The organism is Lacihabitans sp. CCS-44 (assembly GCF_024343735.1).
GTDB lineage: Bacteria > Bacteroidota > Bacteroidia > Cytophagales > Spirosomataceae > Leadbetterella.
The window spans coordinates 1-56,394 of sequence record NZ_RJUE01000057.1 but is presented as its reverse complement, the minus strand read 5'-3'; the positions used below and the strand labels follow the sequence as shown (position 1 = coordinate 56,394).

65 protein-coding genes and 1 pseudogene (1 of these 66 only partly in view) are annotated in these 56,394 nt (G+C 35.4%); 48 read left to right on the top strand and 18 right to left on the bottom strand.

The window, feature by feature from the left end:
- The 4 genes from EGI26_RS11965 to EGI26_RS11950 form a co-directional block, all read left to right on the top strand.
- Nucleotides 1–574 carry the 3' portion of a DUF2490 domain-containing protein gene (locus EGI26_RS11965; RefSeq protein ID WP_255078592.1) on the top strand. It extends 182 nt beyond the left edge of the window, so only the last 574 of its 756 coding nucleotides appear in the window; its start codon lies beyond the left edge, outside the window; its stop codon occupies nucleotides 572–574.
- A gap of 83 nt (nucleotides 575–657) precedes the next feature.
- Nucleotides 658–1,116, top strand: a complete 459-nt coding sequence (locus EGI26_RS11960) for a DUF1456 family protein (protein ID WP_255078591.1) — start codon at nucleotides 658–660, stop codon at nucleotides 1,114–1,116.
- A gap of 134 nt (nucleotides 1,117–1,250) precedes the next feature.
- Nucleotides 1,251–1,481: a hypothetical protein gene (locus EGI26_RS11955; protein WP_255078588.1), complete on the top strand. Its 231-nt coding sequence runs from the start codon at nucleotides 1,251–1,253 to the stop codon at nucleotides 1,479–1,481.
- A 20-nt stretch (nucleotides 1,482–1,501) separates the two neighbouring features.
- A complete protein-coding gene (locus EGI26_RS11950; RefSeq protein WP_255078587.1) occupies nucleotides 1,502–1,816 on the top strand; it encodes a Crp/Fnr family transcriptional regulator in 315 nt (104 codons plus the stop codon).
- Nucleotides 1,817–1,871: 55 nt separating this feature from the next.
- Here EGI26_RS11950 and EGI26_RS11945 read toward each other — a convergent pair whose 3' ends face one another.
- From EGI26_RS11945 to EGI26_RS11930, 4 genes are all read right to left on the bottom strand, one after another.
- Nucleotides 1,872–2,135 (bottom strand): hypothetical protein, encoded by a 264-nt coding sequence (locus EGI26_RS11945; protein WP_255078586.1) that lies wholly within the window; start codon nucleotides 2,133–2,135, stop codon nucleotides 1,872–1,874.
- A gap of 194 nt (nucleotides 2,136–2,329) precedes the next feature.
- On the bottom strand, nucleotides 2,330–3,088 hold the full coding sequence (locus EGI26_RS11940) for a hypothetical protein (RefSeq protein WP_255078584.1): 759 nt from the start codon (nucleotides 3,086–3,088) through the stop codon (nucleotides 2,330–2,332).
- Nucleotides 3,089–3,092: 4 nt separating this feature from the next.
- Nucleotides 3,093–4,076, bottom strand: coding sequence for a glycosyltransferase family 2 protein (locus EGI26_RS11935; RefSeq protein WP_409035367.1), 984 nt, complete (start codon nucleotides 4,074–4,076; stop codon nucleotides 3,093–3,095).
- 45 nt (nucleotides 4,077–4,121) lie between these two features.
- On the bottom strand, nucleotides 4,122–4,388 hold the full coding sequence (locus EGI26_RS11930; RefSeq protein WP_255078582.1) for a helix-turn-helix transcriptional regulator: 267 nt from the start codon (nucleotides 4,386–4,388) through the stop codon (nucleotides 4,122–4,124).
- Between the two features lie 264 nt (nucleotides 4,389–4,652).
- Here EGI26_RS11930 and EGI26_RS11925 point away from each other — a divergent pair, with 264 nt between their 5' ends.
- From EGI26_RS11925 to EGI26_RS11895, 7 genes are all read left to right on the top strand, one after another.
- Complete coding sequence (locus tag EGI26_RS11925; RefSeq protein WP_255078579.1) at nucleotides 4,653–4,982, top strand: hypothetical protein; 330 nt, start codon at nucleotides 4,653–4,655, stop codon at nucleotides 4,980–4,982.
- Between the two features lie 143 nt (nucleotides 4,983–5,125).
- Nucleotides 5,126–5,392, top strand: coding sequence for a hypothetical protein (locus EGI26_RS11920; RefSeq protein ID WP_255078578.1), 267 nt, complete (start codon nucleotides 5,126–5,128; stop codon nucleotides 5,390–5,392).
- Nucleotides 5,393–5,532: 140 nt separating this feature from the next.
- Nucleotides 5,533–7,722 carry a peptidase domain-containing ABC transporter gene (locus EGI26_RS11915; RefSeq protein WP_255078577.1) on the top strand — a complete coding sequence of 730 codons (2,190 nt, stop codon included), beginning with the start codon at nucleotides 5,533–5,535 and terminating at the stop codon, nucleotides 7,720–7,722.
- 4 nt (nucleotides 7,723–7,726) lie between these two features.
- On the top strand, nucleotides 7,727–9,199 hold the full coding sequence (locus tag EGI26_RS11910) for an HlyD family secretion protein (protein ID WP_255078576.1): 1,473 nt from the start codon (nucleotides 7,727–7,729) through the stop codon (nucleotides 9,197–9,199).
- Complete coding sequence (locus tag EGI26_RS11905) at nucleotides 9,186–10,601, top strand: TolC family protein (RefSeq protein WP_255078575.1); 1,416 nt, start codon at nucleotides 9,186–9,188, stop codon at nucleotides 10,599–10,601. The genes EGI26_RS11910 and EGI26_RS11905 overlap by 14 nt, the downstream gene beginning before the upstream one ends.
- 116 nt (nucleotides 10,602–10,717) lie before the next feature.
- Nucleotides 10,718–11,038 (top strand): AraC family transcriptional regulator, encoded by a 321-nt coding sequence (locus EGI26_RS11900; protein ID WP_255078768.1) that lies wholly within the window; start codon nucleotides 10,718–10,720, stop codon nucleotides 11,036–11,038.
- Between the two features lie 70 nt (nucleotides 11,039–11,108).
- Complete coding sequence (locus tag EGI26_RS11895; protein WP_255078574.1) at nucleotides 11,109–12,227, top strand: P1 family peptidase; 1,119 nt, start codon at nucleotides 11,109–11,111, stop codon at nucleotides 12,225–12,227.
- A 55-nt stretch (nucleotides 12,228–12,282) separates the two neighbouring features.
- Here the strand turns inward: EGI26_RS11895 and EGI26_RS11890 are convergent, their stop codons facing one another.
- The 7 genes from EGI26_RS11890 to EGI26_RS11860 form a co-directional block, all read right to left on the bottom strand.
- Nucleotides 12,283–13,482 (bottom strand): WG repeat-containing protein, encoded by a 1,200-nt coding sequence (locus EGI26_RS11890; RefSeq protein WP_255078573.1) that lies wholly within the window; start codon nucleotides 13,480–13,482, stop codon nucleotides 12,283–12,285.
- 118 nt (nucleotides 13,483–13,600) lie between these two features.
- Nucleotides 13,601–15,358, bottom strand: a complete 1,758-nt coding sequence (locus tag EGI26_RS11885; RefSeq protein ID WP_255078569.1) for an ABC transporter ATP-binding protein — start codon at nucleotides 15,356–15,358, stop codon at nucleotides 13,601–13,603.
- A gap of 320 nt (nucleotides 15,359–15,678) precedes the next feature.
- Nucleotides 15,679–16,644 carry a glycosyltransferase family 2 protein gene (locus EGI26_RS11880; RefSeq protein WP_255078568.1) on the bottom strand — a complete coding sequence of 322 codons (966 nt, stop codon included), beginning with the start codon at nucleotides 16,642–16,644 and terminating at the stop codon, nucleotides 15,679–15,681.
- Nucleotides 16,641–17,939, bottom strand: a complete 1,299-nt coding sequence (gene hemL / locus EGI26_RS11875; protein WP_255078567.1) for a glutamate-1-semialdehyde 2,1-aminomutase — start codon at nucleotides 17,937–17,939, stop codon at nucleotides 16,641–16,643. Before hemL ends, EGI26_RS11880 begins: the two co-directional genes overlap by 4 nt.
- 3 nt (nucleotides 17,940–17,942) lie before the next feature.
- Nucleotides 17,943–19,607: an ABC transporter substrate-binding protein gene (locus EGI26_RS11870; protein ID WP_255078565.1), complete on the bottom strand. Its 1,665-nt coding sequence runs from the start codon at nucleotides 19,605–19,607 to the stop codon at nucleotides 17,943–17,945.
- 71 nt (nucleotides 19,608–19,678) lie between these two features.
- Complete coding sequence (gene yidC / locus EGI26_RS11865; RefSeq protein ID WP_255078563.1) at nucleotides 19,679–21,520, bottom strand: membrane protein insertase YidC; 1,842 nt, start codon at nucleotides 21,518–21,520, stop codon at nucleotides 19,679–19,681.
- Between the two features lie 160 nt (nucleotides 21,521–21,680).
- Complete coding sequence (locus EGI26_RS11860) at nucleotides 21,681–22,421, bottom strand: RNA methyltransferase (RefSeq protein WP_255078561.1); 741 nt, start codon at nucleotides 22,419–22,421, stop codon at nucleotides 21,681–21,683.
- Between the two features lie 48 nt (nucleotides 22,422–22,469).
- On the opposite strand from EGI26_RS11860, the gene EGI26_RS11855 reads away from it, so the two are divergent.
- From EGI26_RS11855 to secG, 6 genes are all read left to right on the top strand, one after another.
- Nucleotides 22,470–24,962: a BamA/TamA family outer membrane protein gene (locus EGI26_RS11855; RefSeq protein ID WP_255078559.1), complete on the top strand. Its 2,493-nt coding sequence runs from the start codon at nucleotides 22,470–22,472 to the stop codon at nucleotides 24,960–24,962.
- A gap of 129 nt (nucleotides 24,963–25,091) precedes the next feature.
- Nucleotides 25,092–26,498, top strand: a complete 1,407-nt coding sequence (gene miaB / locus EGI26_RS11850; protein ID WP_255078558.1) for a tRNA (N6-isopentenyl adenosine(37)-C2)-methylthiotransferase MiaB — start codon at nucleotides 25,092–25,094, stop codon at nucleotides 26,496–26,498.
- A gap of 2 nt (nucleotides 26,499–26,500) precedes the next feature.
- Nucleotides 26,501–27,814, top strand: a complete 1,314-nt coding sequence (locus EGI26_RS11845) for a sigma 54-interacting transcriptional regulator (protein ID WP_255078557.1) — start codon at nucleotides 26,501–26,503, stop codon at nucleotides 27,812–27,814.
- A complete protein-coding gene (locus EGI26_RS11840; RefSeq protein WP_255078556.1) occupies nucleotides 27,804–28,316 on the top strand; it encodes an LptE family protein in 513 nt (170 codons plus the stop codon). Before EGI26_RS11845 ends, EGI26_RS11840 begins: the two co-directional genes overlap by 11 nt.
- 23 nt (nucleotides 28,317–28,339) lie before the next feature.
- Nucleotides 28,340–28,657: a hypothetical protein gene (locus EGI26_RS11835; RefSeq protein WP_255078555.1), complete on the top strand. Its 318-nt coding sequence runs from the start codon at nucleotides 28,340–28,342 to the stop codon at nucleotides 28,655–28,657.
- Between the two features lie 96 nt (nucleotides 28,658–28,753).
- Nucleotides 28,754–29,119 (top strand): preprotein translocase subunit SecG, encoded by a 366-nt coding sequence (secG, locus tag EGI26_RS11830; RefSeq protein ID WP_255078553.1) that lies wholly within the window; start codon nucleotides 28,754–28,756, stop codon nucleotides 29,117–29,119.
- A 219-nt stretch (nucleotides 29,120–29,338) separates the two neighbouring features.
- Here the strand turns inward: secG and EGI26_RS11825 are convergent, their stop codons facing one another.
- From EGI26_RS11825 to EGI26_RS21235, 3 genes are all read right to left on the bottom strand, one after another.
- A complete protein-coding gene (locus EGI26_RS11825) occupies nucleotides 29,339–30,367 on the bottom strand; it encodes a virulence RhuM family protein (protein ID WP_255078551.1) in 1,029 nt (342 codons plus the stop codon).
- 92 nt (nucleotides 30,368–30,459) lie between these two features.
- Nucleotides 30,460–30,681 carry a helix-turn-helix domain-containing protein gene (locus EGI26_RS11820; protein WP_255078549.1) on the bottom strand — a complete coding sequence of 74 codons (222 nt, stop codon included), beginning with the start codon at nucleotides 30,679–30,681 and terminating at the stop codon, nucleotides 30,460–30,462.
- 366 nt (nucleotides 30,682–31,047) lie between these two features.
- Nucleotides 31,048–31,848 (bottom strand): abortive infection family protein, encoded by an 801-nt coding sequence (locus tag EGI26_RS21235; protein ID WP_255078548.1) that lies wholly within the window; start codon nucleotides 31,846–31,848, stop codon nucleotides 31,048–31,050.
- Nucleotides 31,849–32,269: 421 nt separating this feature from the next.
- Here EGI26_RS21235 and EGI26_RS11810 point away from each other — a divergent pair, with 421 nt between their 5' ends.
- Entirely contained in the window at nucleotides 32,270–33,943 is a 1,674-nt protein-coding gene (locus tag EGI26_RS11810; protein WP_255078547.1) for a DNA polymerase/3'-5' exonuclease PolX, read from the top strand.
- Nucleotides 33,944–33,968: 25 nt separating this feature from the next.
- On the opposite strand, the gene EGI26_RS11805 is transcribed toward EGI26_RS11810, so the two are convergent.
- From EGI26_RS11805 to EGI26_RS11790, 4 genes are all read right to left on the bottom strand, one after another.
- The gene (locus EGI26_RS11805) at nucleotides 33,969–34,934 is read right to left on the bottom strand and encodes a MoxR family ATPase (RefSeq protein WP_255078546.1); all 966 of its coding nucleotides are present in this window, start codon (nucleotides 34,932–34,934) and stop codon (nucleotides 33,969–33,971) included.
- Nucleotides 34,935–34,955: 21 nt separating this feature from the next.
- Complete coding sequence (locus EGI26_RS11800; RefSeq protein ID WP_255078544.1) at nucleotides 34,956–36,275, bottom strand: peptidylprolyl isomerase; 1,320 nt, start codon at nucleotides 36,273–36,275, stop codon at nucleotides 34,956–34,958.
- Nucleotides 36,272–38,602, bottom strand: a complete 2,331-nt coding sequence (locus EGI26_RS11795; RefSeq protein ID WP_255078543.1) for a peptidylprolyl isomerase — start codon at nucleotides 38,600–38,602, stop codon at nucleotides 36,272–36,274. The genes EGI26_RS11800 and EGI26_RS11795 overlap by 4 nt, the downstream gene beginning before the upstream one ends.
- A gap of 134 nt (nucleotides 38,603–38,736) precedes the next feature.
- Complete coding sequence (locus tag EGI26_RS11790; protein WP_255078542.1) at nucleotides 38,737–39,783, bottom strand: agmatine/peptidylarginine deiminase; 1,047 nt, start codon at nucleotides 39,781–39,783, stop codon at nucleotides 38,737–38,739.
- A 733-nt stretch (nucleotides 39,784–40,516) separates the two neighbouring features.
- Here EGI26_RS11790 and rplC point away from each other — a divergent pair.
- From rplC to EGI26_RS11640, 30 genes and pseudogenes are all read left to right on the top strand, one after another.
- The gene (gene rplC / locus EGI26_RS11785) at nucleotides 40,517–41,134 is read left to right on the top strand and encodes a 50S ribosomal protein L3 (RefSeq protein WP_255078541.1); all 618 of its coding nucleotides are present in this window, start codon (nucleotides 40,517–40,519) and stop codon (nucleotides 41,132–41,134) included.
- A gap of 42 nt (nucleotides 41,135–41,176) precedes the next feature.
- Nucleotides 41,177–41,806, top strand: a complete 630-nt coding sequence (gene rplD / locus EGI26_RS11780; protein WP_255078538.1) for a 50S ribosomal protein L4 — start codon at nucleotides 41,177–41,179, stop codon at nucleotides 41,804–41,806.
- 11 nt (nucleotides 41,807–41,817) lie between these two features.
- Nucleotides 41,818–42,105: a 50S ribosomal protein L23 gene (gene rplW / locus EGI26_RS11775; RefSeq protein WP_255035141.1), complete on the top strand. Its 288-nt coding sequence runs from the start codon at nucleotides 41,818–41,820 to the stop codon at nucleotides 42,103–42,105.
- A 51-nt stretch (nucleotides 42,106–42,156) separates the two neighbouring features.
- Nucleotides 42,157–42,981: a 50S ribosomal protein L2 gene (gene rplB, locus EGI26_RS11770; RefSeq protein ID WP_255047526.1), complete on the top strand. Its 825-nt coding sequence runs from the start codon at nucleotides 42,157–42,159 to the stop codon at nucleotides 42,979–42,981.
- A 10-nt stretch (nucleotides 42,982–42,991) separates the two neighbouring features.
- Entirely contained in the window at nucleotides 42,992–43,270 is a 279-nt protein-coding gene (gene rpsS, locus EGI26_RS11765; RefSeq protein WP_255035143.1) for a 30S ribosomal protein S19, read from the top strand.
- Nucleotides 43,271–43,308: 38 nt separating this feature from the next.
- The gene (gene rplV / locus EGI26_RS11760; protein WP_255047525.1) at nucleotides 43,309–43,665 is read left to right on the top strand and encodes a 50S ribosomal protein L22; all 357 of its coding nucleotides are present in this window, start codon (nucleotides 43,309–43,311) and stop codon (nucleotides 43,663–43,665) included.
- Nucleotides 43,666–43,711: 46 nt separating this feature from the next.
- Nucleotides 43,712–44,527, top strand: a complete 816-nt coding sequence (gene rpsC, locus EGI26_RS11755) for a 30S ribosomal protein S3 (protein WP_255047524.1) — start codon at nucleotides 43,712–43,714, stop codon at nucleotides 44,525–44,527.
- 34 nt (nucleotides 44,528–44,561) lie between these two features.
- A complete protein-coding gene (rplP, locus tag EGI26_RS11750) occupies nucleotides 44,562–44,981 on the top strand; it encodes a 50S ribosomal protein L16 (RefSeq protein ID WP_255078537.1) in 420 nt (139 codons plus the stop codon).
- A gap of 31 nt (nucleotides 44,982–45,012) precedes the next feature.
- Nucleotides 45,013–45,198, top strand: coding sequence for a 50S ribosomal protein L29 (rpmC, locus tag EGI26_RS11745; protein WP_255047522.1), 186 nt, complete (start codon nucleotides 45,013–45,015; stop codon nucleotides 45,196–45,198).
- Between the two features lie 52 nt (nucleotides 45,199–45,250).
- Nucleotides 45,251–45,508 (top strand): 30S ribosomal protein S17, encoded by a 258-nt coding sequence (gene rpsQ / locus EGI26_RS11740; RefSeq protein WP_255047521.1) that lies wholly within the window; start codon nucleotides 45,251–45,253, stop codon nucleotides 45,506–45,508.
- Nucleotides 45,509–45,543: 35 nt separating this feature from the next.
- Nucleotides 45,544–45,912 (top strand): 50S ribosomal protein L14, encoded by a 369-nt coding sequence (rplN, locus tag EGI26_RS11735; protein ID WP_255047520.1) that lies wholly within the window; start codon nucleotides 45,544–45,546, stop codon nucleotides 45,910–45,912.
- 34 nt (nucleotides 45,913–45,946) lie between these two features.
- Nucleotides 45,947–46,285 (top strand): 50S ribosomal protein L24, encoded by a 339-nt coding sequence (gene rplX, locus EGI26_RS11730; RefSeq protein WP_255047519.1) that lies wholly within the window; start codon nucleotides 45,947–45,949, stop codon nucleotides 46,283–46,285.
- Between the two features lie 39 nt (nucleotides 46,286–46,324).
- A complete protein-coding gene (gene rplE / locus EGI26_RS11725; protein ID WP_255078534.1) occupies nucleotides 46,325–46,873 on the top strand; it encodes a 50S ribosomal protein L5 in 549 nt (182 codons plus the stop codon).
- Between the two features lie 19 nt (nucleotides 46,874–46,892).
- Entirely contained in the window at nucleotides 46,893–47,162 is a 270-nt protein-coding gene (gene rpsN / locus EGI26_RS11720; RefSeq protein WP_255035152.1) for a 30S ribosomal protein S14, read from the top strand.
- Between the two features lie 111 nt (nucleotides 47,163–47,273).
- Complete coding sequence (rpsH, locus tag EGI26_RS11715) at nucleotides 47,274–47,675, top strand: 30S ribosomal protein S8 (RefSeq protein WP_255047517.1); 402 nt, start codon at nucleotides 47,274–47,276, stop codon at nucleotides 47,673–47,675.
- A 43-nt stretch (nucleotides 47,676–47,718) separates the two neighbouring features.
- On the top strand, nucleotides 47,719–48,276 hold the full coding sequence (gene rplF / locus EGI26_RS11710; protein ID WP_255078532.1) for a 50S ribosomal protein L6: 558 nt from the start codon (nucleotides 47,719–47,721) through the stop codon (nucleotides 48,274–48,276).
- Between the two features lie 25 nt (nucleotides 48,277–48,301).
- On the top strand, nucleotides 48,302–48,649 hold the full coding sequence (gene rplR, locus EGI26_RS11705; protein ID WP_255047515.1) for a 50S ribosomal protein L18: 348 nt from the start codon (nucleotides 48,302–48,304) through the stop codon (nucleotides 48,647–48,649).
- A gap of 10 nt (nucleotides 48,650–48,659) precedes the next feature.
- The gene (rpsE, locus tag EGI26_RS11700) at nucleotides 48,660–49,163 is read left to right on the top strand and encodes a 30S ribosomal protein S5 (RefSeq protein WP_255078530.1); all 504 of its coding nucleotides are present in this window, start codon (nucleotides 48,660–48,662) and stop codon (nucleotides 49,161–49,163) included.
- A 22-nt stretch (nucleotides 49,164–49,185) separates the two neighbouring features.
- On the top strand, nucleotides 49,186–49,365 hold the full coding sequence (gene rpmD / locus EGI26_RS11695; protein ID WP_255078526.1) for a 50S ribosomal protein L30: 180 nt from the start codon (nucleotides 49,186–49,188) through the stop codon (nucleotides 49,363–49,365).
- Between the two features lie 47 nt (nucleotides 49,366–49,412).
- A complete protein-coding gene (gene rplO / locus EGI26_RS11690; protein WP_255078525.1) occupies nucleotides 49,413–49,904 on the top strand; it encodes a 50S ribosomal protein L15 in 492 nt (163 codons plus the stop codon).
- Nucleotides 49,905–49,918: 14 nt separating this feature from the next.
- A complete protein-coding gene (secY, locus tag EGI26_RS11685; RefSeq protein ID WP_255078521.1) occupies nucleotides 49,919–51,244 on the top strand; it encodes a preprotein translocase subunit SecY in 1,326 nt (441 codons plus the stop codon).
- A 5-nt stretch (nucleotides 51,245–51,249) separates the two neighbouring features.
- Nucleotides 51,250–52,053 (top strand): type I methionyl aminopeptidase, encoded by an 804-nt coding sequence (gene map / locus EGI26_RS11680; protein WP_255078520.1) that lies wholly within the window; start codon nucleotides 51,250–51,252, stop codon nucleotides 52,051–52,053.
- 2 nt (nucleotides 52,054–52,055) lie between these two features.
- The gene (gene infA / locus EGI26_RS11675) at nucleotides 52,056–52,274 is read left to right on the top strand and encodes a translation initiation factor IF-1 (RefSeq protein ID WP_255047508.1); all 219 of its coding nucleotides are present in this window, start codon (nucleotides 52,056–52,058) and stop codon (nucleotides 52,272–52,274) included.
- 27 nt (nucleotides 52,275–52,301) lie between these two features.
- Nucleotides 52,302–52,418: a type B 50S ribosomal protein L36 gene (gene ykgO, locus EGI26_RS11670; protein WP_013408562.1), complete on the top strand. Its 117-nt coding sequence runs from the start codon at nucleotides 52,302–52,304 to the stop codon at nucleotides 52,416–52,418.
- A 5-nt stretch (nucleotides 52,419–52,423) separates the two neighbouring features.
- On the top strand, nucleotides 52,424–52,798 hold the full coding sequence (gene rpsM / locus EGI26_RS11665) for a 30S ribosomal protein S13 (RefSeq protein WP_255035164.1): 375 nt from the start codon (nucleotides 52,424–52,426) through the stop codon (nucleotides 52,796–52,798).
- A 64-nt stretch (nucleotides 52,799–52,862) separates the two neighbouring features.
- Nucleotides 52,863–53,258, top strand: a complete 396-nt coding sequence (gene rpsK, locus EGI26_RS11660; RefSeq protein WP_255047507.1) for a 30S ribosomal protein S11 — start codon at nucleotides 52,863–52,865, stop codon at nucleotides 53,256–53,258.
- Nucleotides 53,259–53,326: 68 nt separating this feature from the next.
- Nucleotides 53,327–53,932 carry a 30S ribosomal protein S4 gene (gene rpsD, locus EGI26_RS11655; protein ID WP_255078519.1) on the top strand — a complete coding sequence of 202 codons (606 nt, stop codon included), beginning with the start codon at nucleotides 53,327–53,329 and terminating at the stop codon, nucleotides 53,930–53,932.
- A 93-nt stretch (nucleotides 53,933–54,025) separates the two neighbouring features.
- On the top strand, nucleotides 54,026–55,015 hold the full coding sequence (locus EGI26_RS11650) for a DNA-directed RNA polymerase subunit alpha (protein WP_255047505.1): 990 nt from the start codon (nucleotides 54,026–54,028) through the stop codon (nucleotides 55,013–55,015).
- Between the two features lie 96 nt (nucleotides 55,016–55,111).
- Entirely contained in the window at nucleotides 55,112–55,684 is a 573-nt protein-coding gene (gene rplQ / locus EGI26_RS11645; RefSeq protein ID WP_255078515.1) for a 50S ribosomal protein L17, read from the top strand.
- Between the two features lie 154 nt (nucleotides 55,685–55,838).
- A pseudogene (locus EGI26_RS11640) lies at nucleotides 55,839–56,394 on the top strand (IS4/IS5 family transposase); the annotation flags it as partial.

Sequence of the window (56,394 nt, the reverse complement as noted above, 5' to 3'; positions counted from 1 at the left end):
ACAACAGTATTTTGTTCGTCCATCAGTTGATTATCAGGTTAATAACTATTTGCTGGCTAGCATTGGCTATACGCATTACAATACTTTTGTTTATGGAAATCCAGCTATAAACAAGCGACCTATTCCTGAAAATCACGTATGGGTTCAAACCAATTTTACCCATCAAGTAGGTGCTTTTAAATTAACAAATAGAATCCGAGATGAAAATCGTTGGGTAGGTTTAGCGACCTTAAAACCTAATAGCAACGCATACATAATTAACAATTATGCTTACAGAAATCGCCTAAGATATATGCCCATGGTGACTTTTCCTGTTTTAAAACACGATAAGCGTACCGTTATAAATGGTTTTGTTGGTGATGAAGCATTCATAAACATCGGGAAAAATGCTGGAGCAACACTGTTTAATCAGAATAGGTTAATACTTGGGCTAGGTTATGTTATTTCCAAGAAAAGTCAAATACAGCTAAGCTATATTAAACAGAGAATCTGGAATTTTACGGATACCATAGAAGAAACTAACCCAACATTAAGAGTTTCATACCTGATTAATCTAGATTTTACCAAGAATTAGCAGTTTCGTTTAAAATTGAAAAGTATATTTAGGCACTTCCGAGCTTATTTTTGTTGTAATTTTGTGTTTTAGAAAGAAAATAAATGAAAAACAACGATATTCTCAGGAGACTTAGATATACTTTCAATTTTGGTGATGACAAAATGATAGATATATTTTCAAAAGGTGGTTTGGTAGCATCAAGAGCGGAAATTAGCGATTGGCTAAAAAAAGAAGAAGACGAAAGTCACAAGCCTTTGAATGATAGGATATTTGCTTCATTTTTAAATGGTTTCATAGTCAATTTTAGAGGGGAAAAAGAAGGCGGAATTCCTGAGCCCGAAAAGCAATTGAATAATAATATCATCTTCAGAAAGTTAAAAATCGCTCTTAATTTTAAAGACGATGACCTTTTGGCTATTTATGAATTGGTAGGTATGAGGGTGAGCAAGCATGAAATAAGTGCCATTTTCCGAAACCCTTCTCAGCCACAATTTCGAGAATGTAAAGATCAGTTTTTACGTAATTTTTTGGATGGTTTGCAAGCAAAGTACAAAATGTAATTTATTGATATTTAATATTATAAGATTTTTTAATATTTAAATCTCCTATTTGTGAATTAATAACTCCTCTTAAATTTAATAAGTAATCTTGGAATAGTATTTGTAATGATTTATTTGAACATTACACTTTTTTCATGATTAACTTAGATTTCGACTTAAACTTAGAATATCAGAACTTTGAATTTGACTTGCAATTAGAAATAGCTTCCTATTTTGTACCATTAAGTTTTCATAAAAATGAATTTATTCTAGAGAAGGGGCAGATTTGTAAAGGAATTTATTATATTGAAACTGGCCTTTGTAGGTCATATTTAGTCAGTAATGGAAAGGAGTACACCACTTCTTTTGGCTTAGATCAAATATAATCTGTTCTCCAATTAGTTATTTGAAGCAACTTCCGTCTGAGGAGTATATTCAGGCTTTAGATAAAACTCAGTGTTTTTTCTTAGCTTATGAGAGTATTCAACTTTTGTTGGCCAAGTATTTTATCTTTAATGACTATGTAAGAAGATTATACGAAAAGTTATTTATTGAGGCCGAAAATCTGCTAAATTCTATCAGAATAGATAGTGCTCTGCAACGATATGAAAAATTTATGAGAGAAACTCCACATCTTTTAAATAGAATTCCTTTAGGGTATTTGGCTTCGTATTTAGGAATGAGCCAAGAAACATTGAGTAGAATGAGAGGTAAAATATAAAAGGAGATTTCAATTGAAATCTCCTTTTGCCTAATCAAACTGCAAGGTGTTTAAATTAACATCCCCAGCCAAAAGAAAAACTAAAACTTACTTTTGGTAAGCAATAGCTTGGTTTTGGAGCACAGTTATTGTTGTTGTTTGAGTAACCTCCAGTATTGCATGTTGGTGCTGGCGGAGTGTAACAAGTTTTAGGTGGAGTGTAGCAAGTTGGTTTAGGAGCACAGCTGCTTCCCAAAAGTGATAGCAAACCGAATGTTCCACCTTTCACTTCTTCTGTGTTCGAAATTTCCATTCCTGCAAATTTGTCTAATGATTTCATTGTTCTGGGTAATTTTAAAGTTTTAATTTATTTTCCTGCTCTCATTGCTTTTACGCTTAGGAGACATTACAAATGTAATTGCTTAATTACCAAGTTCCTTATCAAGAAAATCGCTTTTTGATTTATATCAAATTCTGTGATTCGGGTATTAAACGGTATGATTTTTGCATGGATTTGAATACATTATCTATTTTTTATATAGACTTCTCACCAATATATTTAAGTATTGAGATAATTGTGGATTTTACCTTAGGTGCGAAGCTTTTGATTTCAAGTACTTGGCATATTGATTCTATCACAAAATAAATTTCGGATAAATTTTGTATATTACTATTTAAAACAATCCAGTTTTTTACCCATTCTTCAACAGTTTCATCTTTTTCGATTTCTTGTACTTCATTGAAGAAATCGAGTAATCCTTGATCAATATTGGACGATTGACTATCTTCTTCATTTTCTATTATTGTCGATAGAAGTTTATTTTTATCCACCAGCACCAATGCTAAAAATGAAAGTTGGATGGTTATATTTATTCTGTTCTTTTCTTCAATAAAAAAATCATTGTAGTTAAGTGCTTCAATTAAAATCCTGCTGAGGCGAATCTCAAAAGCATTACCATCAATTATGCTAGTTGGAACCTCAATATTTGAGGTTTGGGTTACTTTGTAAATTCGTTCTACAGAGTTGGTCACAAAGTTTTTGAAAATTAAGTCTTCAGGACTATCGCTAACACCAATGGGTAATTTTTCTAAAAAATGCTCAATATTAAATATGTCATTTTTGCTGATTTTTGAAGTAAAGATTATCAAGCAAGGGCCTCTTTCTGAACAGAAAAAAAAGAAAAAAGAACTTGGGAATATGTCATTTTGAACGAAATTAAGAACTGCTTTCCAATTTTTTTTGTCAGCATTTATCCTTAAGCCCTCAAGATTATTTTGTTCAAATAGACTCATTTCTTTAAAGTATTATGGGATGTTCTTTATCAAACTCTGCGAAAACAACTCCATTCCCAATTTTATTTTTATTAATTCTTTTTTTTGAGGATATACTTTCCTTTGTTTTAGCAAAGCTTTTATTCTTTACTTGTGAGTAAAAGTAAATTAGTTTTGTTTGATCTATTTTTGATTCAATTATCTGATAATCAGATAGTAGTATTGGATCGAGGATTCCATTTTCTACTGAGTTATCTTTTAATATATATCTATTTTTTTCTTCTAGCAGTTTTATATACTCATCACATTTGTTGTATTGGTCATCAATCACAATTCCTGATTCATAGGTATTGTCATTTAATACAAACACAATTTTGCTCTGATAAGGTGTGTTTTTCTCTATCAGGATATGTTTCAGATTTTTAAACAAATATTCATTTTTTATTCTTTCAAACTCTGAGTGTTGAATGGCCCTTTGAAAATCAGGATTATTAAATTCAATATTTTTTAAACCCTTTTCGATTAAACGGGTCTTTAGTTCTAGGTCTTCAAAACCATAGTATTCTATTTTCTCATCATAACCTCCAATTTCAAAAAAAGCATTTTTAGTGAAACATATTTTTCCAAATACATCAGATTTTGAGTTTTCTTCAGGGGAAACGAAGACATTCTGGTTTTCAGAAAATACCTTTGAAATGTAATCAATGAAACCTTCACCAATAAAATTATCAGCATCAAGGTTGCAAATAATATCTCCTGAGGCGAGCCTCATGGCCATATTTCTAGAGTGACTTCTTTTGTAATGATCTGAAGTCGTGGTCTTAAAATATTTTATGCTTTTTGGTAATCTACTGCGGTTGTTTTCTATCCATTTATCTAGTCCGTCCGTCGAGTTATAGTCTAGAATTATTATTTCATGGTTTTGGTCACCACAGATACAATCCAAATTATAAGGAAGTGTTTGTTTCAGATGATGAAGTCTATTCATCACTGTTGTGCAGAAAGATATTTTCAGTTGCTCTTTTATATGATTGCGAGTTTAATGTATTATTTACTAAGAAGACATAGTGCTAGCCTGTTCATCCATTTTTTTTAATAAATAATCGTCAAATATTATATCTTCAAGAGGGACTTTAAAAAACTGACTGGCCTTTATTATATTCCTTATGGTAGGGGTTTTCAAGTCGCTTTCCCACTTAGAGTAAGTCGTTTGCGTAACATCCAGCATATAAGATATTTCTTGTTGAGAATATCCAAAATTTATCCTCAAATTTCTTAAGTTTTTGCCTATAGCAATAGGCATTAAGTAGTCTATATTCATCGTTTTTCACTCATTGGTTATGAGTAAAATTCAAAAACTATACCATTCAATAATTTATTGAATCAGAAAAAATGTAAAAAAAAAGTGAAGGACATAATACTACACAATAAGGTCTAATTTGCTACTTAAATACTTCCAAAGCCATTGTTTAAGTTTTTTTTATTTTCCTAGTTTTTTTTTCTCCGTGCCAATTAGCTCTTTGGTATAGTTTTTGTAATGTTATTCATGTAAAAATTGTAATGTTATTCATGTAAAAATATTGTTTTGAATATTACTAATATACAAATAGAAATTACCTCTGACGCTGACAATGTTCCAGACAGAATACTTTGGGGAAACAACACTGGCATAGAGGTAGAAGAAGCCAAGGCCATATCGATAGGGGTATGGGATGCAAAAGGAAGGGGTTCGATGGTGATGGAGCTTTGGAACAAAGAAATGCAGACCTTGGAATTGAAAGGATTCTATTTGGAGATTATAAAAAAAATAGGAGAGACCATTAGAACCGCCACCGATGATCATGTGGTTTCTAATATAATTGATAATGCGTGTTTTCAGATTTCTTCTTTGTTAGAAGAAGAAGTAAAGAGATAGTTTCTGTGCTTTTTTAAGTTTTTAACTCGGTTTTTTTTGTAAAAAATCGGGTAACTCGTATTTTATATACTTTGGTATATAAGCCTTCTCGTTTATTGTTTTCACTTTTGTGCTGTTGTTAAACATTAAAACACCCCAAAAAGATGAAAAACCTAAATAACTTTGCTCATTTTGTTTTGAATAATTCAGAAACCTTTGAAATCAAAGGAGGAACTTTCTGTTCAGGAAATAAATATTCATCTAGAGATAATTGCAGACCCTCAAGAAGCGAATGCGATTATAGCAAGCCAAAGTATAGCGGCTGCAATATTTCATTTGATTTTTCAATAAATTTTCAGGGTTGTAGCTCAAAACCTAAAACTTGTAATTCTTCACCAGCAGAACCACCAGTTAAAGAGTTTAATGTATAATTGATTTCGAGATTTTTAAGAAATATTAATTGTTTATGTTGGAAAGGAGTCTTCACTTGAAGGCTCCTTTTTTGTATTTGAAAATACCCTCAATGCGGCATGAATTTTGATTTAATAGTTCTAGGATTATTAAAAAAGTATTGAACAAGAAATTTATTCATTATCGTCAGTTTGACCAAATGGACTGTGGGCCAACTTGCCTTCGCATGGTAGCGAAGCACTATGGCAAAAACGTGAATATCCAATTTCTTCGTGATAAATGTCAAATAAACAAAGAAGGAGTCTCGCTTAAAGGAATTGGTAAAGCAGCTGATTCTCTAGGTTTTAGGTCTTTAGGTGTTAAAGTAACATTTGAATTACTTAAGGAAGCTCCTTTGCCATGTATAGTTCATTGGGACCAAAATCACTTTGTGGTGGTTTATGGTATAAAGCAAAAAGGGAAAAAAACCAATATTTATGTAGCTAATCCTGGAACAGAAAATGAAGTTTATACCAAAGAAGAATTTGAAGAACATTGGATAAGTATTGATGAAAAAGAGGGTATTGCTCTTTTGCTTGAAACTACTCCAAAATTTGCAGAATTTGAAAGTCATAGCTCGCTGGAAGCTCTGAGCTTTAGGCGTATAGGTAGTTATTTAGTCAAGTACAAAGCCCTGATTTTTCAACTTTTTATAGGTTTGCTGGCTGGGACATTGATTTCCATGATTCTGCCGTTTCTTACACAATCAGTTGTTGATACGGGTATTCAAACCAAAAATCTCAATTTTATTTATTTGGTTTTTATAGCTCAGTTGATGCTTTTTTTGGGCAGAACCGGCCTTGAGTTTATCAGGAGTTGGCTATTGTTGCACATTAGCATGCGACTAAACCTGACCATAATTTCAGATTTCTTGATTAAGCTTCTGAGCCTTCCACCGTCTTTTTTTGACACAAAAATGACAGGAGATATTTTGCAGCGAATCGATGACCACCACGAGATCGAATCTTTCCTTTCATCTACCACACTGAGTTTTGTTTTTAACTTCTTTACTTTTATAGTTTTTGGGTTTGTATTAGCTTATTACGACCTAAGTATTTTTACTATATATATTGTCAGTGGAGTTCTTTATGTTTTTTGGGTTAGGTTTTTTCTTAAAAGAAGACGAACAATCAATCAAACAAAGTTTACTTATTCTGCTCAAAATCAGTCCAAAATAATTCAGATGATTTCGGGAGTTCAGGACATCAAACTTACCAATTCTGAGCAAGATAAAAGATGGGAATGGGAAAATCTTCAAATAAAAATATTCAGACTAAACCTAAAAAATTTGGCTTTAGAGCAATTCCAAAGCTCTGGGGCTTTGCTTATAAATGAAGGCAAAAATATTATAATATCTTTTATAGCTGCCAGAGAAGTTATAGATGGTAATCTTACACTTGGAGGGATGATGGCTCTCCAGTATATTGTTGGTCAGTTAAATGGCCCTATTGATAGCCTTGTAGGTTTTATTCAGCATTATCAAGACGCCAAAATAAGCCTTGAAAGACTCAACGAGATTCATACACTAAAAGATGAAGAGCCTTATGAAAATTCATTTGTTCAAAATTTTGATACTGAAGGAGATATTTCAATCGATAGTATAGAGTTTTCCTATCCAGGAATTGAGAAGCCAACACTGAAGGACATAAGTTTGAATATTCCCGCTGGCAGAGTGACGGCTATTGTGGGTTCCAGTGGCTCTGGTAAAACCACTCTATTGAAACTCCTCTTGAGGTTTTATGAACCTAGCTCGGGAAGAATATCTGTTGGAGATTCTAATCTTAGCAACATACTCCCAAGTGCATGGCGACAAGAGTGCGGTACAGTGATGCAAGAAGGTTATATATTTTCAGATTCTATTGCCAAGAATATAGCTGTTGGTGTTGAAAAAATAGATCATGATCGACTTTTCCATGCCGTAAAAGTGGCGAATATTGCCCCTTTTATTGAGCAATTGCCAACTGGCTATAATACAAAAATTGGAGATGAGGGTATAGGAGTGAGCCAAGGTCAAAAACAGAGGATTTTGATTGCTCGAGCCGTTTACAAAAATCCAAGTTTTATTTTCTTTGACGAAGCCACAAATGCACTAGATGCTAATAATGAAAGGGTTATAATGCAAAATCTAAATAGTTTTTTCAGAGGGAAAACCGTGATTGTAGTTGCACATAGGCTCAGTACAGTTAAAAATGCCGACCAGATTATAGTTCTGGAAAACGGCCAAGTGGCGGAAGTTGGCAATCACGATACCTTGATTCAAAAGCGTGGATTCTATTTTTCATTGGTTAAAAATCAACTCGAACTTGGCTGAAACTATGGAAAATAGCTACAACAAAAAATATACCCAAGATAATCTCAGCATGCGGATTTTGAACGCTTCGCATGATGAAAAACCGTTAGGTAAAAGTGGGAATTTTGAGAAGGATAACTACGGTGGTTCTGAAGTTTTGGGAATCAATAAAAGCATAAAAGATGTTGGGTTTGAGAGCCAGACTACACATAGTACTGAGAAGAGATTAAAAGGGCTTAAAAAAGCCGAACGAAGCGATTTGGTAAAAGAAGTGTTGGAAGCTCCACCATCGTGGTTGGTTAAATGGGGAAGCACCTGGACATTATTGGTTGTTTTGATGATTTTGGCCATTAGTTGGTTTGTTGAATATCCCGATTTAGTAAAAGGCGTAGTGCAAATAACTAGTGAAGACATAGCCAAAACTGTAACGGCAAAGAAAGAGGGTCTTTTAGCAGAAATCTATGCAAAAGAGGGGCAGATAGTTAAAAAGAATGAACGAATTGGGTTAATAGAATCGATAGCAGATACTAAAGAGATTGAAAAATTAAAAATATATTTAATTGATATTCAAAGTGATATAAGTAAAAATGGATTTAGCACTAGCGGGTTGAAGGAGTTTAATGATTTGGGTGAAATCCAGCAGGATTTTCAAAGTTTTGCTCAAGTATTTATTTCAAAGAGTAATTTTGACCCAGATGGAGTGGAGTCAGAAAAAAAATCGATACTTAATCGCGATTTGCTTGAAATAGAAGAAATTGACAACAATCTTCAGAAACAAATGGCCAATTATAAGAATGATTATAACTTGGCGAAAGATGAATATGCCAATCAGTTAAAGCTAAACAAAAAGGGATTGATTTCGGCCAACGAATTGCGATTAGCCGAAAGCAAAGTGATTGCCAAAAAACAGCAAATAGACCAGGCTATCTCATCTTTTAATACCAATCAACTTCAGAAAAACCAGAAGAAACAAGAAATATTGTCTGTTAGAAAAGGTAAAGTGGAACAAAGCTCCGCTTTCAAGCAGGAGGTTAATAAGCTGCTTCAAGCGATTGAAAATTGGGAAAAAATACATTATTTGATAGCTTCGACTGATGGAAAACTGATTTATCTTAAAAATATTCAAATAAACCAACAGCTCAAGAATGGGGAAAGTCTATTTTATATTTTGCCAAATTCGGCAAATGCATTTGGAGAAATGTACGTGGGTCAATACAATATCGGAAAGATAAAAGTGGGTCAAAGGGTAATTTTAAAATTTGATGGATACCCATACCAAGAGTTTGGAACAATGGATGCCAAAATAGCCACGATTTCTGATATTCCGATAGATTCAGTTTATAAAATAAAGGTTTTGTTGCCCAATAATGAACTTAAGAGTTTTAACAAAAATGTAAAGATAAAAGTCGGTATGACTGCGTCAGGAGAGATAGTTACGGAGGATTTAAGACTTATAGAAAAGTTATTTTACGAAATCAGGAAGTATGTTAAAAGATAAGGCCAGATTACTTCTTTGTTGCATTTTCGTGCAAATTTCGCATTCTTTTGCCCAAAAAGCATTGAGTTTGGAAAATTGTATAGAAATAGCTCTGAACAACAACCAAGATTATAAGAATTTATCGTTACAAACTAAAATAGCCAATATAAAGATCGAACAGTCCCAACTTGAAAAGTATCCTTCTCTGTCAAGTGATTTTTCTCAGGGTTTTAATTTGGGAAGAAATATTGATCCTTTTAGTAACCAATTCGTCACAAAACCTATCAATTCGGCAAATTTGGGGTTTTCTTCTAATGCTACTTTATACAACGGTGGACAAATGAAAAATACAACAAAACTCAAATTGATAGAAAAAAATGTTGTTCAATTGGAAGCTGAGAAGTCCAAAATACAAATAAAAAAATCTGTTGCTTTAGCATATTTGGAAGTTGTGCTGAAAAAAGAAATTCTGAAAATCAAAAAAGAACAAAAGGTAATTGTTGATGAACAAATAAAGAGAAATAATGCATTGTCAGAACTCGGAAATGAAGCTGTAGCTAGTAAAATAGATTTAAACGCCCAGTTGGAGAATGAAATTTACCAGATAGTAGATACGGAGGCCAGTCTTAAATTGGCTAAACTTAATCTCGCACGGCTATTAAACCAAAAAGAATTATTAGATTTTGATGTACAAGAGCCTATTAACACCACAATGGCAAATCTGAATTTCAACAATAATATTGTCGGAGTAGCACATTTAAAGCAAAAACAGCTTGAAATAAATCAGGCAGATATCAATCTTTTCCTAAAAGAAAGTCAGAAGAAACCTTCCATATTTCTGAATGGAGGCCTTTTTTCTAATTTTTCGAGTGAAGCTCCTCCTCGATTTAAAAACATCGGGGGAACACCCAAGCAGGAGATAGTTCAGGTGCCAAGCCAGTTTGTTCAAATTGAAAATCAGAAGTTTCCCATTAGTCAGGTCGTGACACTTCCGAATGTAACAGAGTCTCAATTCGGCTATTTTAATCAACTTGTCTCCAACTTTGGTCTAGGATTTAAAATTAATGTTCAATATCTGATTTATGATAAAGGTTTAAGAAACTCCCAAATTCAATCCCAAAAAATTGAAAAACTAATGGCTCAGAATAATTATTTGAAAGCAGAACAAGAACTTTCTAATGAGCTAAAAGAATACAAAACTTATATTGAGATTTCAAAAAGTAAATTTTTACAAGCCCAAAATCAAGAGAAAGCACAACAAAAGGCCTTTGAATTGGCCAAAATGCGTTTGGAAGAAGGAATTATCAGGTTTGCAGAGTTCAATTTGGCCAAAACAAATTTAGAGTTAGCCAAATCAAATGTGCTACAGAATAAATTTAGTTTTTACTATTACACCTTGGTTTACAAATATTTTTTTGAATAGAGTGGGAAATTTAGCATTCGGCCTAACTTCTTAAAAAATGGTAGTTTCATCTTCTATAAATAGTTTGTAAATAGGAGGGCTAAGGGACGAACCATTGGTACAAAGCTCCATTGTAAATCTGTTCTTATGGTAAGAAATATTTCAGTGAAAACCTTACTGAAGACCTTTCTATTGAGTTTTTGAGCGAAAGAGCCTACATAGGTGAGTCTAATTTTTATCGAACTTTCAAGCATGAGTTGGGTGTATCGCCAAACGATTTTATCATTGAAGAGCGTTTGAAAATTGCCGAGAGTTTGCTGCGTAATCCACGAATGAGTGTTAAAGAAGCTTATTTAGCCTCTAGCTTTAATAGTTTCTTCTATTTCTGCCGAATTTTCAAGAAAAAGAAAAATCTTTCACTAATTGAGTTTAAGGAAAAGTCTAATATTTTTGGTTGATATGGTGACTAAAATGAGTAGAATTTGTTATTCTAAATATTTAGGATTACTTTTTTGAAAAAAAACCAAAATGAAATTTCTCTTTTCCATCTTATTTTTTTTTACAACAATTGTCTACTGTTATTCCCAAAAACCTCGGCCTAGAGAGTGTGGGATTGAATTTGGCATTCTTAAAACAGGTGCACTAAATGCCATCACTGATGTGCCTGGAGTAAAAGTCGGTCAATTTACGCTTCATCAAGGTGCCGATTTTCATACTGGCGTTACGGCTATTTTACCTATAAAAGAAAATATATTTCAAAATAAAGTGCCAGCAGCTATTTTTGTTGGAAACGGTTTCGGCAAATTGGCGGGTTATACACAAGTGGAAGAACTTGGAAATATTGAAACGCCCATTCTTTTAACAAATACGATGGCCGTTTCAACTGCCATTGAAGCTTTGATAGATTACACCATTCAAAATCCTGAAAATAGAAATGTTAAAAGTGTAAATGCAGTTGTTGGAGAAACCAATGACGGAGGATTAAATGATATTCGAGCCAGAATATTGACCAAAGAAAATATGTTGGAAGCCATTAAAAAAGCCAAAATTGGGACAGTAGAAGAAGGAAATGTGGGTGCAGGAGCAGGAACCATGTGTTTGGGATTTAAAGGGGGAATCGGAACTTCTTCAAGAGTTTTGCCAAAATCTAAAGGTGGTTATACACTAGGCGTTTTAGTTCAGTCTAACTTCGGTGGAGTTTTACAAATAGGAGGGAATCCCATTGGTCAGTTATTGGGTAATCATAAATTCAAAAACATCGAAAAAGAATATAAAGAAGATGGATCGTGTATGATGGTCGTTGTTACTGATGCTCCTCTAAGTGCCAAAAATCTAAAAAGATTGGCTGCTAGAGCTATGCTAGGCCTGGCGAGAACTGGTGGAATGGCTGCTAATGGAAGTGGAGATTATGTTATTGCCATTTCTACAGCAAAAGACTTAAGAATTGCACATGAGGCCAAAGATATGTATGAAACCTTTAAGGTGTTAAGAAACAATGATTTGGATTTACTATTCCAAGGTGTTGTGGAAGCCACAGAAGAAGCAATTATCAATTCCTTATTTGCTGCTGAAGATTTAAGCGGTTTTAAAGATTATAAAGCAGAGGCTTTGCCTGTTAAGAAAGTACTCGAGTTGCTCAAAAAATAAAAAATCACCTGAGCTATTGCTTAGGTGATTATATATATTCAGGAAAATATAAATTTTAATCTAAATCAATACTTGTAATAAAGGCATCTTTTTTGGCAGAATCTTCATCCAAAACTTTTACCATGATTTTATCTTGGTTACTCAAACTTCTTGTAATTTCTATTCTTTCTCTGGCATTTTGATCTAGGAATAAATATGTATCTCGGTATTTAACAGCACCCAAACCTTCTGAGTAATCTGTGGCATTGTCAAATATAATAGGTACAACCAACTTGCCTTTGGTATCTATGTAACCAAACTTTTTGTTTACACTTACTACTGCCATCCCGTTAGAAAAAGCTCTTATGTTTTCGAAAATTGGTTCAACAATCGTTTCGCCTTCAATATCCATAAAGCCCCACAAACCGAATTTTTTGAACCCAAATAATCCTTCCGAAGATTCCTCGATGTATTGAAAGTTTTGAGCTGTAATGTTGCCCTTATTGTCAAGTAATCCGAAGTTTCCGTCTTTCTCAAATACGGCTAAACCATTTTTGAATGGAGTAATATTTGAATATTCGAAAGCTACAATTGATTTAACTTTTTTGTTAATGATGCCGAATTTGCCATTTAGTTTTACTGAAGCTAATCCTTCACTGAAGGCGGTAGCCGATTCGTAAATTGGTTCTATAACGGTTGCACCTTTGGTATTGATATAACCAAATTTGTTATTTACTTTAATCAAAGCAAGACCTTCAACAAACGAGCTACCAAACTCATATTTGATATCAATAACTACTTTGCCTTTGTTGTCGATAAAACCTACTTTGCCATTTTTTTCTACTAAAGCAAGTCCCTCAGAAAAACTCGTTGCAAAATCATATTCAGCACTTACTAACTCATTCCCTTTTTGATCTACAAAACCAAACTTTCCGTTTTGTTTGAAAAGTGCTAATCCATTTGAAAAATTCTCAAGGTATTCATATTTGAAATCAACAATTGGTAGTCCGTTCGAACTAATAATTGCGTATTTTTTGCCGTTGCGTACAATCGCATGATTGTTGGAGAAATCATTTGAATAATCGAATACACATGGTATAGCTAAAGATCCCTCTTTGTTTATAAAACCATATTTGCCATTCAACATGATTTTTGAAAATCCATCGGAGTATTTAAAACCCGCCGAGAATTTCTTTGAAACTTGGCCCATTGCCGAAACTGCCACTAATAAAGTGAGGGCGATTGTAAAAAGTGTTTTATTTTTTTCCTGTAACATGGGTAGTATAATTTTGATAATTATACACCAATTCTCGTGCCACTTTTATAGGAGAATATTAAAAAAAAAATTTATAAATTTATTTTTGGTAGCCAAAAAAAACGTAATATATTGATTATTAGATAGTTTCGGAAAATTGAATTTCGTATAATTTTGTATATAATCCATTCATTGAAAGCAGCTCTTGATGCGTGCCAACTTCTTTTATCTCCCCTTTTTCAAGCAAAATGATCTTATTGGCCTTCTGAATTGTACTTAGTCTGTGAGCAATCACAATCGAAGTTCGATTTTTCATGAGCTTTTCTATAGCATTTTGAATAAGTTCTTCCGACTCTGAGTCAATAGAAGAGGTCGCTTCGTCCAGGATTATTATTTTTGGATTTTGCAACAGAACCCTTACAAAAGACAATAGTTGTCTTTGTCCCATGGATAATGTTGCACCACGTTCCATAACTTCGTAGTTATAAGCTCCAGGCAATCGATTAATAAATTCATCAACTCCAACCTCTTTGGCAGCACTGACAATCATTTCATTGGTGATATTTTTGTCACCCATTCTTAAGTTTTCCGCAATACTTCCTTTAAACAGAAAGACATCTTGTAAAACTACGCCAATCTGACTTCTCAAATTTTCGAGATTCCATTTCGAAATGTTGTGTTGGTCTATCAGAATTTCTCCCTGATTGATATTGTAAAAACCATTGAGTAGACTTATTATGGAGGTTTTTCCAGCCCCAGTTGCTCCTACAAAGGCCACAGATTCACCAATTTTTGCCTCAAAATTTAAGTTTTTCAATACCCATTGTTCGTCAATGTAGGCAAACCAAACATTTTTGAAACTTACTTCTCCACGAATTTCTCTTTTTTCTGATTCATTCTGTTCTATATTTTCTTCGTCATCGAGTATTTCTATTATTCTAGAAACACTCACCACGCCCATTTGCAGGGTGTTTATTCTGTCAGCTATCATTCTTATTGGTCTGAAAAACTGATTGATAAACATGATGAATGCAGTAATTGTGCCATAACTTACTTCATGGTTTATAAGGCCTTGAGCTCCATACCACACAATTAATCCAACTCCCAAGGCAGAAATAACATCTGCAACAGGAAAATATACGGAATAATAAAGTATGGATTTTATGTTGGCGTCTCGGTGTTCGATATTCAAGTTCTTAAACTTGGTATGTTCTTGTTGTTGGACATTAAAAATCTGAATGAGACTCATGCCTGAAATTCGCTCTTGAACAAACGAGTTCAGATTGGCCACAGCATTTCTTACTTGATTAAATGATTTTTTTACTTTTTCTTTAAAAACATAAGTGCTTATCAGTAAGAGCGGTATGGTACTTATGCTGATTAAGGTAAGTTTCCAGTCGAGATAGAACATGACAGAAATAATCAGTATCAGCTGTAAAAAATCACCCGCAATAGCTGCAAAACCTGAGCTAAAAACGTCAGACAGAGATTCAACATCAGATATAGTACGTGTCACCAATTTGCCAATGGGCGTTTGGTCGTAGTATCTTAATTTTAAACGAATGATTTTATCGAATACTTGCTGCCTTATATCATGGATGATTTGCTGACTTAGCCAGCCAGCCTCGTAGGTGTTAAAATAAGAAATAATCGAATTAAACACCAAAATGACGACCATGACACCCAAATACAGGGCCAATTTGCTAAAATCACCCTCAGCTATTGGACCGTCAATGGTAGTTTGAATCATCAATGGAAGGGCAGGAGCCAGGACAGCCCCAAGGATAATAAGAAATACTAAAAGAGTGAATTTTGATTTATAAGGTATCAAGAAACCAAACAAACGCTTAAGTATTTGATAATCAACTATTTTTTTTTCTGTTTCCGATGGTTTCAATTTCTTCTGTAATTTCCTAAAATTTTAATTTATTTTATTTACAAAAATCGCCTAAAAAAGCTATTTTTGTACACCTTAACCTATAATAATGTCAGCCATTTGTCCAGATTGTAAAACTCCCCCTGATAACCACCAGGAATGGTTATGTTTTTGTGGAGAGAGTTTTAACCACTTTAATAATATCGGTAAGTGTTTACATTGTGGATATATTCATGAATTTACTGAATGTCAACAACCTGGCTGTAAAAGCATAACCCTGCATTTAAATTGGTACCCTCCTGTCACAGAAAATGTCATGAATTTAAAGTCAGAATTAAATCTTATTTCTTATTTGGAAAAAGCATCTCTTTCAAAAAACCCAATCCGTAGGCTAGATGTTGAATAAATGAAGCTATTATGGAAAGAAAACCAACTTTCAGATTTAGTGTACTTACTGTACTATGAACAAAAATAAATCCAAAATATAAACTCAATAAACCAATCGGGAGAAATTTATAATCAATATTTAATCCTATTAATAAAAATGCAAATATTGTAAATAAAACAAAACCTACTGGAAACAGATGCACGATTTTTATAGGAATCCCAAACATGTTTTTAAGTTGTATTCTCGTTCGCCCAAAGCTAAATATTTGCTTAAAAAAACTTGTAAAATCTCCTCTTCTCTTGTGATATACGTATGCATTGGGAATTAGACATTTTGAGATTTGAAGTCTTTCCAGCCTATTATTTAACTCCATGTCTTCACCCATGTTGGTCTTTTTAAAACCTCCAATTTCACGAAACAATTCAGATTTAATACCACAATTGTAGCTTCTGATTTGGTAGTTTCCTCCAGCATTTTGATTTTTATTTCTAATTCCGCCCGTGGTTAAAAAAGAAGTCATGGAATAACTCAATGCTTTTTGGAAATCGCTAAAATCTTCAGATGCTTTGTCTTCGCCACCAAACGCCTCTATTTTGTGGCCTTCTAAGTAAGCGTCGACAGTTTTGAAATATTCTTTAGGGACAATTACATCCGAATCGAAGAATATTAAAAATTCTCCCGAGGCATAATTTGCACCAAAATTTCTTCCAAAACCTTGACCTTCATTTGGCTTTGAGAAATATTGAAGTTCAAGTGAAGATTGATATTTTTTCGCAATGTTTTCACTTGAAATACTGGAACCATCCTCGATAATGATTACCTCAAAATCTGTAAATTCTTGTAATGTTAGGCTTTCTAATAGCTCCTCAAGTTCTTTTGGTCGATTATAAATCGGAACTACGACAGAGTATTTGATCATTTGTTAGCTTTTAATTCTTTCAAACTATCGTGATTGGCCTTCAATACCTTTTTGATGAGCTTGCTATCTATTTTTGTAGAAACAAACAAGGACTCAAATTGGCTAGGGGCTAAATAGATGCCTCTTTCGAGCATTTTGTTAAAGTATTTGCCAAATGATTTTGTGTCACAAGTTTTGGCGGTATCATAATCTACCACCTTTTCCTTTGCAAAAAACAAGCTGTACATAGATCCCAGTTGATTAACTGAGTAATCAAGCTCTAATTCGGCCAAAGATTTTCTAATCCCTGATGCTAATTCTAAGCCCGCATTATCTAGGTCTTTGTAAATGTCTGTGTGTTTTTTTAGATGTTTTAGCATTTCCAATCCAGCTGACATGGCAATAGGGTTACCCGAAAGCGTCCCTGCCTGATACATTGGACCAGATGGAGATACCATTTCCATAATTTCACGTTTTCCGCCATAGGCTCCAACAGGCATACCGCCCCCAATGATTTTACCCATGGTCGTCAAGTCTGGGGTTATGTTAAATCGTTCTTGAGCACCGCCAAGTGCCAATCTGAAGCCTGTCATTACTTCATCAAATATCAAGATTATACCTTCTTTGGTACAAATTTCACGAATAAATTCAAGGTAACCTGGATTCGGCAAAACGCAACCCATGTTGCCTACCACGGGTTCTATAATCAAACCTGCAATTTTACCTTTATTCTTCTTAATCATTTGACTCAAAGCCTCTGTATTGTTATAAGGCACAGTCAATGTATCATTGGCAGTTGCCTGGGTAACACCTGGGCTATCTGGATGCCCCATACTCATTGCTCCACTACCGGCCGAAATAAGAAAGGCGTCTCCGTGACCATGATAGCAACCCTCAAACTTTATAATTTTGTCTTTTCCGGTATATGCTCTTGCCAATCTAATCGCTGACATGGTCGCTTCAGTTCCTGAATTGACCATTCTGACCATTTCTACTGAAGGCACCAAGTCGCAAATTAACTTGGCCATGCTTACTTCTTTCTTGGTAGGTGCACCAAATGAGAAAGATGATTTTACGGCTTTTCTTACTTCGTTTTCAATCGGCCCAAATGCGTGACCTAGAATCATTGGTCCCCAAGAACCAATCATGTCTATGTACTTATTGTTGTCTTCATCTGTGAGGTAGGCTCCTTTTGCTCTCTTTATGAAACGTGGATTTCCGCCGACAGATTTAAACGCTCTAACAGGTGAATTGACTCCGCCTGGAATATATTGTTTTGCTTCTTCAAAAAGCTTCGAACTATTTTTGTTTTTCATTTTTTATCTATAAATCTCCTCAAATACCTCGTTTTTGTATTTTACAATCGGTACAATTGCATTTTCTTTTATTTTTCCACTAAAATCAAACCCACTTAGAAGGTATTCATCTTTATAAGGCCCAGAGCCTATGTTCAGCTTAAATATGTCTTTCCCATCTTTGAGCATTTTGCCAAAAAAATATACTAAATCATATCCAGCAAAAGCATAGAAAGAAGGATATATGGCCATCTTTTCCAGGAATATTTTTTCAAAGTTTCTAACTTGTTCTTTTTCTTTTGAAACAAATTCAGGATAAATCAAGGAAACATTCTCAGTTAAAACACTTGAGGGTGTTTTTTCCCAAGCAAATGACGAGGCAGTGCATATAATCTCAGATGTAATTTTGCTGTAAGATATACTTTGTAAAAATTTTATTCCTTGATTGTTGTCTGTTGCCAGAAAAACATGACCAGTCTCCGGGACAAGTTTTTGTAGGGTGCCATTGAATTTTTTGAAAGCAGTTATAGTATAGCCCTTCTTTAATGCCTCCGATCTATATATACCCGCAAAAACAGAGTCCTTTTTTGCATTACCAAAGTAAATACTAACTGATTTACTATAGTTTAAGCTATTTACGTACTCCAATACCTTTTTGGATTGTTGCAAATGTGAAGGTTGCATTAAAAAAATGCTGTTACCATCTTTAAGCAAATCCAAGTTGTTTGAAAGTGGATGGACTTGGATGATTTTATTACTTATTGCAAAAGGGACAGCCTCGTAGTTGGGGTCAGGATAAAGTGGACCAACAATTGCATCTAAATTTTTAAACCCTTCTTTTTTTTCTAATAGCTGAAAATCTAACTTGGTCTTTTTTACATCAAATGCATGAAGATTTACAATTATCCCATCATTTTTTAGCTGTTCTGCCGCAATTTTCATTCCCTCATACAGCTCATACGTATATTTGTTTGAGCCCGCACTGTTGGTTATGTCATTTAGATTGAACGGCAATAATATGCCAAAATCAAGTCTAGCGGTTTCTTCATCAGACAAACTTTTCGAGGAATTATTTTTGGCGTCTTTATTCTTAGGGATTTCTTTTAGCTTAAATCTATTGGTAAGCATGTCAGATATCTCCAAATCATCTTTGGAATTGTATCTGTTTGCCTGAATTTTTTCAACCAAATTTCTGGCAAGTACTTCTTGTGTTGGAAATTTGAAGTACAATTCTTTTAGCGTGGAAATGCTTTTTATTTTGGGAATGTATTGGTTAAGAATTCCTTTTTTTATTGCATCAAATTCCTTTTCTTGAATGGCTTCAATGCTTTTAAGTCCTTCCTCAAAATAATTCTCTCCAAAGTTCAATTCAGCATAAATTATTCTTGCTTCACTAACTTTGTCCCAATCAAAATACTTTTCAAATAGTTGTCTGAAAATTACCCTGCTTTGGTATATATTTCCTTTATTCTTGGCCGTCAGTGCATTATAAAAAAAAGCATAAGGCACCATAGGATTGGCATACTCTTTCTCACAAAGCTTGGCAAACTTTGGCCCTGCCAAATCATACTGACTATCAGCGAATAGTTGAACAGCTTTTTTGTATTCTATCAGATAGGCTTGGTCATTCAACTGCTGCCCATATACCGATGAAAACAAACCCAACACTATGACAAATATTTTTTTCATTATAAAGTTGAGATAACCTATTTAGGAGTAAAAAAAAAGCCCTACAAATCTAAAACTTGTAGAGCATTTATTTATTTCTTTTTTCTTGAATTTTTTAATTCACTGCTTTGCTTTTTCATTTCTTCAGAGGCTTGAAGCTGTTTCTGGATGAAATCTCCAAACTTGCTTTTCTTTTGGGGCTTAGTGTGATAGTTTTTACGATTTTTCTCAAGAATAGCAAGAATCTTATCTTCATCGATGAATTTTCTAACTATAAGTTGCTGAGCAATAGTCACTACATTGGATACCAAATAATAGAAACTCAAAGCCGCAGGAAAACTATTCAATACAAAGAAAAACACCAAAGGGAATATGTAAGACAATTTTTTCATATCCACCGGACCTGGTTGGTCTGGCGTAACTTGGTTGTTGTAATAGGTAAAAGCCAAAGATGAGATAGTCATCAATACCACAAAAAGACTGATATGGTGGCCAATAATCGGAAGATTGAAACCCCAGTTGATCAATGAATCATAAGTTGACAGGTCATTTGCCCATAAAAAGTTCTTTTGTCTGAACATCAACATGTTTGGAAACAAGAAGAAAACAGACATCAAAATAGGCATTTGTAACAACAACGGAACGCAACCACTTAATGGACTAACACCCACTTGTTGGTATAATTTCATGGTTTCTTGCTGAACTTTCACTGCATCGTCACCTACTTTTTCTTTTATTGCCGCTATTTCGGGGGCCAAAACTCTCATCTTAGCAGAACTCACATAAGACTTGTAAATAAGTGGTGTCAGAGTGATTTTTATCATCAACACTACAATGATAATCAACAAGCCGTAGTTGGTGATGAACGATTCTACCCAATTGAATAAGGGTACAAAAACATATAAGTTTACGGGTTTCACAATGTCGTAACCCAAGTAAAGATTTTTTTGAAAATCATTTCCGACGCTTTTTAATGCCTCTAGGTCGTTTGGCCCGAAGTAGTATTTCAACGAAACCTTATTTTGACTTAAATCTGTGAAAGGAATCTGTGCGGTTATTTTTCCGATTTTTACGATCGAACTGTCTTCTTGAGGGGTTTTTAGGTCAAACTGCCCTTTTTCGAAGTAACCGTTTTCAGAAACAACACCAGATGTGAAATATTTTTGTTTGAATGAAAACCATTTTACTGGTAAATCTGCCGTCTCATTTTCATCAGATGTACTTCCAAGTCCTAAGTCCTCAAAAGATTCTTCTTTGTCAAAGTAGTTTATTTGGGCAGCTTTGCGGTTTTCTGCTAAATCATTTTCAAGAACCAACATTGGGTTCTCCCAAATTATGGTCGATGGAGCATTTTTTAGAACAGAACCCAGTCCTTCTGTTTTTAAGTCTTGTTTAATTTCAAAGCCTTTTCCAGATATGGTATAGGTTTTTTCTATTTTCCCACCAGAAATCGGAGTTGTAAAAACTACAGTTTCGGCTTTGTCGCCTTTTGCAGAGATACTTGTTTTTGACGCTGAGAAATTCAGATTAGTCAAACTTATATCACCAGCGTTGGTTGGAATTTGAAAGTCAGAAGAAGTGCCACTTCCATCAAATAAAACCATGTTTTCGGTTTTGTTGGCCTGATAAGCAACAAATGTTTTATAATTTTTCAACTCTACTTTTACTATCCTAGCACCTTTGCTCGAAATTGTCACCTTAATATTCTCGTTCTCGGCTGTTATGAGTTGTTCAGCAGCATTGACCACAGAACTGTCAGAAATCGCCATTTTATTCGATGAAGTGGTGTCTGATATTACTTTTTTTGCCACTACAGCTGTATTTTTTGCAGGTTCAGCCGGTGGTGTCAGAGAGTCGTTAAAGTAAATGTAAGTGCCATACATTAAGAACAATAGTATGAAACCTATGATATAATTCTTGTCTAATTTTTCCATTTAGGAGATTATTGATAATAAAATTTTCCGCAAAATTCGTAAAAAATCTTTACTAATTGGAATCAATGTCCAATTAAATTAAGAACGGTCGATTTTGATTTTGAATTCATTTTTTGAATGAGTTGATGTGAAATATAGTTTGAAGCCAAGTGTTTTACCTTTAAATTTCTCTAAAAATATTGTCCAGAATTATGCCTGTAGCCACGCCGGCATTCAATGATTCGGCAGATCCAATTCTCGGAATTGTAATTTTCTGGGTAATGATTTTCTCTATTTCGGGCGAAATTCCATGAGATTCACTTCCTATTACCAGTCCAAAGGGTTTTTCGAAAGGGAAACTGTGAATATTTTTTCCTCCTAAAAATGCTCCATAAATAGGCAAATTTAGTTTCTTGATATAATTTTCTAATTCTACATAATGTGCATTAACTCTAATAAATGAGCCCATGGTAGCAGCAATTACTTTGGGATTGTAAAACTCCACTGTATCATTGCTACAATATACATGACCTATGCCATACCAATCTGCCAAACGTATAATTGTGCCAAGATTACCTGGGTCTTTTATGCCATCAAGTATCAAAATTATCTGACTGTTAGTGGTTTGTGTGTTAGGAGATTCATTTCTTTGATTCACCACAGCCACGCCAGTTTGATTGGTTTTGAAAGTAGAAATGCTTTCAATTTCGGGCTCTTTACAAACCACAATATTCTTGTACTTTGACTTATCGGCTAATTTTTCCTTAAAAATTTCAGTACAGAATATGTTTTCTATTTCAAATTCTGAGTTTAATATTTCTAAAATAGCTTTCTCACCTTCCACCAAAAATTTGCCATATTCTGTGCGGTATTTTTTATTATGAAGAGATTGAACGTATTTTTGTTGCTGTTTAGAAATCATGCTCAATTAATATTCTGGAGATTGTTTAAAAAAATAAAATATAGTTTGATGTTGGTATTATTGCTCGAAACCTTGTTTTCATGCAAAAATAATGTACCAATAGACAATAATAGGTATATTTTGTGGAGAAATGATTTTAAAGGAAATCAGAAAGTCATAGATGAGGAACTGGAACAGATTATCCCATTCGCACAAAAAGAAAACTCTAAACCTTTGGAGTTGCCCATAACACCCCGTGTTTGGTGGTATAATTTTGGTAGAAATACTTTCAATCCAGTAAAAAGTGAAAGAAAGCTCGGCAAATTGATAAAAGTGCTTGAAGAAGATAAAACAGCAAAAACTTTATCTGCTAGGAAAATCCAAAAGATTGAGAAAAAAATAGAGCGTTTTCAAGGCAATCTTCAAGAACAATCTGGCTGGCTATGGCGTAATATTGGTGAAAAACAAGTACTTATCTCGCAGGCGAATGTTGCTGAAACGACTCTTAAAATGAAGAAGTTTCTATATGATGTAGGGTTTAGAGATGCTGAAGTGGCCTATAATTTGGATTCTTCAAGTTCAAAGAAAAAATTGAAAGTAACCTATATCATTGATGAAAAAAAGGGTTATACTGTGGACACAATACAGTACGTTTCTTCTGACAAAAACATTGATAGTTTGGTTCAGACCAATAAATCGAAACAACTTATTGCTTCAGGAGATTTGTTTGATTTGAGGTTAGTTGCAGCAGAGAAGCTGAGGTTAGAGCAACTATTGAAAAACAATGGCTATTACAACTTTAACAATAAGTTTATAACTCATGGAGCTGCAAATTTTGAAAATGATGAATCGCTTTTTGTGAAAAGGAAAAGAGGCAATCTGAAAATTGAGATTCAAAATCCTGATACCAAGCCTACTCACGAACGTTTTACAGTTGAGGAAGTCATTTTTAAGGCATTCGACCCAAACAGTAACAGTACGTTTATAAAGCCGGATACTGTTTTTTACAATGGAGTGAAGTTTATTAGATTAGACCGAAATGTTCCTATAAACATCATTAGTCCACGAATAATTTCCAAGCCAGGATCTATATATCGAGTGGCGGATATAATGGAAACCCAAAGGCAAGTTTCACTTTTTAATCAGTTTGCTTTTGCGAGTTCACAGGTAAAACCTCTGTCTCCAGGTCAGCTTTCTCTAGAGTATTTTGCTCCTTTGTTGGAGAAATACACCTTTGGTATTAGCCCTGGCATCAATAATATTTACAACGACGGCTCTACTTTTTTTGGATTTGGGGTGCCAGTTTCGCTTACAGGCCGAAATCTTTTGAAAAAACTAGAAATTTTTGAGGGCTCATTTCGTGCTTCCTATGAAGGGCAGCCTTCTCCTATAAACACCTCCAATAAGTCCATCCGCGGTAGTCTTGAATTGGGATTAAATCTTAATCTTACTTTACCTACACTTTGGCCATTTCAGGGGCAACTTAAGCAGCTGAACCTTAAAAACCCAAGAACTATCCTAGGAATTGGTTATAATTATTCGGAGCCATTTTGGGGAAAAAGATTAAATTTTAAGCTGAATACCAACCATTCCATTCAGTTTTCAAAAAATGCTTTTTTATACTTGAGCGTTTTAGATGCACATTTGATCAACACCATTTACTTCAATAATCAACCTGGACAAGAGTTTTATAACAGTTTGTTGAATCTTCAACAACAAGGCAATAATTTAAAGATAACTTTTGATCCGCAGTTTGTGTCTTCGCTGAATTCCAACTTCGTTTACAACAATCAAAATCCGAGCAAGCCGCTGTCTTCATCAAAGTTTTTTAGACTGTTTCTTGAGTCTGGCGGCACAGTTTTGAATTTTTTGGATAACAAAGAAAGAATAAAGCTTATAGAGAAAGTATTTCCACTGAAACAGTCTGAAAACTCGATAGATAGTGTGAGAGCGTATTTCAGGTTTGTAAAATTAAATGCTGACTACAGAAGAAGTATCGGAATCAACGCCAAAAGTAGCTATGCTTACAGATTTAATTTAGGGATAGCCAATCCCTATGGAAACAACCGATCGATGCCTTATGACAAGAACTTTTTTATTGGTGGTAGCAATAGTGTAAGAGCCTGGGCACCACGAACTTTGGGGACAGGATCATCAAAACCTGACACAACAGCTGCTGGAAACACCATACCACAGCCAGGAGATATCTTGCTCGAATCAAGCATTGAGTATAGAATAAAAGTCCTTCGATTTGCTGGCGATATTCAATTGGCAGGTTTTATAGATGCGGGCAATGTCTGGAAATGGCACCAAACTCAAGCCGCCGCCAAATTCGAAAAAGCAAATTTTGATTTTAGAAGATTTTACAAAGAAATCGCCGTTGGAACTGGCTTTGGTTTACGTTGGGATTTATCCTATTTCTTATTTAGGTTCGACTGGGGCATTAAGGTTTTTGATCCTAGTAGAGACCAAGGAAGCCGATTTGTACTGGATGATTTTTCTTTGAAAAGGAAACAACAATACGGACTCAACTGGAACTTTGGAATTGGCTATCCATTTTAAGCTTCATTTTTACTTTCCGCCTAAGTATTTGCTCGCCGAGCATAAATTCTGATAATTAAAGGAATTTTAACACTGACATATTGTCATATTTTTATTAATTTTGCTTAATTTTTAAAAAATAGAATTTAGATGGTTGCCCAAAATATATTATTGAAAGAGGAAGAGAATATTGATGAGGCTAAGGTTTCAGTGAACGAGCATGTAATTGGGACAAAAAAATTATATATTGAGAGTTACGGCTGTCAAATGAACTTTGCCGATAGTGAAGTGGTGGCATCGATATTGAGAACAAATGGCTATTCTACGACTTCAAATCTTGAAGAAGCAGATTTGGTTTTGCTCAACACTTGTGCCATCCGCGACAACGCTGAACAAAAAGTAAGAACAAGACTTTCTTCGCTCAATAAAAACAAAAAAACGAATCCAAATCTTAAAATTGGTGTGCTAGGTTGCATGGCCGAACGTCTCAAAACCAAGTTTTTGGAAGAAGAAAAAATGGTGGATTTGGTTGTTGGCCCAGATGCATATCGTGATCTACCCAATTTATTAGAAGAAGTAGAAAGTGGGCACAAAGCGGTGAATGTTTTTCTTTCCAGAGAAGAAACCTATGCAGACATTTCGCCTATAAGATTAGATTCCAACGGTGTTTCGGCTTTTATATCTATTATGCGAGGCTGCGACAATATGTGCAGTTTCTGTGTGGTCCCTTATACCCGTGGCCGAGAGCGTAGTCGTGACCCACATTCTATTTATAATGAAGCTCTTGACTTGTTCGAAAAAGGCTTTAAAGAAGTAACTTTATTGGGGCAAAACGTCGACTCTTACAAATGGTCGAGCGAAACGGAGAAATACAATTTTGCCAATTTATTAGAAAAAGTTGCTTTAATCAGTCCTGAATTAAGAGTTAGATTTTCCACATCACATCCTAAAGACATTACCGACGAGGTTTTATATACCATCAAAAAGTACGACAATATCTGTAATTATATTCACTTACCAGCCCAAAGCGGCAGTTCAAGGATATTGGGTTTGATGAACAGAACTTATACAAGAGAGTGGTATTTGGAGCGAATTCATAAAATCAGAGAGATTTTGGGCGAAGATTGTGGCGTGTCGCACGACATGATAGTGGGCTTTTGTACAGAAACCGAGGAAGATCATCTGCAAACTTTGAGTTTGATGGACGAGGTGGTGTTTGACTATGGATACATGTTTTTCTATTCGGAGAGACCAGGTACACCAGCCGCCAAAAACTTAAAAGATGATGTTTCTTTGGAAGACAAAAAACGGCGAGTAAACGAAATCATAGACAAGCAAAGACAGCATTCTGCTATAAAAAATCAAATGTCTATTGGAAAAGTTTTTCGTGTATTGATTGAAGGAGAATCCAAGAAATCAAAAGCGGATTTTGCAGGAAGAAATGACCAAAGTAAAGTCATCGTTTTTCCAAGAAAAGCCTATAAGAAAGGCGATTATGTAAATGTCTTAGTAAATTCTTGTACCTCGGGTACGCTCATTGGAGAAATCATAGACTAAAAATGATAAACACAGCAGAAATACAAAATGCAAAAAACAGGTTTGGCGTAATCGGCAATGCCGCTCCGCTCAATTTTGCATTGAGTATCGCCATACAAGTAGCCCCAACTGACCTTACAGTGCTCATAAACGGTGAAAGTGGTAGTGGTAAAGAATCTTTCTCGAAAATAATTCATGGCTTGAGCCACCGTAAACTTGGGCCCTTTATAGCCATCAACTGTGGGGCTATTCCCGAAGGCACCATCGATTCTGAATTGTTTGGACACGTAAAAGGCTCATTTACAGGTGCCTTTGAAGAAAGAAAAGGGTATTTCGAAACTACCAATGGCGGTACTATTTTTCTAGACGAAATTGCCGAAATGCCACTGGGTACACAAGCCAGATTATTAAGAATCTTAGAGAATGGTGAATATATTCCTGTAGGTTCATCAAAAGTAAAGAAAACCAATGTGAGAGTGGTGGCCGCCACCAATGTAAACCTTCAAACGGCCATTGAGAAAGGTGAATTTCGTGAGGATTTATATTACAGACTAAACACCGTCCCCATCGTGGTGCCTCCTTTGAGGGACAGAGGTTTTGACATTGAATTGCTTTTCATAAAATTTACCAGTGATTTTGCCGAAAGAAATAACATTCAGCCGGTTGATCTCACAGAGGAAGCCAGAGCGATGCTGAGAAGTTTTAGATTTCCAGGTAATATTAGGCAACTGAAAAATATTGCGGAACAGATAACGATTCTGGAGAACGACAGGGTAATCAACAGTCAGATTTTAGAGAAATACTTGCCCAAAAGTCAAAAATCAGGCTTGCCAGCTTTGTTGAATCAATCAGATTTGGGTGGTTTAAACGATTATTCAGAAAGAGAGCTATTGTATAAAGTGCTTTTTGATATGAAAAAGGACATAACCGACCTTAAAAAGTTGGTGTATTCCATGATGCAAAATGATGGCTTAAATGCTCCCTCAGAAAGCGTTAAGCACGATTTGTTCAAAGATGTTTTGGCTTCTGAGGCACCTGTGGTTTATTCACGCCCTGCGATTGCAGACTCAGAGCCTGTGTATCCTGTTTATAATCAGCCACTAAGTGAGAATTTCATAAAAATTGACGATTATCAGAAATCTCGAGAAAACGTGGAAGACATCAGCCATGAAACAGAAGAAGAGTCTCTTTCTTTGGAAAAGAACGAGAAAGACATGATCATAAAGGCACTCAAAAAGAATAATTTCAAAAGAAAATATGCCGCCATGAGCCTTGGAATCTCTGAAAGGACGTTATATAGAAAAATCAAGCAATATGATATCGAAGATGAAGATTAAGCGTGTTTTTAATGCTTTTTTGCTGGTATTTATTCTTGCTGTTCTGAACGGATGCAAAATTTATTCGTTTACAGGTACTACTTTGTCGGCAGACTTAAAAACCTTTTCCATTCAGAATTTCGCGATGGCCGCAGCGGGTGGACCTCAAAATATGAGTTTGACTTTTAACGAAAAGCTAAAAGAATACTATCAAAGAAACACGAGTCTGAAGTTTAAAAATACAGATGGAGATATACACCTGGAGGGTTCTATAATCACTTATGAACTTTCACCAGTATCGGCCACTGCAGGTGACAGAGCAGCCATGAACCGCCTGACGATAACCGTTGAAGTGAAGTTTGTAAACAAAACCAATGAGCAAGAAGACTTTGAAAAAGAGTTTACTTTTTATCAGGATTTTCCTCAGGAGCAGACACTTACGCAAGCCGAACCCATTTTGGTACCCAAAATATTGGATCAGTTGGTACTCAATATCTTTAATTCCACGGCAGCATCATGGTAAAAGAAGCATTGCATTTCAATAACATGATTCAAAAAAAAGATTTTCGAGATCAGAAGGATATCGATACTTTATTGAATATTTGCAAAGCCTATCCGAATTTTAAATTGCCATATATTTTATTGCTTAATTATCAGCCCGACTTTTTCAACCATGATTTTTGGAGAAAAGGGGAGGAGTATCTCTTACAATCCAAGTCGAGCCTGAAAAGCTATTTTCATGTAGAAAATAAAAATGAAAAAACCTCTGATTCTATGTTTCGAAAGGATTTTGACGCTGAACCCATCGACCAAAAAAGTATTCTCGAAAAATATTTGACAAAACAAATACCCAAATTTATTTAACAAAATCATTTCAAGAATTCCGTAAAAGTTGTGGTTTCTATCGAAAAAATACTAACTTTGCGGTTCTTTTAGAAAACAATAAGAAAATTATATAAAATGATAACAACTATTCTAGTTTTGATGATATTGGTGGCTTTATTACTTATCATCGTTATATTGGTTCAAAACCCCAAAGGTGGCGGTATATCTTCAGAATTTGGAGGAAGCTCAACACAAATGTTTGGTGTTCAAAAAACAGGCGACATATTGGAGAAATTGACTTGGGGCTTTTTTGCTTTCTTGTTAGTAGCCGCTTTGAGTACTGTTATTTTGACAAAAACCGTGGGTTCGTCAGCAACTACTGACAGCGACGTAAACGTAGAAAAAGCAACTACCGCTCCGGCATTGCCAACTGCACCGCTTACAGCCCCTGCAACGGCTCCTGTAACAGCACCAGCTACTACGCCAGCACCAGCAAAGTAATATACTTCAGCATTATATTTGAAAGACATCCTTTGGGGTGTCTTTTTTTTTGTGGTTTATTAATTTAGTTGAGTGATTTTTTGAATTTAAGATTAAAAATATTTCGGGAAGGGGATTCGAAGTTTTTTTTGACTACTGATACTCAGTTTCGTATTGTATTTTGGAACATATTGAAGAGTTAATTTGGAAATTCTTTTTCTGATTTTCCCTTGATAAACTTCATTTTTTAGGCGTTTTTATTTTTTTTATATCTGCCTCTATTTCCCTCAAGCTATGCTCTTTTTCAATTGTTTTTTGTGCAATTTTATATTTTTCAAATTCTTCTCCTGACTTTTCCAATGCCTTCTCGTGGCTTATTTTGCCTGCGTGGGTAAGTAATTCTCTTCCATTAAGTTGCAAAATACTATCTAGCCTTTGTACCCAATCTGTCATGTACATTGGTATACGTTGTTGTGCCATCGTTTCGGCAAATGCTAAATACTGTTCTACTAATAAACCAAGCAACTTTATTTCATCCTCTTTTAGATAATTTTTAGCAATGCTTGAATCTGATTTTTTAATTGTATCTCCATATTTCTTGCTAAACGATTGCATACCCATCAATGGTAAACTAGCGTCAACTCTTCTATAAACCAATTCGGCTGCTGTTTGCTCACTAATTGCCCAAAGCAACTTATTTTGGACAACTTTAAAAAACTCAATTGTTTTTTCGTCTTTAGGTTCGTAATCAATGCTCGTGGTATAAATGTCTTTAATTTTTTGATAGAAAAACCTTTCCGAAATTCTTATTTCACGAATACGTTCTTGTAATTCGTTAAAATAATTCATTGAATTGCCGAACTTAAAACGGTCGTCATTTAGGGCAAAGCCTTTAATGATATATTCTTTGAGTCTTTGGGTTGCCCAAATTCTAAACTGCGTGCCTTGCGGCGATTTTACTCTGTATCCTACTGATATGATTACATCAAGGTTATAGCCTTTTACCCCAACCTCTTGCGTTTTGTCTACCATAGCACCATGTTGAGTGGTTGTTCGGAAATTCCGAACAACCACTTTTTCGTCTAATTCTCCTTCTGCAAACACATTTTTAATATGTTCGCTAATAGTAGCTTTAGATTTTTGAAACAATTCACATAGCTGTGCCTGCGTAAGCCAAACAGTTTCTTCCTCTAACCTTACATCAATTTTAATGTTGCCATCTAGGTTTTGGTATATGATTATCTCACCGTTGGTCATACTATTATCCATTTTAAGTAGTTGTTATTACATATCATCACTATAGTATTCATTTCAATAAAAGTGGCATCATCAGCCGTTGAGAAGATGACTGAGAGCGGACATTATATTTCTCCATTTCTTGTCGCATTGTCTTCTTTTATTGGACCTAGCAGATGTCCAAACATTTGGAGTACACGATTGACCTTTGACAAATTGAGATTTTCTTTGTCTTGTTCAATCTTTCTAATAACCGTTAGTGCTACACCTGTTTTTTCGGCAAATTCTTCTTGCGTTAATTTCAATTGCTTCCTTTTGGTCTTTACAAAGAATGATAACTCGCTCATATTATATGCATTTGCATGCAAAAATAGTAAAAATTATTAAATTGTATGTATTTGCATATAAAAATGATTTTTTGATTCGATTTATATGTAATTGAATATAATTATTCTTGATTGATTTGAATTTGCTGCCATTAAATCCGCCAATTTTAGCCTAGTAGGAGGCTGTCTTCAAAAAGTATATAGAACCTGAGTCTTCGCTGAAGGTTGGATTTGTATAACTTTCTGCTTAGTTGAACGTTTAGAATTACCCTCTCGGATTGGAAATCCTACCTATCTCGCTTCGGGATTGCCCTTCGGAACATCCCGAAGAGCTAATAAAAGCCTTTTTGTAAACAACTTCTTTGTATAGAAATTCAATCATTTTAATCATTTTCTATTGATAAGAATTTCAATTAAAAAGTCACACAAGGTCATTGTTGAATTTACAGCCAGCTTTGCGTGATGTCTCTTGGTTTTAAACTTGTTTGCGTGTCTGTCGCCAGCATTATTGCTTAGACCTGCTAATCCATTTATGGTTGTATCAAGTCCAGCGAGTATCTGAAAAACAAAATCTGGAATTTCATCTTTTCTTAAGTCAAGTTTCAAAGCTTTTTTTGCTCTTGTCCAAAGGTTCAAAACATTACCATCGTTTTTAATCTCTGTTTTTTCAGTTATTTCAATGATGTGAATTAAGACAGCTTCACATAATGTTCTTGCATTAGTAATTGCACCATTAAAATCATCAGTCGAAATTTTGTGTTGACATTTTTCAATTTGCTCACTTACAAACTCATGTCCTATAGTCGCTACCGCTTCTGGCTCAATAAAGTTACCTTGAATGTCGGCAATTTTGTAAATATCACCTTTCTTAATTAATGCAAATCCGTCATACTTTATGAGTTGATTAATATCGTTTACTATTTTTTCAACAAGTTGCTCATCCCCGCCAAATCGTCTTGGGTCAATAAAGTCCTCCAGAATTTTTTTAAGTCTAGGAGTTCCGTTGCTCTCAACAATTTTGTCTGTTGAATATTTCCATCTTGAAGGAAAGCCTTCTCCATAAATGTCATCAAAGCCAAACTCATTATAGAAAGTAACAAGTTTAGGTCCTGTTATGTAAGGAGCAGATCCTGTGTCACCCGCAATTAGTTTACCTAATTGTTCTGTTACTTTGTTTGATATTTTCACGTTGTTTTTGTCGTTTTAAAATGGGCTCTAATTAGCATGTTTACGAAACTCATTTTCCGAGTTTCGGTAATATCGAAACTAAATTTTGATTGATTTTATTTTTAATACATTAATAATGATAGAATTGTGAGAATTGAGGAGTTTCAGTAATATTTCCATGAGCATATTTGTGTTTTGATTATTCAATGCGGTCTTTTACAAATGTATTGTTCAATACATTAATTTCCAAGTCTTTATTCATTTCTGAAAATATTACAATTGGCTTCTTTTAGTTAAAGAAAATGGGTTTAAAAACTTGATAATCTGAACTTTTCTTGAATTGAAATTTTAATTCACAGCTAAACTATATAGCAAACCTTCCTCCAAGCATTTGAATTCCTCCCAAAATCCTATAATTTTACTTTTCAATTATTAAGCAAAAATGAGCAATTCTGACATCGCCGATATTATCCAGCTTACGGGTAAACTTCTTGACTTGCACGACCGTGACGAAATGCGGTCTAAGGTGTATATTTCCAGTGTTTTTACTTTGGAAAGACTCGATACGCCCATTGCTGAAATGTCGCCAAAGGAAGTCGGTTTAATCAGAGGATTTGGGAAAGTTTTGTCTGCCAATATCGAGGAGATTGTCAAAACAGGTACTTTAAAAGAGCTCAACGACCTGATTGAAATTACTCCAGAAGGTATTTTTGATATTTTCAAGGTGAAAGGTTTGGGTGTAAAAAAGATAAAAACGCTTTGGAAAGAATTGGGCATTGACAACATCAATGACCTCAAAATAGCTTGTGAAAACCACAAAATAGCCAACGCAAAAGGTTTTGGGCAAAAAACACAAGACGCCATTCTAGAGTCTTTGGCCTTTATGCAGGAGCAGATGGGCAAACTCAGAATGAACAAAGCGGCAGAACTGAGTATCGACATTCTCCAAAAAATCAAAACCAGCTATGAGAATGCCCATGAAATAGGACAAGTGGTCAGAAAATCTGAAACTGTAGATTTGCTGCAGTTTTTGGTGGTAAAAGATGGTTTTGGCGGTTTAAAATTTGATGCTGGGCTTTTTCATCAAGATATGAAGACTTCATCACCCAGTGTTTGGAGAGGTTTGTACGGTGACTTTGCGGTGGCCATAGAAATTGAAAAAGTTTCTTCAAGAGACTTTGTGGTCAAGAATCTCATAAAAAATTCGGATGAAGAACATCTGAAATATCAAAATAATGAAGGCGTAACTTTCTTAAATCACCTGACCAAAAACACTTTCAGTGACGAATCTGAGGCTTATTCTTCGTTCGGATTTAGCTATATCATTCCCGAAATGCGTGAGGGCAGAGAGGAATTTGAGTGGATTCAGACCCACAAAAATGAGGATTTGGTGACTTGGGAAAAGTTGAAAGGAACGGTGCACAATCACTCTACGTATTCTGACGGCAGCCATACGCTCAAAGAAATGGCAGATTATTGTAAAGGTCTCGGCCTAAAGTATTTTGGAATAGCCGACCACAGCCAAACCGCTTCCTACGCCTCAGGACTTTGGCCAGAAACCGTAGCAAAACAGCATCAAGAAATTGACTCTTTAAATGCCGTTTACACTGATTTTGCCATTTTAAAAGGTATAGAGTCAGACATACTGATTAACGGTGACCTAGACTATGAAAAGGATGTTTTGGCTTCGTTTGATTACGTGGTGGCATCCGTTCATGCAGTGTTAAACATGGACAAAGAAAAGGCTACAAGAAGGCTACTAAAGGCCGTTGAGAATCCTTACACCAGTATTTTGGGTCATCCATCGGGCAGATTGTTACTTTCGAGGAAAGGATATCCGTTTGACTATAAAATGATTATTGATGCCTGTGCAGCCAATAAGGTGGTGATGGAGCTCAATGCCAGTCCGTACAGATTGGATATTGATTGGCGATGGATAGATTATTGCCTTTCAAAAGGAGTCATGATCAGTATAAATCCTGATGCCCACGAAACGAAAGGAATTCATGATATGCATTATGGAGTTGCTGTTGCCAGAAAGGCAGGATTAACCACTGATATGACCTTGAATTGTCTTAGTAAGGAGGAAATCATGAAAGTATTCTCCAAAAAATAAGGAGAGCCTTTCGACTCTCCTCATTTTACATCAATTTCTTTATGATTTCTTCGGTACTCATTCCCTCGGCTTCTGCTTTGAAATTCCGTACTATTCTATGACGGAGCACTGGGAACGCAACCGCTTTTACATCTTCTATATCAGGTGAGTATTTTCCATTGATCAAAGCATGACATTTGGCGGCCAGAACCAAGTTCTGCGAGGCTCTCGGGCCGGCTCCCCACTCTAGAAACTTCTTAGATTCTTCCGAGGCTCCTTCTATATTGGGTCTGGTTTTGTGTACCAATCTCACCGCATATTCCACCACATTGTCGGCTACAGGTACTTTTCTTACCAAATCTTGGAAAAGAATTATATCTTCAGCTCCCAATATTTTGTTTACTACTGTCTTTACATTTGATGTGGTACTCTTTACAATGTCCATTTCTTGTTCGAAACTCGGGTAATCCAAGTTTACCATAAACATAAAACGGTCTAATTGGGCTTCGGGTAGGGGATAAGTTCCTTCTTGCTCAATCGGGTTTTGGGTTGCAAGCACAAAAAACGGCTTCGAAAGTTGGTGTCTTTCACCTGCCACGGTTACCGAATATTCCTGCATAGATTCCAACAAAGCCGACTGCGTTTTGGGCGGAGTACGGTTTATTTCGTCAGCCAAAATGATATTGGCAAATACAGGACCTTTTACAAATTTGAAGTTTCGGTTGTTGTCCAAAGTTTCTGACCCAACAATGTCAGATGGCATTAAGTCAGGTGTAAACTGAATTCTATTGAAATCTAAATCCAAGGCTGAGGCGATGGTTTGTACCAACAACGTTTTGGCAAGCCCAGGTACGCCTACTAATAAGCAGTGACCTTGACAAAATATAGCGGTCAACAACAGTTTTACGGTCTCTTCTTGTCCAACAATTACTTTACCTATCTCTTTTGAAAGCTCTTGATATGTGTTTTTTAGAGCATCTGCTGCTTCTACATCCGAGTTGAAATTCTTCAATTGCACTTTGGTGAAAATGGTTTATTGTTCAAATAATTTACAAGCTTCGTATTCTTTTTCGATATTGATATACACTTCCGCAATGGCATCTTTAAACCATTTTTCTATCGATTCGTTTTGCTTATTGTTCATGGCATAGTTTTTCAACTTTTCATAATCATCTTTCATATTGGCTCTGTGGGCTTCTTTTTTATCTTTGATTTTGATAAGCCTCATGCCTGTTTTACCATCTGGCGTTCTGTAGTTCAAAGTAGCACTTATTGTGCCAACCTTCATAGGTTCTACCGTAAAGTACAAGTTTGGTTCCATCGATACATCCACGGCTTGCCAATTGCTACCAGTTTCAGGATTCATGATGATTCCACCAGCATCCACAGTGTTTTTATCTTGAGAATATAATTTTATCGCTTTTTCAAATTTGATGCTATCAATCTCAATTTGATTTTTCAAACTATCCAGAAATCTCTTCGGTTCGGTAAGATCCAATCTACTGTAATCAGGTCTCAACAAAATGTGTCTTGCACGATATTCTTGACCTCTTTTTTCAAGCGTTTGAATCAAGTGAAAACCAAACTCAGATTCAATCACTTCAGAAAGTTTTCCTGAGTCCAATGTCATTGCAGATGCTTCGAATTCGGCTACCATTTGCCCTCTTTTGGCCCATCCCAAATCACCGCCTTGGACTTTCGAGCCTTGGTCTTCTGAGAATTCCTTGGCCAATTCTGTAAAACTTTCGCCCAACTCTATTCTTTTCTTGAAACCATTCAACCTTTCAACTAACTCATCTTTCATGGCTTTTGTTACAGGAGCCAATCGTACAATCTGCGATATGACAACTTCTGTTGGGATGACAGGCAAACTATCAGAAGGTATTTTGCTAAAGAAGTTTTTTACTTCCAAAGGCGTAACATTTACATTTTCAGTAATCGTACTCCGCATTTTGTCTGAAGTAAGTTGCTCACGAACCTGGCTTTTTAGTTCAGACTTCAAGGTTTCTATAGATTTATTAAATTGCTGTATGATATTTTTTTCGTTTCCGTAAGCCCTAATCATTTCCTGCATTCTGGCATCTAACTGGCCATTCACCATGTCTTCATCCACAATCACGGAGTCGATCTCTGCTTTGGCTACTAAAAGTTTCTGGATTGCCAAACTCTCTAAAGCTTGACACCTGTTCATCTCTTGTCCTTCTTGTTTTCCCCTTTCAACGATCGTTTCTACCTCAGATTTTAAGATATAATAGTTATCTATTTTTGCTACAATCTTGTCTACATTGGTGGATGTCTGTCCAAAACTTATAAATGGGATGGCAATCAATGCCAATACTAACCTCTTTATCATTTATTATTACTTTTTACTTCCTCTATTATTTTATTTAACTCTGTGTTATCAACACTTATTTTATATTTCCTTGCTAAATTTTTGGTTAGCTCTTTGCTTAAAAACTCCTGATATTTGTCTACTACTTGATATTTATAATCATTAAAAGAGCGGCTAGATTTTTTGATTCTCAAAGAAAACTCTTCTATTCTACCGTCAATTACTACAATGCCCGTCTGACTCTCCCATTTGAGTTTCAACTTTTCCTCAAATTCCTGCTTATCTATGTTGTAAGTTTTGAAGCGTATGGCATCAGGTTGTTTTTCAGTGAAAATTTTTATCAAATCAGACTCTAGATTACTGAAAAACTGGAAAGAAACTCTTTGGTTTTTTGTCCAATCAAATCTATCCTGAACTTTGCTATTATTATAGTTTACTTCCAGAATTCTCGTCAAAGGTAAGCCATTTTCAACCAAATAATCAACGATTTGCTTAATTCTTAGCTCTGCAACCTGTTCATATTCGTTTTTATCAATGTGTCCGCCAATTTCAACTATGTATCCTGGGTTTTTCTTTAATATTGAAACTAGGCCTGTGAGTTTCCTTTTTTCTTCTACGCCGATAATGTACTCATCTTTTTCAAAGTAAAGAGGTTTTATGCCACGGTTAAGCTGATAAGGCTTAGATTTTGTCCGAGCAGCTTTAAATTTGTCATAAGTCAGGCTATCTGCAAAACTTACTACTGTAAACGAACCCATGTCAACACTTGGAAACAAGTCTGGATTATTATCAAAAAACTTCCTTTGGCCTGTTGAGTCATCAAGTGATTTCTCGATAATCATCTTGTTATAAAATTTCGAGTATAAAAGGTTGTCTTTTTGAAATTTAAAAAGCCTTTCGAGGTTTGGGTTATTGTTCAGAATGTTTTTTTCATTTAAATCTGTGAGCTGTTGGTTCACAAATTTGTCGAAGAGCATTTTGAAAATCTCCACGGGCTTTTCTTCAGCCCTCCATTTTTCAAATTCTTGGCGTTCTATTACATAACCAAAAAAAGACGAGACGAAATACTTTTTTTGATTGGTAGAAAAAAGGACAAAATTTGAAAGATCATTATGGGTCATCTTCCATTCTCTCTTTAAAATCCTATCATCTGCATAATTGAGGCATTGGGATAGGATTTCTTCATTCACAACGAACTGGAATTTCTTTTTCAGGTCATTAAATTTCTTAATTTGCAAATACTCGGCTCTTGAGTCAGTTGTGAGTTTTGGTTGAATTTTCTTAAGATAAGATTCTTTGTTATCTGGTTGGTACTTTTCTATTAGTTTGATTAGATGCAAACCACTGCTCGAACGGACAGGTTTTGATATTTCTCCTTTTTCCAATGAAAACGCAGCCTCTTCAAAAGTTGATTCCTCTCTGGTACCTATACCAAAAATAGGCAAAAGACCTTGTGAATCCCTAGAATTGAAATCATCAGAATACTTATTAACTAACTCTTCAAAGCTAGCTCCATTTTCAAGAAGCTTTTTTAAAGAATCTAGTGTTTGGTAGGTCTTGTCGTATTCGTCTTTACTGATTTCAGGCTTAAGATGTTTAAATATGTGCTGAACTTTTCCATAGCCACTGTTCTTTCTTTTATCATTTACTTTTACCAAATGATAACCCGATTTTGTCTTTATGGGTAAAGAGATAGAATCGATGGGCGTTGAATAAGCTGCAACTTCCAGCGGGTAAATCAAATGAAAGGCCGTAAACCAACCAAGATTTCCACCTTTGTCGTATGTCTTACTATCTTTAGACCATTCTTTGGCCAATATAGCGAAGTTGTCGTTTTTTATGGCATATTTTCGAAGCTCTGTCAATTCCTTGTAAACTTTTAAAGTATCATCTGGGGAGGCATACCAAGACAAAGGAATAAATATGTGCGAAGCGTTAATTTCGGTTTGATATTTTTCATAAGAATCTTCCGCCAATCTTGCGAGAGTGGATTTATCTTCCGTGAAATTTTGAATTTCTATTCTTTTGTACGTTTCTACTTCTTCTTTAAACAAGGCCGAAGTATCCATTCTCATCGCAATAGCTTCCTTGAGAAATAGTTTTTTTTGTATGACTTGGTTAATCAAAGACTCGTTTAGGCTGGAGTCTAAATCAGTTAAATTCTCAAACTCTGCAATTAAATCTGATTTGCTAAGTGAATCTTCTCCTAGTGATACAATGGTGGGTTCAGCTACAACTTCATTCACCACCGCTTTGGGTATTGCTACGGGTTTTGAACCGATAGGTTTCGTGCAAGACCCCAAAGCAAACAATAAGAGAGACAGGTATATATATGTTCTTCTAAGCATCCTAATTTTTCAAACTGGTGAGAATTAATCGCATACATCAATATATTCATGTAGACTAATTCAAGATTAATTTTATTCAATATGGTTATAAAATATAACTCAAATTTTCATACTTTATTTCGGCATGGGCCATTTTAAACGAAATTTGGTGAAGGCTCCTGTTGGGATAAGCAATGAAAACTTCCCAACCCCCAAATGATTTCGGTAGAATCTATTCCCACTACTTTTCTCTCCGGAAAACAATTTTGTATAGTGTCCAAAGCTTTATCGTCATTGGTACAGCGGTAGGTCGGAACTATCACATGGCCGTTTGTTATGCAAAAATTTGCATACGAAGCTGGTAATCTCTCTCCACTATCAATAACCAGATTAGGCATTTCTATTTCTATAATGTCCAATTGCTTTCCACTAAGTACTCTCATATGCTTTAAGAGATTCAGGTTTTCTTCAAGAATTGAATGGTTTTCATCTGACTTATTAGATTCAACCATAGTGATCACCTTATTTTCTCCTACAAACCTCACGGTGTCATCAATATGACCATCGGTGTCGTCACCCACTATCCCATCTTCAATCCAAAGTATCTGTTCCACTCCATAAAATTGCATGAGCATTTCCTCTATTTGGGCTTGATTCAATTGAGGGTTTCTGTTTGGATTCAACAAGCACGACTTGCTCGTCATAACTGTGCCATTACCATTAAACTCTACCGAACCACCTTCCATTATAATTCCAGGACTTACAAAATCGAGGCCTAGAGTCTTTGCTATTTTTTGAGGTATGGCGTTATCCTTATTATAAGGAGGATATTTGCCGCCCCATGCATTATACTCCCAATCCACTATGAGTCGGCTGTCATTGTTTTTATTGACTAAAAACCCCGGCCCATGATCTCTGCACCAAGAATCGTTGGTCGGATGTTCAAACAGCTCAATATTGGTTTGATTTATTTCGAATTTATCTAAAAGTCTATTAATAAGTTCAACTGTTTTTGTGTCGTTTGCATTGATTCTGACTTTTTCGCTCAAGGAAATGATCTCAATAAATTTGAAATATGCTGGATAAATCCTCTCAAATCTATCTTCCCAGGTATCTGTGTTGATGGGGAAGCTCAACCACGTGGCTTCATGTGGATGCCATTCAGCTGGGAAATAGTAATTTTCGTTTTTAGGATTTCGCATAGAATTCTGTTAAAATTAAAATAAGGTGCAAAAATAATTTCTTTTTTTTTGTTTTTTCAGTTTTAAAAAAGAATTACTTTTGTAAAACGTTTTAAGGAATAGTATTCTTTTAAACCAAAGAAATTTAAAAAATCTCTTCTGAAACATCTCGTTTTTTAAGAGTGGTTGAATAAATGATAGGTTAAAAACAGTTGAATTTTTCGACTGTTTTTTTGTTTTAAGGCTTAGGGCAATCTTTTTATCCTACTTTAGACATTTCAAAACTTCGATTTTTTTATACATAGTATCATATACATTCACTCATTTCTTGATTAAAAACCTCTGCTTGGAAAAGTTTTTTAATAAAAAAGGAGTTTTTTTTTATAATAAATTTTTTATTTGAGAAAAAAGGTATAATTTTGCACCTCAATTCGACGGAGGAATCTCCTTATCAATAATTAAAAGAAGTCGGCATCGAACGAAACCATTTTAATTTCGACTGTGAATTTCACTTATAGGCAGTCTCCGATTCGCGATTAATTTTTTTGGAGTCACAGAGAGGTAACAAGGCGTGTTCCTGCATAATTAAAAATGCCTTACCCGTAAAACGGTTCTCAGTGTTGGCAAGTTGGTTCGTTTACCAACCTCTGGGTTTAAAAAAGAATTAAAATTTGGATTTTAGCAAGCGTATCCGTACTTTTGCAGCCCGATTCAAATTTGGTTAACATTTAGCGATTATATTAAAGTTAAGACTATGTCTGGAATTATTGGAAAGAAAATTGGAATGACTACCATTTTTACAAATGGTGAAGCTGTGCCTTGCACGGTAATTGAAGCTGGTCCGTGTGTTGTAACACAAGTCAGGACAGAAGAGAATGACGGTTACAAAGCAGTTCAATTGGGCTTCGGAGAGAAGAAAGAAAAGCGTACAACAAAAGCTTTGATGGGTCATTTTAAGAAGGCTGATACCACTCCAAAAAGAAAATTAGTAGAGTTCAAAGAATTCGAAAAAGATTTGGCTTTAGGCGAGACTATCAGAGTAGAAGATGTATTCGAAGAAGGAGAATTTGTTGATATCAGCGGCAAAACTAAAGGAAAAGGCTTCCAAGGTGTTGTGAAGAGACATGGATTTGCCGGTGTAGGTCAAAGCACACACGGTCAGCACAACAGAGGCAGACACCCGGGTTCAATCGGAGCTTGTTCATACCCAGCAAGAGTATTTAAAGGAATTAAAATGGGTGGTAGAATGGGACATACCAATGTGACTATTCAAAACCTTAAAGTATTGAGACTTTTCCCTGAGAAAAATTTGATATTAGTATCAGGTTCGGTTCCAGGTGCTAAAAACTCAATTATTACATTACATAAATAAAAGGTCGGTAGCCAACGACATCGAAAAAGGGGCTGAACAAAAATGAAAGTTAAAGTTTTAAACAAAGAAGGCAAAGAAACAGGTAAGACTGTTGAGCTAAGCGAAGAGGTTTTTGGTGTTGAGCCAAACCAACACGTTGTTTGGTTAGACGTTAAGCATTACTTAGCTAACCAACGTCAAGGAACGCACAAGTCGAAAGAAAGAGCTGAAATCTCTCGCTCAACTAAAAAACTTGTTCGTCAAAAAGGTTCTGGAGGTGCAAGACACGGTTCCGCCAAAGCACCAACTTATGTAGGTGGTGGTACAGTATTCGGTCCACGTCCAAGAGATTACGACTTCAAATTGAACAAGAAAATCAAAGTTTTAGCTCGTAAGTCAGTTTTGTCTTCAAGAGTAGCTGAAAACAACTTGATTATCGTTGAAGATTTCAACATCGACTCACCTAAAACAAAAGCATATATTCAATTTTTGAATGCTTTGAGTTTATCAGGAAAGAAAACACTTTTTGTGGTTAACGGTGGAGAAAATAATCTTTATTTATCTGCTCGTAACATTCCTAAGACCAAAGTGGTTGATAAAGATTCTGTAAATACGTATGATTTGATCAATACCGAAATCATATTGTTGGCTGAAAGTACAGTTTCTCATTTAGAATCAATTTTGAAAGATTAATTTTTAAAGAAATGAGCGTTTTAAAAAGACCAAAAATAACTGAGAAAACACAGTTACTTACTTCAAAAGGCAAGTACACATTTGAAGTAAGTCGTGATGCCAACAAAATTGAAATAGCAGCTGCTGTGGAGAGAATGTACGGCGTAACGGTAGAAAAAGTAAATACGATTACTCAAATCGGAAAGAAGAAGTCTAGAATGACAAAATCAAGATTGAGTTCAGGAAAAACTAGTACTTTCAAAAAAGCAATGGTGACTTTGAAAGACGGTGATTTAATCGATTTTTACGCAGAATTATAATTTATTAAATTGTTAAAGTATAGCCTTTTATAGGCTGCAAATGTGTGAGAAATGGCAGTTAAAAAATTAAATCCGGTAACACCCGGCACCAGACACCGAATAGCACCAGATTTCTCTGATATTACTGCAAGTAAGCCAGAGAAAAGTTTGACGGAAGCTATCAGAAAAACAGGTGGAAGAAACAATGAAGGACACCGTACCGCAAGGTATATAGGTGGTGGTCACAAAAGAAAGTATCGTATAATCGACTTCAAAAGAGATAAAAAAGATATCGAAGCTGAAGTTATGACTATCGAGTACGATCCAAACCGTACTTCAAGAATCGCTCTTGTAAAATACACTGACGGAGAGAAGAGATACATCATTGCTCCTCAGGGTTTAAGAGTAGGTTTAAAGATTGTTTCAGGAGAGAAAGTGGCTCCAGAAGTAGGAAATGCATTGTTGTTGAAGAATATGCCATTAGGTACAATTGTTCACAATATAGAATTGACACCTGGTAAAGGTGGTCAAATGGCTAGAAGTGCTGGTACATACGCTCAGGTTTTGGCAAAAGATGGTAAGTTTGTTACCTTGAAAATGCCTTCAGGTGAAATGAGAATGGTTCTTGGAGCTTGTATAGCTACTGTAGGATCGGTATCAAATCCTGACCACATGAACGTAGTATTGGGTAAGGCTGGTCGTAAAAGATGGTTAGGAGTTACTCCTAGAGTTAGAGGTGTTGCCATGAACCCTGTCGATCACCCAATGGGTGGTGGTGAGGGACGTGCATCAGGTGGTCACCCTCGTTCGAGAAATGGTTTAATTGCAAAAGGTAAGAAAACCAGATCTAAGAACAAATACTCTAACAGATTAATAATTTCACGTAGAACAAAATAATACAAAATAGATGGCTCGTTCACTTAAAAAAGGACCTTACGTAGATTTTAGACTTGAGAATAAAGTCGACGTAATGAATGATTCAGGGAAGAAGTCTGTAATCAAAACTTGGTCGAGAAGATCAATGATTACCCCTGATTTTATTGGACATACTTTTGCTGTTCATAACGGTAATAAATTTATTCCGGTATATGTTACAGATAACATGATTGGTCACAAGTTAGGAGAATTTGCTCCAACAAGAAACTTTAGAGGCCACGTGAACAAAAAAGATAAAGGTAAAAGATAATATTCCGAGGAGCTAAGCTCTTTAAAAAAGAATAAAAAATGGAAGCAGTAGCAAAATTAAACGATTTTCCAACTTCACCTAGAAAAGCTAGGTTAGTAGCCGACTTGATTAGAGGCAAAAAAGTAAACCTTGCGTTAGGAATACTTTCTTTCCAACCTCAACAAGCAGCTCCAGTAATCAAGAAAGTTTTGATGTCAGCAGTAGCAAACTGGCAGAACAAAAACGAAGACTTGAAAATCGAAGAGGCAGATCTATATGTAAAGACAATCATGATTGATGGTGGTAGAATGTTAAAAAGACTTCGTCCTGCTCCACAAGGTAGAGCTTACAGAGTAAGAAAGCGTTCTCAACACATTACAATTGTTGTTGATTCATTGGAAAGTCAAGCAGTATAATTAAGTAACGATACTTAGAAATTAGAATATTATATAATTAGTTAAAATGGGACAAAAAGTAAATCCTGTAGGTTTTAGACTAGGTTACATCAGAGGATGGGAATCCAACTGGTACGGCGGAAAGAATTTTGCTGAGAAACTCGTTGAAGACGACAAAATCAGGAAATATATCAATGCACGTATTCCGAAAGGTTCTGTTTCGAGAGTAGTAATTGAAAGAACTCTTAAGAGAATTACCCTTACTATTCACACGGCAAGACCAGGTGTTGTAATCGGTAAAGCAGGTAGTGAGGTAGATAAGCTAAGAGAAGAGCTGAAAAAACTTACTAAGAAAGATGTTCAAATCAATATATTTGAAATAAAAAGACCTGAAATCGATGCCAAATTGGTAGGTGAAACTATCGCCCAACAATTGAGAGCAAGAATTTCATTCCGTAGAGCTATGAAGCAAGCGATTCAGTCTGCTATGCGTGTAGGAGCTCAGGGTATAAAAATTAAATTGTCAGGAAGATTAGGCGGTGCTGAGATGGCTCGTTCTGAAATGTACAAAGAAGGAAGAATTCCTCTTCATACATTAAGAGCAGACATTGATTATGCAATCTCTGAGTCATTGACTGTTTACGGTTTAATTGGTATCAAAGTTTGGGTATTCAAGGGTGAAGTTTTTGGTAAGAGAGATCTAACATCTGTTGCAGCTCTTGCTACTGAATCTGCTGATAGTAAAAAATCTACTATGGGTGGAGCTGGCGGTGGCCATCAGGGTAAAGGTCGTAGAGACGAAGATGGAGACAAGAACGGAAGAAGAAAGAAGACCAACAATAGTGGCGGCGGCGGTAGATCAAACGGCCAAAAGAGAAATTAAATTTTAGTGGCATTTTGCCTTAAACGTTATTATTATGTTACAACCTAAAAGAACTAAGTTTCGTAAGCAACAAAAGGGTAGGATCAAAGGTATAGCTACAAGAGGTCATGAGATTGCTTTCGGTTCATTTGCTATAAAAAGTCTAGAGCCAGGTAGAATTACCGCTAGACAAATAGAAGCAGCTCGTATTGGTGTTACACGTGCCATGAAACGTGAAGGTCAGGTTTGGATTCGTATATTTCCTGACAATCCTATTACCAAGAAACCTTTAGAGGTAAGGATGGGTAAAGGTAAGGGAGCTCCTGAATACTGGGTAGCAAACATTTATCCTGGTACAGTTTTATTTGAAGCCACTGGTGTTTCACTAGAATTAGCAAAAGAGGCTCTTAGATTAGCTGCTCAAAAGTTACCAGTAAAAACAAAATTTGTAGTTCGTAGAGATTACGAGGTATAGTCATATATAAATACTTCAATTAATAAAGAAGATGAAAAAAAATGATTTAAGTGGTTTTACTGAAGAACAGTTGAAACAACAAATATCTGAAGAAAAAGATAGATTGGTAAAATTGAAGTTTGCTCACGCAATCACTCCAATCGAGAATCCTAGGAGAATTACTGAGACTCGTAAAAATATTGCTAGACTTTCTACTGCTCTTAACAGTTCAAAGTAAAATATCATTATCAAATTTCATGGTTTTGATTAACCATTAATTTTATCCGAAAATGGAAGAAAGACAAGTAAGAAAAGAACGTATTGGAGTTGTTACCAGCAACAAGATGGAAAAATCAGGCGTAATCCAGGTGATTCGTAAGGTGAAACATCCTAAATATGGTAAGTTTATGCTCAAAACTAAAAAGTTTATGTTTCATGACGAAAACAATGAAGCTGGTATCGGCGACACTGTTAAAATCAGCGAGACTAGACCGTTGAGCAAAAATAAAAATTGGAGATTGGTTGAAATCATAGAGAGAGCCAAATAATCCGATATTTCTAAAATTAGTAAAAGGAAATAATAATGTTACAGCAAGAATCAAGAGCCAATGTAGCTGACAACAGCGGGGCTAAAGAAGTTTTGGTAATAAGAGTTTTAGGTGGTACTAAAAAGAGATATGCATCTGTAGGAGACAAGGTTGTCGTTACAGTTAAACAAGCTCTTTCGTCTTCAAACATGAAGAAAGGTACAGTGTCAAAAGCTGTTGTGGTTAGAACTAAAAAAGAAGTAAGAAGAAAAGACGGTTCTTACATTAGGTTTGAGGAAAATGCGGTTGTTTTATTGAACAATCAAAATGAGCCTAGAGGAACAAGGATTTTCGGACCTGTAGCTAGAGAGCTAAGAGAAAAACAGTTTATGAAAATTGTTTCACTTGCTCCAGAGGTACTATAATAGCTGAAAAAAATATCGTAATTAATTTATTACAATGGAAAGGAAATTTAACAAACAACCTAAGCTTCACGTTAAAACCGGAGATACAGTAGAAGTTATCGCAGGTAACTCTAAAGGTAAAAGAGGAAAAATTGTTGAGGTTTTGGTAAAGAAAAACCGTGTTGTTGTGGAAGGTGTGAATTTGATAAAAAAACACATTAAGCCTAACGCACAAAGCCCTCAAGGCGAAATCAAAGAACTTGAAGGTACTATACACATCAGTAACGTTTTGGTTGTAGATCCGTCTACTGGCAAACCTACTAGAGTTGGTAGAAAACTAAATGATGCTGGAAATCTTCAAAGATTTTCTAAAGCCTCGGGTAAATTTATTTAATAATTTAAAGTGGGTCGGTAATCCACTAAATTTAGAAAAATGGCAAGGTTAAGAGAAAAATATCAAAAAGAAATTGTAGCTGTTTTGATGGAGAAGTATCAGTACAAATCTATCATGCAGGTTCCAAAATTGCTTAAGATAGTAGTCAACAGAGGTGTTGGAGCTGCTACAGGCGATAAAAAATTGGTTGACAACAGTGTTGACGAATTAACAACTATTGTAGGTCAGAAAGCTGTTCCTACGATATCTAAGAAAGCGGTATCGAACTTCAAATTAAGAGAGGGTATGCCGATCGGTGCTAAAGTTACATTGAGATCTAAAATCATGTATGAATTTTTAGACCGCCTTACTTCAGTTGCATTACCAAGAGTTAGAGATTTCCAAGGTATCAGCGATAAAGGTTTTGATGGCAGAGGAAACTATACTTTCGGTGTAACTGAGCAAATCATCTTCCCTGAGATATCTATTGATAAAATCAGCAAGATACAAGGAATGGACATTACATTTGTAACAACTGCAAAGACTGATGCTGAAAGCTACGAATTGTTGAAAGCATTGGGTATGCCGTTTGTGAATAAAAATAAATAATAAGCAATAATTTAGAGACATGGCAAAAGAGTCAATAAAAGCTAGGGAAAGAAAAAGAGAGAGATTAGTAGCTAAGTTTGCTACGAAAAGAGCTGCCCTTAAGGAAGCTCAAGATTGGAAAGGCTTAGATGCCCTTCCAAAAAACTCTTCACCTGTTAGATTGCACAATAGATGTAAGCTTACTGGTCGCCCTAAGGGTTACATGAGAAAGTTTGGTATCAACCGTGTTACCTTCCGTGAAATGGCCAATTCAGGATTTATTCCTGGTGTTACCAAATCTTCTTGGTAAAAAGTTTTTTTTCTTATTTAGAATTACTATCTTTGCAGCCCAGTTAGAGAAGTCACGCTTGTGATACTGTCTAATGTTGGCTAAGGTATCCAAAAAAATATTAATTTAGAGATGATTACAACGGATCCAATAGCAGATTTTCTTACAAGAATCAGAAATGCTATTAAAGCGAGACATAGAGTCGTAGAGATTCCTGCCTCAAACCTAAAAAAAGAACTTACAGTTCTTCTTTACGAAAAAGGTTATATTGCAAGTTATAAGTTTGAAGACGATGGTCTTCAAGGTGTAATTAAAATTGCATTGAAATATAATCCAATTACTAAAAAATCAGCAATTATCAATCTTTCTAGGGTTTCAAAGCCTGGTTTAAGAAAGTATGTAAAATCAACTGAGCTGCCTAGAGTACTCAATGGCCTTGGTATTGCTATTTTATCAACTTCCAAAGGAATTGTTACAGACAAAGAGGCTAGAACGCTGAATGTTGGTGGCGAGGTACTTTGTTATGTTTATTAATTTTTGTTGACCGCTTCTTTAATGAAGCCTTAAACGTTTTAAAATGTCTAGAATAGGTAAAAAACCAATTACAATCCCCTCAGGAGTAACAGTTACTGTTGGTTCTGATAATTTAGTGACTGCGAAAGGTGCGTTAGGTACTTTGACTCAAAAAATTGACCCGGATATGGGCCTAATTATTGAAGATGGTGTTTTAACTGTAACACGTCCAACTGAGCAGAAAAGACACAAAGCTTTACATGGTCTTTATAGATCTCTGTTAAGCAATCTTATCGTCGGAGTATCTGATGGCTACAAAAAAGAGCTTGAATTAGTCGGTGTGGGTTACAAAGCTACCAACAACGGAAATATCATAGATATGTCATTGGGTTACTCACACAATATTTATCTTGTTGTTCCTGCTGAAATCAAAGTAGAAACTAAGATGGAGAAAGGAAAGAATCCAATCATTACTTTACAAGGTACTGACAAACAATTAATAGGTTTGGTTGCTGCTAAAATAAAGTCGTTGCGTAAATCTGAGCCGTACAAAGGTAAAGGTATTAAGTTTGTAGGAGAGGTTATCAGAAGAAAAGCTGGTAAAACTGCAGGTAAAAAATAATTAAGAAATTATAACTTTATAATATATGTCTAGTGTTAAGTCTGAAAGAAGACAAAAAATAAAGTGGAGAGTTAGGAAAAAGGTTTCAGGTACTCCTGAAAGACCAAGGTTAACTGTTTTTCGTAGTAATACAGGTATATACGTTCAATTAATTGACGATATAGCAGGAAAAACTTTGGCATCTGCCTCTTCAGTGGAACTAGGTCTTAAATCTTTGAATATAGAGAATTCAAAACAAGTAGGTTCAAGCATTGCTAAAAAGGCGGTTGAGATAGGTCTTACAGCTTGTGTATTTGACCGCAGTGGTTATTTGTACCATGGAAATGTTAAAGCTTTGGCAGACGCTGCGAGAGAAGCTGGACTTAACTTTTAATACTATTTAAATGAAAGCAATTAAAGTAAACGAATCAGAATTAAAGGAGAGAGTTGTAGCCATCAATAGAGTTGCGAAAGTGGTTAAAGGTGGTCGTAGATTTAGCTTCTCAGCAATTGTTGTACTTGGTGACGGCCAAGGTGCTGTAGGTCAAGGTCTTGGTAAGGCAAATGAAGTTACAGATGCAATAGCAAAGGCAATTGAAGATGCTCGCAAAAACCTAGTTAACGTTCCAATTATCAACGGTACCGTTCCTCACGAAATGGAAGGTAAATACTCAGGTGGTTTCGTATTTGTTAAGCCAGCTGCTCCAGGTACTGGAGTTATAGCAGGTGGAGCTATGCGTGCAGTGTTGGAGGCAGCAGGTGTGCACAATGTACTTGCAAAGTCTAAAGGAAGTTCTAATCCTCACAACGTTGTTAAAGCTACCTTAGATGCTCTTTTGAAAATGAGAGCTCCTCACGAAGTAGCTTCAATGAGAGGAATTAAATTAAACAAAGTATTCAACGGATAATACCGTATAAATAATTTTAGTAATGGCTAAAGTAAAACTTACTCAAGTAAAAAGTATCATTGAGAGACCTAAAAAGCAGAAACTTACAATGCAAGCTTTAGGTTTAACTAAAATCGGTAGATCGGTTGAGGTTGAATCAAATCCAGCAATTGAGGGTATGATTAGAAAGGTTAATCATTTGATTAGAGTAGAAAATTGTTAATAGGGATAACCGAGTAGTGTTTTTACACTGCGTAAATTAAATACAAAATGAAATTAGAGATTTTACAACCTGCCAAAGGTTCAGTTAGAGATAATACAAGACAGGGTAGAGGTCAAGGCTCTGGCGGTGGTGGCACTGCTAGAAGAGGTCACAAGGGTGCTAAGTCTAGATCTGGATATAGTTCAAAGCGTGGTTTTGAAGGTGGTCAAATGCCTTTACAAAGACGTTTGCCTAAATTCGGTTTTAACAACATCAATAGAGTAGAGTACAAAGGAATCAACCTTGATACTATTCAGGCATTGGTAGAAAAAACAGGCGTTAGCTTAGTGGACTTAAAATTCTTGAAAGAACACGGTTTAATGTCTAAGTTTGACTTAATAAAAGTTTTAGGTAGAGGCGAGTTAACATCAAAAGTAAGTGTTAGCGTGAATGCTTTTTCTAAATCAGCGGTTACAGCTATAGAAGCACTTGGTGGTACTGTTACAGTAGTTACTAAGTCGTCTGCTACTAGTGAAACCGAAGGAAGTCAACCTGAATAACCTTAGCTATTTTTATGAAAAAATTAATAAGCACATTTAAGAACATCTGGTCAATTGAAGAGCTGAGAAATAGAATCTTGGCTACCTTCATTATAATAATTATTTTCAGAGTTGGTTCTTACATTACGCTTCCAGGTGTTGACCCTTCAAAGTTACAGGATTTAACAAGTGGTAATGGTCTATTAGGCTTATTAGATACACTTGTTGGAGGAGCTTTTAGTAAGGCTTCAATTATGGCACTAGGTATAATGCCATATATTTCTGCTTCAATTGCTATTCAACTTTTAGGATTGGCTCTACCGTATTTCTCCAAATTACAAAAGGAGGGTGAGTCTGGTAGAAGAAAGTTAAATCAAATCACAAGATGGTTGACAATAGCAGTTACTGCTACGCAAGGCTTCACTTACTTGAAAACTACCATTCCTACTGATGCCATTACTATTTCTCAAGGACTATTTTATTTTTCTGGGGTGATTATGTTGGTTGCTGGTACGATGATGAGTATGTGGTTAGGTGAGAGAATTACGGAGAAGGGAATTGGAAACGGAATATCAATGATTATAATGATTGGTATCGTCTCACGCTTTCCTGGAGCAATTATTGGAGAAGCAAATGCAAGAGCAGCAAATGGACAGATATTGTTCTTTGTTATTGAGATTGTTGCTTTGTTCCTAGTTGTTATATTTGCAGTAGCTATGACACAGGCCGTTAGAAGAATACCTGTTCAATACGCAAAGCAAATTGTTGGAAATAAAACCGTTACTGGTCAAAGGCAATATCTTCCTTTGAAGCTTAACATTTCAGGAGTTATGCCGATTATATTTGGTCAGGCTCTGATGTTTATTCCTGCTTTTATTGCGTCGCTTTTTGCAGAGAAAAGTGATTTTGCTCAAACAGTTAATACAATATTCAGTGATCCTACCTCATGGCAGTATAACTTACTGTATTTGGTTTTGATTGTTGCATTTACATTCTTTTACACGGCAATATCAATCAATCCTAATCAAATAGCTGATGACATGAAAAGAGGTGGTGGTTTCATACCTGGTATAAAGCCTGGTCAGCCAACATCTGATTTTGTAGCCCAGGTTTTAGATAGAATTACACTTCCAGGTAGTATACTTTTGGCTATGATTGCTATTTTTCCAGCAATTGCCAGTTTGTTTGGTATGACTCAGCTTTTTTCATCATTCTTTGGAGGGACTTCCTTGCTAATTTTGGTAGGTGTTGTTTTAGATACATTGCAGCAGGTTGAAAGTTACCTTTTAATGAAGAAGTACGAAGGATTGATGGAGTCCGGAAGAATTGAAGGTCGTCAGACGGCTGTAATTAGTAATTAATTAGAATGTCGAAAAGAGTTATTTACCTTAAGAATGCTGAAGAAGCTAGTATTATTAAGCAAAACGGGGTAATTTTAGGTAGGGCACAAGCAGAGGTAGCTAAATTAATTGGTGTTGGTGTAAGGACAAAGGATTTAGATAAAGTTGCTGAGGAATATATTTTAGATAATGGCGGTAAGCCTTCATTTAAAAATTACAATGGTTTTCCTGCCACACTCTGCATCTCTGTTAATGATGTTGTTGTTCACGGTATTCCGAGTACAAGAGAATTAAAAGATGGTGATATAGTTTCAGTAGATTGTGGTGTTTTCAAGAACGGATATCATGCAGACAGTGCTTATACTTATATGGTTGGAGATGTAAATCCTCTAACAAAAAAGTTACTCGCTGATACAAAAAGATCTTTGTTTGAAGGAATCGCTCAAGTGAAACCAGGCAATAGGATAGGAGACATAAGTTACGGTGTTCAAAGCTTCACAGAAGGTTTGGGATATGGAGTGGTTAGAGAATTGGTTGGTCATGGAGTGGGTAAATATCTTCATGAAGCCCCGGAGGTTCCGAATTTTGGCAAAAGAGGCAATGGCCCTAAATTGCAGGTAGGAATGGTCATTGCAATTGAACCTATGATTACTTTAGGTAAGAGGTTTGTAGTTCAAGAGAATGATAACTGGACCATAAGAACTGAAGATAGAAAGCCAGCAGCTCACTTTGAGCATACCATAATGGTAACAAAAGGTGGTTATGAGATTTTAACAACTTTTGAGTTTATAGAGGAAGTTTTGGTAAGTAGAAACTTAGAGATAATTTAAGAATGGCAAAGCAGTCAAATATTCAGGTAGACGGTGTAATAGTGGAAGCTTTATCAAATGCCATGTTTCGGGTAGAGTTAGAGAACAAGCATGAGGTAATAGCTCATATTTCAGGTAAAATGAGGATGAATTACATCAGGATTTTGCCTGGAGATAAGGTCAAGTTGGAGATGTCTCCATACGATTTGTCAAAAGCAAGAATTACTTACCGATACAAATAATCGGTTTTAATATATTAATTAAATAAAATGAAAGTTAAAGCATCAGTAAAAAAACGTAGTGAGGACTGTAAAGTTATCAGACGTAAGGGTAAGATTTACGTAATTAATAAGAAAAATCCTAAATTTAAACAAAGACAAGGTTAATATTTATGAGGATCTCAGGTGTTGATATTCCGGACAAAAAGAGAGGTGAAATTTCTCTTACCTATATATACGGTATAGGTCGCAGTACTGCAAAAAATATTTTAGGCCAAGCTAACATTTCTGTTGATAAGAAGGCGGGCGAATGGTCAGACGATGAAGCTAACGCGATTCGTGCTATAATTTCTAATGAGTTTAAAGTCGAAGGTGCTTTACGTTCTGAGGTTACACTTAGCATTAAACGTTTAATGGATATCGGATGTTATAGAGGTTTGAGACATAGAAAAGGTTTACCTTTGAGAGGTCAAAAAACTAAAAATAACTCAAGAACAAGAAAAGGTAAGCGTAAAACTATCGCTAACAAGAAGAAAGCAACTAAATAATACTTAGTTGGATCAGGGGAAAATATTTAGTTTTCCTGCCTTAATTTAAGTTTTTCTATCAATAATGGCACAAGCTAAAAGAAAAGACAAAGCAAAAAAAAGAGTAGTAGTTGTAGAAGCCTACGGACAAGTTCACGTAAGAGCGTCATTCAACAACATTATCATTTCAGTTACTAACAGTACTGGACAGGTTATTTCATGGGCATCAGCTGGTAAAATGGGTTTTAGAGGTTCTAAAAAGAACACGCCATATGCAGCACAAATGGCATCACAAAACTGTTGTCAGGTAGCTTATGATTTAGGTATGAGAAAGGCTGATATTTATGTAAAGGGACCTGGATCAGGTAGAGAGTCTGCTATGAGAACAGTTCAAAGCGTAGGTATTGATGTAGTTAATATTTTTGATATTACTCCGCTTCCTCACAATGGTTGTAGACCACCTAAAAGAAGAAGAGTATAATTTATTTTTTAAACAAATATTAGTTTGGACATTGGGGCTAATTATTTGACAAATTATTTTTTTAAAACATGGCAAGATATACAGGTCCGAAATCAAAGATTTCAAGAAAATTTGGAGAGGCAATCTTAGGGCCAAGCAAGGCACTAGCAAAGAAAAACTATCCTCCAGGACAACACGGTAGAGGTAGAAGAGGTAAAAAATCTGAATATGCCCTTCAATTGCAAGAGAAGCAGAAAATTAAGTACACTTACGGTATGCTTGAGCGTCAATTTGCGAGAATATTCCATTTGGCTGCTGTTAAAGACGGTCAAACCGGGGCTAACTTGATTAAATTATGTGAATCAAGATTAGACAATGTAGTTTACCGTATGGGTATTGCTCCCACAAGAAGAGCTGCGAGGCAATTGGTAGCCCACAAACATATAGTTGTAGATGGTGAAATCACTAACATTCCTTCATTATTGGTCAAGCCTGGTCAGGCAATAGCAGTAAGAGAGAAATCTAAAGCGTTAGAGAATATTACATCAAGCACTAGTATTAATTCGTCTAAAAAGTATGGTTGGATAGAATTTAATTCAACTGACTTAGCAGGGGTGTTTATTAATTACCCAGACAGAGATCAAGTGCCAGAGAATTTCAACGATCAGGCAGTTGTCGAATTGTACAACAAATAATAATATCTTACCACCCCTTTACGGGGGTGGTTTCTTTAATATATTGTGGGATAATCCTACAATTATTTCGTTAACGAAAATATACAGCACAGTATGTCAATTTTAGCATTTCAAATGCCCGATAAAGTCGTGATGGAAAAAGCGGACGACTTTCATGGTTTTTTTGAGTTTAAACCACTCGAAAGAGGATATGGAGTAACCATCGGTAATGCTCTTCGTCGTATATTGTTGTCTTCATTAGAAGGTTTCGCAATTACATCGGTAAGATTTCCTGGTGTTCTTCATGAGTTCTCATCAATTGAAGGTGTTGTGGATGATGTAACTGAAATTATTTTGAATCTTAAACAAGTAAGATTTAAAAAGATTTCAGATTTTGTAGATAATAAAATCACCGTAAAAATTAAAAACCAAAGTGAATTAACAGCTGGTGAAATAAGCAAGTTTTCTTCTTGTTTCGAGGTTCTTAATCCCGATTTGGTAATTGCTCGCTTGGATTCAAAAAAAGAATTAGAGTTTGAGATAATTGTAGATAAAGGCAGGGGATATGTGCCTAGTGAGGAACACAAAGCAAATGATTTGCCTATTGGGTTTATTTCAATAGACTCTATTTATACGCCGATCAAAAACGTTAAGTTCAGTGTAGAAAACACACGTGTTGAGCAAAGAACTGACTATGAGAAGCTTTTGTTGGAAATCAAAACGGATGGTTCTATACATCCTGAGAAGGCTCTTCAAGAGGCGTCTCACATTTTGATACAACACTTTCTTAAATTCACAGATGAGAACATGGTGTTCGATTCTAAGAAGGATGAGGAAGACAATATGGTTGACGAGGAGTTCTTGCACATGAGAAAACTTCTTAAGACATCTTTACAAGATCTTGACCTATCAGTTAGAGCTTACAACTGTCTAAAATCAGCTGACATACGTACGTTAGGTGATTTGGCTAGATTGGAAGTTGCTGACATGATGAAGTTTAGGAATTTTGGTAAGAAATCACTAACTGAATTGGAGCAGTTAATAGCCGACAAGCAGTTGCATTTTGGAATGGATGTAGCCAAATACAAGTTAGACGAAGAGTAATAATAATTTCGCAGAATTAATTTTTTAAACTCGTAATAGGTGGAAAACATACCTGCGTAACTGTTTTCTAACCGTTACTTACGAAAATAGAACAAAATGAGACACGGTAAAAAAGTAAACCATTTAGGTAGAACAAAATCTCACAGAGATGCGTTGTTGGCTAACCTTACAATTTCGTTAATCAAAGCGAAAAGAATTGAGACTACATTGGCCAAAGCGAAAGCTTTAAGAATGTATATCGAGCCTTTGATTACAAAATCTAAGGCAGATAATACGCACTCAAGAAGAACTGTTTTTTCTTATTTGCAAGACAAAGAATCAATCAAAATTCTTTTTGGCGAAATAGCAGAAAAGGTTTCTGAAAGAAACGGCGGTTACACAAGAATTATTAAATTGGGTCAAAGACAAGGGGATAATGCAGTTGTTGCACTTATCGAATTGGTTGATTTCAACGAAAACTTGTTAAGCTCAGCGGTGGAAGATGCAGATACTAAAACCAAGCGTTCTAGAAGAGGAAAAACTAAGAAAACTGACGACGCAACTTCAGTTGCCGCTCCAGTAGTTGAGGCAGCTCCAGTAGCAGTTGTTGAGGAAGAAGTTACTTCTGCTGAGGTAGTAGAAGAAGCAACAGCTCCAGAAGCAGGAGAATCGACTGAGGAAACAAAATAATTTTTTATTCTTAGGATAAAATACTGAAAAAGGAGCCAATTGGCTATTCATGGTCGGAAGATTAAATATCTTCCGGCCATTTTTTGTTATTAATGATTTGTCGTTGTCTTAGACTTATGAATTTGTATCTTTGGCTACGCTTTCTTAAAATCTAATGACAAATTTCAAGAACCACAAGGTATCAGTAAGCCAACTGATAGGGTTAATACCAGAGGCTTTATTAACCCACCTATCCTCTAATACGAATGTTGACTATTATACTAAAGTATTGCATGCCAAAAAGGTATTCTATCTACTACTTTATGGAATTCTAGACAATGAGAAATTAAGCCAACGCACTTTAGAAGATACTTTTAACGATTCGGGATTTAAAGTACTGTTTGACTTAGATGAAAGGGAAACCGTAGTCAGAAGCTCCATTTCGGAAAGGCTTTCAAAGATTGACTATCATTACTTTAAGGAAGTCTATGAGTTCATCTACACTACTTTTTCAGATTATTATGCTTATAGTGAGCAGTTAAAGTACAATTTGATTCGGGTAGACAGCACCATGGTGAGTGAGATGTCTGGCAAACTTAAAGAGGGGCTCGATAATAAAAGCGGAAAGAAATCTGTAAAATATTCTGTGACATTTGATGGAATACTTCCTTCTGGTTTTGAGGTATTTACGCAGGCCAAATTCAGTAGCGAAGACCAAGCCCTGCCTCAGG

Bases quoted from the DNA above. Each gene is read 5' to 3' on its own strand.
- infA (WP_255047508.1), top strand. From the start codon at position 52,056: ATGGCAAAGCAGTCAAATATTCAGGTAGACGGTGTAATAGTGGAAGCT.
- rplX (WP_255047519.1), top strand. From the start codon at position 45,947: ATGGAAAGGAAATTTAACAAACAACCTAAGCTTCACGTTAAAACCGGA.
- EGI26_RS11930 (WP_255078582.1), bottom strand. From the start codon at position 4,388: ATGAATATAGACTACTTAATGCCTATTGCTATAGGCAAAAACTTAAGA.
- EGI26_RS11810 (WP_255078547.1), top strand. From the start codon at position 32,270: ATGAGCAATTCTGACATCGCCGATATTATCCAGCTTACGGGTAAACTT.
- EGI26_RS11920 (WP_255078578.1), top strand. From the start codon at position 5,126: ATGAAAAACCTAAATAACTTTGCTCATTTTGTTTTGAATAATTCAGAA.
- rplF (WP_255078532.1), top strand. From the start codon at position 47,719: ATGTCTAGAATAGGTAAAAAACCAATTACAATCCCCTCAGGAGTAACA.
- rpmD (WP_255078526.1), top strand. From the start codon at position 49,186: ATGGCTAAAGTAAAACTTACTCAAGTAAAAAGTATCATTGAGAGACCT.
- EGI26_RS11855 (WP_255078559.1), top strand. From the start codon at position 22,470: ATGTTGGTATTATTGCTCGAAACCTTGTTTTCATGCAAAAATAATGTA.
- secY (WP_255078521.1), top strand. From the start codon at position 49,919: ATGAAAAAATTAATAAGCACATTTAAGAACATCTGGTCAATTGAAGAG.
- ykgO (WP_013408562.1), top strand. From the start codon at position 52,302: ATGAAAGTTAAAGCATCAGTAAAAAAACGTAGTGAGGACTGTAAAGTT.
- EGI26_RS11800 (WP_255078544.1), bottom strand. From the start codon at position 36,275: ATGATAAAGAGGTTAGTATTGGCATTGATTGCCATCCCATTTATAAGT.
- rplE (WP_255078534.1), top strand. From the start codon at position 46,325: ATGGCAAGGTTAAGAGAAAAATATCAAAAAGAAATTGTAGCTGTTTTG.
- EGI26_RS11890 (WP_255078573.1), bottom strand. From the start codon at position 13,482: ATGTTACAGGAAAAAAATAAAACACTTTTTACAATCGCCCTCACTTTA.
- EGI26_RS11940 (WP_255078584.1), bottom strand. From the start codon at position 3,088: ATGAGTCTATTTGAACAAAATAATCTTGAGGGCTTAAGGATAAATGCT.
- rplD (WP_255078538.1), top strand. From the start codon at position 41,177: ATGAAAGTTAAAGTTTTAAACAAAGAAGGCAAAGAAACAGGTAAGACT.
- EGI26_RS11860 (WP_255078561.1), bottom strand. From the start codon at position 22,421: ATGATTTCTAAACAGCAACAAAAATACGTTCAATCTCTTCATAATAAA.
- rplW (WP_255035141.1), top strand. From the start codon at position 41,818: ATGAGCGTTTTAAAAAGACCAAAAATAACTGAGAAAACACAGTTACTT.
- rplN (WP_255047520.1), top strand. From the start codon at position 45,544: ATGTTACAGCAAGAATCAAGAGCCAATGTAGCTGACAACAGCGGGGCT.
- rpsE (WP_255078530.1), top strand. From the start codon at position 48,660: ATGAAAGCAATTAAAGTAAACGAATCAGAATTAAAGGAGAGAGTTGTA.
- EGI26_RS11880 (WP_255078568.1), bottom strand. From the start codon at position 16,644: ATGATCAAATACTCTGTCGTAGTTCCGATTTATAATCGACCAAAAGAA.
- rpsM (WP_255035164.1), top strand. From the start codon at position 52,424: ATGAGGATCTCAGGTGTTGATATTCCGGACAAAAAGAGAGGTGAAATT.
- EGI26_RS11835 (WP_255078555.1), top strand. From the start codon at position 28,340: ATGATTCAAAAAAAAGATTTTCGAGATCAGAAGGATATCGATACTTTA.
- rpsH (WP_255047517.1), top strand. From the start codon at position 47,274: ATGATTACAACGGATCCAATAGCAGATTTTCTTACAAGAATCAGAAAT.
- rplR (WP_255047515.1), top strand. From the start codon at position 48,302: ATGTCTAGTGTTAAGTCTGAAAGAAGACAAAAAATAAAGTGGAGAGTT.
- EGI26_RS11825 (WP_255078551.1), bottom strand. From the start codon at position 30,367: ATGGATAATAGTATGACCAACGGTGAGATAATCATATACCAAAACCTA.
- rplC (WP_255078541.1), top strand. From the start codon at position 40,517: ATGTCTGGAATTATTGGAAAGAAAATTGGAATGACTACCATTTTTACA.
- yidC (WP_255078563.1), bottom strand. From the start codon at position 21,520: ATGGAAAAATTAGACAAGAATTATATCATAGGTTTCATACTATTGTTC.
- miaB (WP_255078558.1), top strand. From the start codon at position 25,092: ATGGTTGCCCAAAATATATTATTGAAAGAGGAAGAGAATATTGATGAG.
- EGI26_RS11795 (WP_255078543.1), bottom strand. From the start codon at position 38,602: ATGCTTAGAAGAACATATATATACCTGTCTCTCTTATTGTTTGCTTTG.
- rpsC (WP_255047524.1), top strand. From the start codon at position 43,712: ATGGGACAAAAAGTAAATCCTGTAGGTTTTAGACTAGGTTACATCAGA.
- EGI26_RS11945 (WP_255078586.1), bottom strand. From the start codon at position 2,135: ATGAAATCATTAGACAAATTTGCAGGAATGGAAATTTCGAACACAGAA.
- hemL (WP_255078567.1), bottom strand. From the start codon at position 17,939: ATGAAAAACAAAAATAGTTCGAAGCTTTTTGAAGAAGCAAAACAATAT.
- rpsS (WP_255035143.1), top strand. From the start codon at position 42,992: ATGGCTCGTTCACTTAAAAAAGGACCTTACGTAGATTTTAGACTTGAG.
- EGI26_RS11905 (WP_255078575.1), top strand. From the start codon at position 9,186: ATGTTAAAAGATAAGGCCAGATTACTTCTTTGTTGCATTTTCGTGCAA.
- EGI26_RS11870 (WP_255078565.1), bottom strand. From the start codon at position 19,607: ATGAAAAAAATATTTGTCATAGTGTTGGGTTTGTTTTCATCGGTATAT.
- rplQ (WP_255078515.1), top strand. From the start codon at position 55,112: ATGAGACACGGTAAAAAAGTAAACCATTTAGGTAGAACAAAATCTCAC.
- map (WP_255078520.1), top strand. From the start codon at position 51,250: ATGTCGAAAAGAGTTATTTACCTTAAGAATGCTGAAGAAGCTAGTATT.
- secG (WP_255078553.1), top strand. From the start codon at position 28,754: ATGATAACAACTATTCTAGTTTTGATGATATTGGTGGCTTTATTACTT.
- EGI26_RS11650 (WP_255047505.1), top strand. From the start codon at position 54,026: ATGTCAATTTTAGCATTTCAAATGCCCGATAAAGTCGTGATGGAAAAA.
- EGI26_RS11820 (WP_255078549.1), bottom strand. From the start codon at position 30,681: ATGAGCGAGTTATCATTCTTTGTAAAGACCAAAAGGAAGCAATTGAAA.
- EGI26_RS11895 (WP_255078574.1), top strand. From the start codon at position 11,109: ATGAAATTTCTCTTTTCCATCTTATTTTTTTTTACAACAATTGTCTAC.
- EGI26_RS11790 (WP_255078542.1), bottom strand. From the start codon at position 39,783: ATGCGAAATCCTAAAAACGAAAATTACTATTTCCCAGCTGAATGGCAT.
- rplO (WP_255078525.1), top strand. From the start codon at position 49,413: ATGAAATTAGAGATTTTACAACCTGCCAAAGGTTCAGTTAGAGATAAT.
- EGI26_RS11840 (WP_255078556.1), top strand. From the start codon at position 27,804: ATGAAGATTAAGCGTGTTTTTAATGCTTTTTTGCTGGTATTTATTCTT.
- EGI26_RS11960 (WP_255078591.1), top strand. From the start codon at position 658: ATGAAAAACAACGATATTCTCAGGAGACTTAGATATACTTTCAATTTT.
- rpsD (WP_255078519.1), top strand. From the start codon at position 53,327: ATGGCAAGATATACAGGTCCGAAATCAAAGATTTCAAGAAAATTTGGA.
- rpsN (WP_255035152.1), top strand. From the start codon at position 46,893: ATGGCAAAAGAGTCAATAAAAGCTAGGGAAAGAAAAAGAGAGAGATTA.
- EGI26_RS11845 (WP_255078557.1), top strand. From the start codon at position 26,501: ATGATAAACACAGCAGAAATACAAAATGCAAAAAACAGGTTTGGCGTA.
- rpsQ (WP_255047521.1), top strand. From the start codon at position 45,251: ATGGAAGAAAGACAAGTAAGAAAAGAACGTATTGGAGTTGTTACCAGC.
- rplP (WP_255078537.1), top strand. From the start codon at position 44,562: ATGTTACAACCTAAAAGAACTAAGTTTCGTAAGCAACAAAAGGGTAGG.
- EGI26_RS11955 (WP_255078588.1), top strand. From the start codon at position 1,251: ATGATTAACTTAGATTTCGACTTAAACTTAGAATATCAGAACTTTGAA.
- rpsK (WP_255047507.1), top strand. From the start codon at position 52,863: ATGGCACAAGCTAAAAGAAAAGACAAAGCAAAAAAAAGAGTAGTAGTT.
- rplB (WP_255047526.1), top strand. From the start codon at position 42,157: ATGGCAGTTAAAAAATTAAATCCGGTAACACCCGGCACCAGACACCGA.
- rplV (WP_255047525.1), top strand. From the start codon at position 43,309: ATGGAAGCAGTAGCAAAATTAAACGATTTTCCAACTTCACCTAGAAAA.
- EGI26_RS11910 (WP_255078576.1), top strand. From the start codon at position 7,727: ATGGAAAATAGCTACAACAAAAAATATACCCAAGATAATCTCAGCATG.
- rpmC (WP_255047522.1), top strand. From the start codon at position 45,013: ATGAAAAAAAATGATTTAAGTGGTTTTACTGAAGAACAGTTGAAACAA.